Annotated in this window: 36 protein-coding genes (1 of these 36 only partly in view); 10 read left to right on the top strand and 26 right to left on the bottom strand. The window is 37.5% G+C overall.

Features of this window, described 5'->3' with window-relative positions; genetic code table 11:
• From AC1EU0_RS15065 to AC1EU0_RS15045, 5 genes are all read right to left on the bottom strand, one after another.
• A partial coding sequence (locus tag AC1EU0_RS15065; RefSeq protein ID WP_480303385.1) for a hypothetical protein occupies window positions 1-2,671 on the bottom strand: 2,671 nt, incomplete at its 3' end.
• Window positions 2,672-2,673: 2 nt separating this feature from the next.
• On the bottom strand, window positions 2,674-3,609 hold the full coding sequence (locus AC1EU0_RS15060) for a DotH/IcmK family type IV secretion protein (RefSeq protein WP_480303387.1): 936 nt from the start codon (window positions 3,607-3,609) through the stop codon (window positions 2,674-2,676).
• Between the two features lie 3 nt (window positions 3,610-3,612).
• The gene (locus AC1EU0_RS15055) at window positions 3,613-4,281 is read right to left on the bottom strand and encodes a DotI/IcmL family type IV secretion protein (protein ID WP_480303384.1); all 669 of its coding nucleotides are present in this window, start codon (window positions 4,279-4,281) and stop codon (window positions 3,613-3,615) included.
• Complete coding sequence (locus AC1EU0_RS15050; protein WP_480303383.1) at window positions 4,278-4,922, bottom strand: DotI/IcmL/TraM family protein; 645 nt, start codon at window positions 4,920-4,922, stop codon at window positions 4,278-4,280. Before AC1EU0_RS15050 ends, AC1EU0_RS15055 begins: the two co-directional genes overlap by 4 nt.
• Window positions 4,923-4,931: 9 nt before the next feature.
• A complete protein-coding gene (locus tag AC1EU0_RS15045) occupies window positions 4,932-5,357 on the bottom strand; it encodes a hypothetical protein (RefSeq protein ID WP_480303382.1) in 426 nt (141 codons plus the stop codon).
• 257 nt (window positions 5,358-5,614) lie between these two features.
• On the opposite strand from AC1EU0_RS15045, the gene AC1EU0_RS15040 reads away from it, so the two are divergent.
• The 8 genes from AC1EU0_RS15040 (at window position 5,615) to AC1EU0_RS15005 (ending at window position 28,037) form a co-directional block, all read left to right on the top strand.
• Window positions 5,615-6,598, top strand: coding sequence for a hypothetical protein (locus AC1EU0_RS15040; RefSeq protein ID WP_480303381.1), 984 nt, complete (start codon window positions 5,615-5,617; stop codon window positions 6,596-6,598).
• Window positions 6,599-6,684: 86 nt separating this feature from the next.
• Entirely contained in the window at window positions 6,685-8,187 is a 1,503-nt protein-coding gene (locus AC1EU0_RS15035) for a hypothetical protein (protein ID WP_480303380.1), read from the top strand.
• Between the two features lie 13 nt (window positions 8,188-8,200).
• A complete protein-coding gene (locus AC1EU0_RS15030; RefSeq protein ID WP_480303379.1) occupies window positions 8,201-22,066 on the top strand; it encodes a hypothetical protein in 13,866 nt (4,621 codons plus the stop codon).
• 156 nt (window positions 22,067-22,222) lie between these two features.
• Window positions 22,223-22,852, top strand: coding sequence for a hypothetical protein (locus AC1EU0_RS15025; RefSeq protein ID WP_480303378.1), 630 nt, complete (start codon window positions 22,223-22,225; stop codon window positions 22,850-22,852).
• Complete coding sequence (locus AC1EU0_RS15020; protein WP_480303377.1) at window positions 22,845-23,582, top strand: hypothetical protein; 738 nt, start codon at window positions 22,845-22,847, stop codon at window positions 23,580-23,582. The genes AC1EU0_RS15025 and AC1EU0_RS15020 overlap by 8 nt, the downstream gene beginning before the upstream one ends.
• 1 nt (window position 23,583) lies before the next feature.
• Entirely contained in the window at window positions 23,584-24,219 is a 636-nt protein-coding gene (locus AC1EU0_RS15015; protein ID WP_480303375.1) for a hypothetical protein, read from the top strand.
• Complete coding sequence (locus AC1EU0_RS15010) at window positions 24,212-25,528, top strand: secretion/conjugation apparatus DotM-related subunit (RefSeq protein WP_480303373.1); 1,317 nt, start codon at window positions 24,212-24,214, stop codon at window positions 25,526-25,528. The genes AC1EU0_RS15015 and AC1EU0_RS15010 overlap by 8 nt, the downstream gene beginning before the upstream one ends.
• Before the next feature lie 7 nt (window positions 25,529-25,535).
• Entirely contained in the window at window positions 25,536-28,037 is a 2,502-nt protein-coding gene (locus AC1EU0_RS15005; protein ID WP_480303372.1) for a type IV secretory system conjugative DNA transfer family protein, read from the top strand.
• A 173-nt stretch (window positions 28,038-28,210) separates the two neighbouring features.
• Here the strand turns inward: AC1EU0_RS15005 and AC1EU0_RS15000 are convergent, their stop codons facing one another.
• The 8 genes from AC1EU0_RS15000 to AC1EU0_RS14965 form a co-directional block, all read right to left on the bottom strand.
• Window positions 28,211-29,512, bottom strand: coding sequence for a hypothetical protein (locus tag AC1EU0_RS15000; RefSeq protein ID WP_480303370.1), 1,302 nt, complete (start codon window positions 29,510-29,512; stop codon window positions 28,211-28,213).
• 49 nt (window positions 29,513-29,561) lie between these two features.
• Window positions 29,562-30,536, bottom strand: a complete 975-nt coding sequence (locus tag AC1EU0_RS14995; protein ID WP_480303368.1) for a hypothetical protein — start codon at window positions 30,534-30,536, stop codon at window positions 29,562-29,564.
• Between the two features lie 3 nt (window positions 30,537-30,539).
• Window positions 30,540-32,108: a hypothetical protein gene (locus AC1EU0_RS14990; RefSeq protein ID WP_480303366.1), complete on the bottom strand. Its 1,569-nt coding sequence runs from the start codon at window positions 32,106-32,108 to the stop codon at window positions 30,540-30,542.
• 100 nt (window positions 32,109-32,208) lie between these two features.
• The gene (locus AC1EU0_RS14985; RefSeq protein WP_480303364.1) at window positions 32,209-33,258 is read right to left on the bottom strand and encodes a hypothetical protein; all 1,050 of its coding nucleotides are present in this window, start codon (window positions 33,256-33,258) and stop codon (window positions 32,209-32,211) included.
• Window positions 33,221-34,240, bottom strand: a complete 1,020-nt coding sequence (locus AC1EU0_RS14980; RefSeq protein ID WP_480303362.1) for a hypothetical protein — start codon at window positions 34,238-34,240, stop codon at window positions 33,221-33,223. The genes AC1EU0_RS14985 and AC1EU0_RS14980 overlap by 38 nt, the downstream gene beginning before the upstream one ends.
• Window positions 34,241-35,350, bottom strand: coding sequence for a hypothetical protein (locus AC1EU0_RS14975; RefSeq protein ID WP_480303360.1), 1,110 nt, complete (start codon window positions 35,348-35,350; stop codon window positions 34,241-34,243). It lies immediately after the preceding gene.
• Window positions 35,347-36,036: a hypothetical protein gene (locus tag AC1EU0_RS14970; protein WP_480303358.1), complete on the bottom strand. Its 690-nt coding sequence runs from the start codon at window positions 36,034-36,036 to the stop codon at window positions 35,347-35,349. The genes AC1EU0_RS14975 and AC1EU0_RS14970 overlap by 4 nt, the downstream gene beginning before the upstream one ends.
• A complete protein-coding gene (locus AC1EU0_RS14965; RefSeq protein WP_480303357.1) occupies window positions 36,026-36,514 on the bottom strand; it encodes a type IVB secretion system protein IcmW in 489 nt (162 codons plus the stop codon). The genes AC1EU0_RS14970 and AC1EU0_RS14965 overlap by 11 nt, the downstream gene beginning before the upstream one ends.
• Window positions 36,515-36,620: 106 nt before the next feature.
• Between AC1EU0_RS14965 and AC1EU0_RS14960 the strand changes: the two genes are divergently transcribed.
• Entirely contained in the window at window positions 36,621-38,996 is a 2,376-nt protein-coding gene (locus AC1EU0_RS14960; protein WP_480303355.1) for a DotA/TraY family protein, read from the top strand.
• 75 nt (window positions 38,997-39,071) lie between these two features.
• Here AC1EU0_RS14960 and AC1EU0_RS14955 read toward each other — a convergent pair whose 3' ends face one another.
• From AC1EU0_RS14955 to AC1EU0_RS14920, 8 genes are all read right to left on the bottom strand, one after another.
• A complete protein-coding gene (locus tag AC1EU0_RS14955) occupies window positions 39,072-39,491 on the bottom strand; it encodes a hypothetical protein (RefSeq protein ID WP_480303353.1) in 420 nt (139 codons plus the stop codon).
• A gap of 158 nt (window positions 39,492-39,649) precedes the next feature.
• The gene (locus tag AC1EU0_RS14950) at window positions 39,650-40,234 is read right to left on the bottom strand and encodes a hypothetical protein (RefSeq protein WP_480303351.1); all 585 of its coding nucleotides are present in this window, start codon (window positions 40,232-40,234) and stop codon (window positions 39,650-39,652) included.
• Window positions 40,231-40,746, bottom strand: coding sequence for a hypothetical protein (locus AC1EU0_RS14945; protein ID WP_480303350.1), 516 nt, complete (start codon window positions 40,744-40,746; stop codon window positions 40,231-40,233). Before AC1EU0_RS14945 ends, AC1EU0_RS14950 begins: the two co-directional genes overlap by 4 nt.
• 4 nt (window positions 40,747-40,750) lie before the next feature.
• Window positions 40,751-41,860 (bottom strand): plasmid segregation protein ParM domain-containing protein, encoded by a 1,110-nt coding sequence (gene parM, locus AC1EU0_RS14940; protein WP_480303348.1) that lies wholly within the window; start codon window positions 41,858-41,860, stop codon window positions 40,751-40,753.
• Window positions 41,853-42,161, bottom strand: coding sequence for an IcmT/TraK family protein (gene icmT / locus AC1EU0_RS14935; RefSeq protein ID WP_480303346.1), 309 nt, complete (start codon window positions 42,159-42,161; stop codon window positions 41,853-41,855). Before icmT ends, parM begins: the two co-directional genes overlap by 8 nt.
• Window positions 42,158-43,435, bottom strand: coding sequence for a type IV pilus twitching motility protein PilT (locus tag AC1EU0_RS14930; protein ID WP_480303344.1), 1,278 nt, complete (start codon window positions 43,433-43,435; stop codon window positions 42,158-42,160). Before AC1EU0_RS14930 ends, icmT begins: the two co-directional genes overlap by 4 nt.
• Complete coding sequence (locus AC1EU0_RS14925) at window positions 43,425-44,267, bottom strand: type IV secretory system conjugative DNA transfer family protein (protein WP_480303342.1); 843 nt, start codon at window positions 44,265-44,267, stop codon at window positions 43,425-43,427. The genes AC1EU0_RS14930 and AC1EU0_RS14925 overlap by 11 nt, the downstream gene beginning before the upstream one ends.
• Entirely contained in the window at window positions 44,254-44,748 is a 495-nt protein-coding gene (locus AC1EU0_RS14920) for a DotD/TraH family lipoprotein (RefSeq protein WP_480303341.1), read from the bottom strand. Before AC1EU0_RS14920 ends, AC1EU0_RS14925 begins: the two co-directional genes overlap by 14 nt.
• A gap of 267 nt (window positions 44,749-45,015) precedes the next feature.
• Between AC1EU0_RS14920 and AC1EU0_RS14915 the strand changes: the two genes are divergently transcribed.
• Entirely contained in the window at window positions 45,016-46,029 is a 1,014-nt protein-coding gene (locus AC1EU0_RS14915) for a hypothetical protein (protein ID WP_480303339.1), read from the top strand.
• A 45-nt stretch (window positions 46,030-46,074) separates the two neighbouring features.
• On the opposite strand, the gene AC1EU0_RS14910 is transcribed toward AC1EU0_RS14915, so the two are convergent.
• The 5 genes from AC1EU0_RS14910 to AC1EU0_RS14890 all read right to left on the bottom strand — a co-directional run.
• Complete coding sequence (locus AC1EU0_RS14910) at window positions 46,075-47,130, bottom strand: hypothetical protein (protein ID WP_480303337.1); 1,056 nt, start codon at window positions 47,128-47,130, stop codon at window positions 46,075-46,077.
• Window positions 47,131-47,167: 37 nt separating this feature from the next.
• Entirely contained in the window at window positions 47,168-48,655 is a 1,488-nt protein-coding gene (locus AC1EU0_RS14905; RefSeq protein WP_480303336.1) for a hypothetical protein, read from the bottom strand.
• Window positions 48,656-49,336: 681 nt separating this feature from the next.
• Window positions 49,337-50,533: a hypothetical protein gene (locus tag AC1EU0_RS14900; protein WP_480303334.1), complete on the bottom strand. Its 1,197-nt coding sequence runs from the start codon at window positions 50,531-50,533 to the stop codon at window positions 49,337-49,339.
• 160 nt (window positions 50,534-50,693) lie between these two features.
• Entirely contained in the window at window positions 50,694-50,975 is a 282-nt protein-coding gene (locus tag AC1EU0_RS14895) for a hypothetical protein (protein ID WP_480303333.1), read from the bottom strand.
• A 119-nt stretch (window positions 50,976-51,094) separates the two neighbouring features.
• On the bottom strand, window positions 51,095-52,337 hold the 3' portion of the coding sequence (locus AC1EU0_RS14890; RefSeq protein WP_480303331.1) for a DNA cytosine methyltransferase. It continues 146 nt past the right edge of the window; only the last 1,243 of its 1,389 coding nucleotides appear in the window; its start codon lies off the right edge, out of view — the gene reads right to left on this strand; its stop codon occupies window positions 51,095-51,097.

Genomic DNA, 52,337 nt, shown 5'->3' with positions numbered 1-52,337 from the left:
TGATCACATTGCCAAACTCGTCTACTAAGGTTCCATCGGCACGTTTATAAACTTTACGGCCATTAAACATTAATGGTTTACCGTTTTTGCCTAGAACAATCTCTGCAGTGGGTGACGATATCTCCCCTATATCATCTTGAGATATTTTTAAGCCGCTTTCAGTAACAAACTTGTTATCATCCAAGTAAACATCATTACCATCTTTGTCTTTAACTGGAGTGCCATCTTCATATACCAATTGACCATCAACATTTTGATATACTGGACGTCCGTTAACTGTCATTGGTTCACCAGATGGCAAGGTCGCTCTTTTTCTAGTAGAGAAAGAAGTATTTAAAGCCTGTCTCTCTCCAACCACAGACACGCCATCCACTGTCACTTTACGACCATCACCATCAACAATTTCACCATTTTCATTGAGCCTCAATGGGTTTCCATTCTCATCTATCAAAAGGCTACCATCAGAGGAAACTAGTCTTCCCTGATCATCAACGAATACTTCTTGTCCCTGATATAAAATAGGATTACCGCTTCCAGAAAGTACTTTCCCCAAACCTTTTGAAATACCTGTATTAATGGGTATTCCTTCAGTGTTGCGCAAAGGAGTTTTAATTAAATTTCCATGTTCATCTGAAAGCTTCCCGTCTTCTCCAACATAAATTTTATTACCACTTCCATCCAATATGGGGTTGCCTGAAGAATCAACTAAAACACCATCTTTAACAAAGGCGTCAGTTCCATTGAATGTTAACGCTCTGCCGTTTGCATCAGTTAATGGGCTCAGAATTGAAAGAGATTCACCAGCAGAGGTATTACGTGTATCAGAAAATAAAATGGGATCAGTGACAAGGTTCCCATCAACATCAACAAGGTTCCCATTATCGTCCAGCATGACAATAGAACCCTTTGCGTCAATTACTGGTTTTCCGTCCTCAGTAATCAATTTTCCAGTTAAGGGGTCGCGGTATACTTTTTTTCCATTAAAATAAACTGGCTTTCCATTCTTATCAGTCACCAACTCAATATTCGATTTAGCGGCAAGACTCTTACCTTTGCTTGTTATGAGCACACCGTCATTTGTAGATAAAACCCCTGACTGTTTAACCAATGCACCATCTAAATACACAAGGTGTCCATCAGAGTTTATATAAATCTCTTTTTGCAGAAGGTCTTTAACAATCACGTTGTCATATGTCTTGAGACCATAAGCATCCTTATTTTTAATAGAAACAAATCGACTTAGATCTTGGAAAACATCTTTTCCACTGAACTGGAGTGGTTTGCCTTTAACATCAGCTAGCATTCTGTCTGTGGATGTATAAATGTCTGATAGGGAAATCTGTTGAAGCTTATTGGATCTTGAAAGTAAGTGACCATATTTATCGTAAGCAACACCGATACTATTTTTCAATGAGCCAGAAAGGACAACCCCAGCATTTGCTGTTAACCTTCCATTATCCGAAATAGAAACGGTTTCCTTAGAGGCAGTTTTAACTTCTCCAATCTGTGAAATCAGAATATTGTTTACACCAACTTTAACGGTATATCCGTAGTGAACAATAGGTTTGTTAAAGCCATCAACTAAGTGCCCTTGGTCATCTTTAAAAATATCACTGTCACCAAATCTCTCAAAATTATTCAGCTGTTCAGTTAAGCGGCCATTATTATCAATCAATATACCGTCATAAGAGAATAGAATTCCATCCTTCAAGAACTTAGTTTTGAATTGGTCTGTAAGAATTCCTGTATCACGGAGGTAAACCCCTTTCTCCCCCCACTGGATACCTTCACTATATCGATTGATTAGCTGCTCTTGCTCATCATGGAAAACAAAATTTTCAGAATGAAATATGGGTCTAGAGTCAATCGTTGCAAGCTGAGATTCCTTAGTAACATATATATCTGAAGTTCCAACTTGAGACATGTTTCCAGGCCTATTTGCTAATTGGCCGTTTCCAAGATAAATGAGTCCATCTGAAGTAAGCAAACGACCATTCAATCTTATTGTTGAAGTTGAACTGTCATAGAAGGAACCATCATTTGACAGATAAACCTTATCGTCACTAGCGGTTAAAACTGGAGAACCTGTATTGGAGTATACAATTAGCCCTGAATCATCTGTTGATATCTCTTGATTATCCAATTTGATGGGGATGTCTTTATTATCTACCAATTTCCCATCTGTTCTAATATAGATATCTGAATAACCCACTTTTAAGGCATCAACCTTATCAACCCCTTTAAACCCAAGCCTTCTTAATTCTTCTATCATTGCGGCTTTAGCTGCATCATCAAAAGTACACCCACAATTAGCGATATCGGTTCCATTGTTTGAACTCCTATCATGATAAAGAATAGGTAGACTAGCCCCCTCACTGCTTTTTTTTGCAGCCTCATGAGCTTCTTTATTTACCTCATGGATGGACTTTTTGTACTCTTCCGACACTTTAGAATCTGCGTCTCTTTTTGCAGGATCAGAAACGACTGCAATATCAACCTTGTTAACCAGCTTCCCTTTATCCTTTTTCGAAAAAAATAGGAAAAGACAGACTATTACAGCAACAGACACCACACCAGAAACAAGTAAGAAACCTCTATTTTCAGGTGCAAATAATTTCATTTCAGGATCAAACTTAAACTTTGATAAATCAAAATCTTTCATTGAGAACATATTTACCCCTGCTTCTCTAAACTAACCTGAAACTCAATCCCATTATCATTAGTCAAAGTAATGAAGGGTAAAAATTGCATTTCATAAATCATGTATTTATTCGGACCTGCGTAAAAGCTTTTTGCTTGAGGGAATGTTGGAGCTAACTTTGTTTTAACGAAAACAGAATTTTCATTGCTTAGCCAAGCCACAACGTTGTGGTTGTTAGTTTTTAATTTTTGAAAACCATCAGGGGCAATATTAAAAAACAACTTTTTCATTAACTTGTCATTTCGGATAGCAACTTTTGATGACAGTTGAAAGTGTTTTTTAGCTAACGGACCATTATCTCCTATCTGCAGTATTGGCTGAGGGTGGTACTTTTGTTTTGTGTTCACAACCCTTACAGTTAGGGACGTCGATTTATCTGCCAAGAGTAATGTTAAATTTGTGGAACCGACTCTACGTTCTGACTTTAATCTAAATATATTTTTAAGCTTATGGGATTCAATGACTGATGAGGTCACAAGATTTTGGTTGCCCGTACTTACTAAGACTAGTGGCCAAGGCTCGCCAGTAGCATCTAGAACACTGACTAAGGTGTCATGACCAGGTGTTAAATAAATTACAGGGGAGTCTGCACTTGGGTCAGTAGACACAGAAATGATTTCTTTGACCATGTCTGCTGGCCTATTTTCATAGATCGCATCATTCTCATTTTTCTGTAACTCAAGAGCTTTCTTAAGAAATTCAGGAGACAACCCAAACCGCTCTAAAAGAATAGCTTCCTGTGCAATTTTCTTAAGATCTTCATCGGTAATTTGATTGATTACCGATTTATCATTTTTATCTAATGCCGCTGCCAATTGCGGGTCTAAAGAGCCCTCCTCTTGAGCCATTACATCTGACAGAACAAATACACTCAAAAAAACGAACCAACGGATTGCATTAAGTCTCATCACTTATCTACCTCCAAGCTCTGAGATTAAGAACCTCTTAATTTTTAAACCCTCGATACTATCTAAAGTTCGGATGACCTTAACCTCTACTTTTAATCTTGTTGGTTGAAATGACTCTTTACCTCCCCCAATAAACAGATCCACCTGAAATTCAGCATCATATTCAAAATGACTACCCTCAAGCCCCTTCCTTACAAATTTAGGAGCTGTTTTCAACTCTACCCACATTGTTAAGTTGTCTTGATCTATCAAGTCGATCCAACCGTTTTTGATTAACAGCTCTTGATAGGTTCCATAGCCTTTTCTTGTAAACAGCTTCTCTAGAGACGCGAGGTGATCTTCGTAGTCTGTAAATGATAAATGCAAGGCACGTTCTGTTGATTTACTAATAAATCGAGACACTCGCCCTAATGAATAAGGCTGTTCCACAGGTTCAATTTGAACAACCTTTCCATTTTCATCAGTTGTATAACTTAGTGTTATTGGAGGTCTGTTAGAAATAAAAGCTAATGCTGCAGCAAGTACCATAACGGCAATAATAATTATCACGCTTATTGATGAGAAAACTTTTACCACAAACCTCAGATGCTCGTTTTCATTAACTATTATGTCAGATGAAAACGGGGCTCCTGCCTCATATATTCTTTTCTTTGGTGAATGAGTATTCTTCATTGTATTTTTCCAATATCACTTATTTGAAGCCCATAAGGTGATACTGTGCGGTCAACCTCAATAAGCTTTACAAGATACGAAGTCGAGCTATGCTCATCCTTCCCTGAAAGGTTTTCTTCTCTAGAAAGTATTTTCACTCTAACGAACCAAGTCACCTTCCCATCAATGATGGTACGACCTGCGTTTGGTCTATTATCTGTAGCTGGCACCGAAACCAAATTAATGTACTCCGTAGATATTCTTTCGAAGGTTCCTGATTCGGCAAAGGACGTTAAAAATGCGTCCCAACCTTCGTAAGAAAACCTGTCAGAAATACTTCTGAGATGTTCTTGATAATCTCTGAACAAGTAAGTGTTAAGATCTACAACTGTATTAGTGGCAAAGTTGAAAACATGTTGAGCTGGCAATAGCTCATTTAAATTAGGCTGAATTCTTTTAACTTGGCCATCTGGACTGAATGCAACAGTATCGCCTAAATTAGGAGTGGTGCTTTTTATCACAACCGCTGAAGCTAAAGCCATTAGGACTACTGACAAGACTAAAATTCCATACAGCCTTTTTTTAATATCTTTCTTTAATTCAGCATTCTTTCTGCTTAAATCAAGAATATCTTCTTTGGAGTACGATGCAGGAGATTCCACTAGAGCAACCTAATCCTTTAAATCAACAAGCAATTGCTTTGTGTGGTTATCAAAAGCATCAATAACACTTTTGATGATTTCCAGATTCTGAAACGGTGTAAGTGAACTCATTGCGTGTGATTGTTCTGAATCAATGTGTACCACACCAGTCTCTTTATCTTGATTAAAGCTAAAGGTTGTAGCTAATGGAAAAATTGACGCTTCATTATGAGTGAAAATGAGTTGCGGCTCTTTATCCATGCTTAAGTCATCTGAATCAGCAAACTCAATCGCATTTAACGAATTAATAAGCCCGACATTTAGCGCAGCCTGCTCCTCATTTTTTAGTGACTTATACTCTTCTGAAAACAAGATAGTTGTATTCAGTTTCAGCTCACCACCAACTGAGCCAAGTTCATATAAGGCTTTTAATGTAATTTCTTGCTCTAATAACAAAATCAGTACCCTCAAACATTTTAAAGTGAATTAGACCTATCAAAAAAAGCCAAATCAAAGGAAAACTGACTATTTCTGAAAAAATAAGAAGGAAGTGAAAAATCTGATTATTTCGAAAAAAAAAGCGTGAATTCTCATTGGTGTTACTCGACCATATCGATAATTTTGATTCAGACTTTTTTGATATGCGATTAAATAATATTCCAGTTTTTAAGACTATTTGTGTAACAGCTCTCTTGTGTGTCTTTTATTTTCAGATGCATATTTACAATTTGGTTTCGATTAAAGCAGCCCCGAATTACCAAATTGGTAAAACATGGGATGATTCGGTATCACTTGAGAAAAAAGATCAGGTGGTAAAAGCCTATGCGCTAATAAAAAAATATTTAGGTGAAAAGGCTGTAATTAAACGTTTTCAATATGCACCATTCAATTTAATCAAAATAGACACTGTAATTAATGGTATTGAGCGTGATTTTTATATGCTTCCAGATGGACTTCACCTGATTGAAGGAACGCTATATTCGCCGTTTGCCTTACCACCAGCATTAAAAGAAAGCCACTCAAAAAAATTCAAAGCTCTTGCAAGTGCTAATAAAGACAAAGTTGCTCAACACAAAAAACTTGAAAGAGAGTTTAAAAACACGGTTTCAAGCGATGACGCAACTCAGCCAATACTTGAAACTAAAGTCGCACCAACCAAGCCGCAAAGCAAACTTAGGCTTCCTTCAAATAACTCTATCGTCAAGCAAAATGCTAAAAGAGAAATATTCGAAAGAACAAAAAAACTCGATTACATTGAAATAGGCAACAATAAGGCACCATTGGTTTATGTGTACTTTGACTTTAATTGCAGTGGATGTCAGAAAGCCAAAACTGAACTGCAAAAATATACTGACTCAGGAAAACTGCGTGTTCGTTACCTTCCCGTTGGAGTTATTACTGAAGAGTCTGCAGTTAAAGCATCATTAACCATGATCCCCGATGACAACGCTAACCGAAAAACACTATTTGATTTCTTCAATGACAAAGGAGCAGTAAAGACCCTTTTAGATCAAAAAGTCCCTGAAGAAAAATTTATACAAGGTCAGTCAAGAGTAAGAGAGGCAAACGCTGCATTTTTTGGTTTACCTAAAACCCTAACCCCTACATTTGTTTTCGAACACGAGGGAGTAATTCAAATTACAAACCCTGTATCGAGTAGAGCAATCGAACATCTAGTTACCCAACTAAATAAATGAGCCCTATAGGGCTCATTTATTTAACTTTTCAAACATGGATATCTCCACTCGTATAAATTCGAATTATTGAATATCTAGGGGTCAATATGAAATTTGTTGAAGCAGAACCTGATAAGGTTGTTATTAGGCAAAAAGATTGGCAACAAAATTACAATCTCCTTGCCGAAAGACTTTCAAATCTTGAGTTAGTCAAAAAAGGGACCGTTTCTCGAGCTCAAGCCAACAAGTGGCTTGAATGTGTTTGCAAAGTGCATCCGCTTGAGACTGCTAAAGCCTGCATTACGCAAGCTGGTGGAATTGGTGCTAAAGATTCAAGGGCATTACAAGCTCATGATAATGGCGAATACTACCCTCACCTAAAACCGTGGCAAATATACAAAAGTAAACAGCTAAAAGCTTTTCCTCTCGACTTTTCGGTAGGAAAGAATGAACAAAGGTTTATATTAAATGCTGTTAGAGAGCACTTCTTAGAGAAATCAAACTCCATTCGGTCTCTTGATGTTGAGAATGCTATGGCTGGCTCTAACAATGGGTTTATGCGCTCAAGGCCTGCCCTTTATGCAATCAATAACGAAACTGGAACTGAATCGATTGTTGATATTCATATTAATAGAGGGCAAATAATTACTGAATCAGACGTACAAAGGCTTCATTACCATCAAATGGTAGCGACCTATAACAGCCGCTCTCCTGAAAACAGATATCAAATCAATGTCCAAATTAAGCCTCAATTTCTAGATAGCTTAAAGGTTATGGCTTCAATTGGCCCTGAAAGCGAAAAAGCGGCAACCGTCATGCTCAAAGAGGCCTTTAACAATAACTCTGACTTAGTCAAATTAGACACCAATAGCATTGCCCTAAATAACCATGTCTTTGCTCCTCTTTGTGAATTAGTTGTTAGTCACTGGGAACAGATTAAAAAAGGGGTTGAATTGGAGTTCAGAGAAGAAGATCAACATATCCAATTCCCAGAGCAACATCGAGAAGAGTTTATCGAGCACAGTAAAGCATACTTGGTTGCACACAAATTAAAGTCTGTCGCTGAAGAAAATCTCAAGAATGCGAAAGAAAAATTCGAAGCGTTCTCTATTGAAACAGGGGTAGAGGAAAATATGTCTTCCCCATATGAGGGAGCTGTATTAAGAGAATACAAAAATATTGATTACCCGTTGATTCATGATCTTTTGATTCACAACCATAACGTTGACCCTGCATCCCTAAGAGATCCTAAAGTTAATACCGATGTATTAGTCGATATGGTCGAGAAAAGTAAAAGAAACAACACCACCCTCTCCCCTCACGAAATTGAAGGCGCTATCAACCTTGGTGCCATTTCAAAGGAAAAAATCAAGCTAGCTTGCGAGCAGTACCAAATCAACGTGAATGATTTCAAGAGCTGCGAAATAAGAGCTTATAAGTCGGGGCAATCTTCAGGTCCTGTTCATGATGCCATCCAACAGATTGATAAAGAGATTGAAGCTCGCTCTGAGACATTAATTAAAGATTTAAACAACGCTGAATTTTTAGATAAGCCAAACCTCATGAATAACATGAAAAATTCAGGTGTTTCCTTGGCGATGGAATTCTAAATTTAGGAAAGTAATGATGAATAATAAAAAACACGATTATGCATTAATCAAGGTTATTGGCTACAACAGCAGTAAGAATTACTTATACGGCTACCTTCAGCCCGAAGGTCAAAAAATCACAGTTGCCGTTAATTCTAATACTAAAAATAACTTCATTAATTACATGAAAGATGTAGATGATAAAAGGCACACTCCTCAAGGTAGTATCGTAGCTCTTTATAATCTTGAACCAAAGAAAGGAAATTCTTTTTATACCGCAGCTTGGGGTACAACTGTAAGCAAGGATAGTGATAATGAGTCTGTAATTGTCAGTCCGTTAACTATCTCCCCAGTTATTAGTAAAGAGAATGGTAAAACACTAGTGTTAGCCAGAGTTCTTGATGAGCAAGCCTTTTCTGTCGCAAACCCTGAAAATATTTATAAAGCCGCTGAACATGCTCTTAATCAAGGCACTCCAAACGGTCTAAATGGGCAACGGGGCTTTTTAATCAGAACAGGTCAAAAAGGCAGTGAAAATGTATTTTCTAGTAGCTTTAAAGGCGGCTCAACCCCCCAAGAGACCATTACTAAGCATCTCAACGCAGAGCCTATTCCAGGATTCAATAAGAATCCGCTTTTATATGCCATTTCTGAAGCAGAGAAAAATATTAAACCAGGAAATGGGTTTATCGAAATCGTTGCATTTACAGATGCAATTGTAAATAACTATGGCAACCCACAAAATGACCATAGCCTTGCAGCAAAAAAGAACTTCAAGACAATTGACCAGAATAACAACTCAGTACCTAGTTTTGCTAATGCGGCTATTGTTCTTGAGTCTCTCCCAAAGCAAAATCAATACTCTCAAATCAAAAAAATTGTTCCACTACCTGCTGCAAAAATCGTAAATAATCGCCATGGTCTTGTAGGTCGTTTTTCAAAAACAGCCCCTGACAGCATTCCTTATATCATTGATACAACACCTGTTCCAATAGTCGATCATAGTGATTCTCGGCCAGTAACGATTCAACCGCACAAAGCTTCGGGTTCAAGTAAATATACTTCTATCAGAGTATCGATAAAGCCTGAATTAGATGCTCAACTTTCAGAAAGAGTAATGGCAGCTGGTACTTCCAAGCCATTAAAAAAAGAAAACCACTATTTCTTTACTATTAAAGATCATAGTGACAATGACACCATCACGCTAAAAGGGATTATTGAGTCTAATCTTTCCGATCTAGCTGGGACTCCTGCGTTATTTAAAACAACAGGTACATATCAGGGACAAAACCATATCTTTATTATGGGGCGTACTAATGAGCCTGAGTTTAAAAAGGGGTTAACAGACCTTGCAAATAACTATGAAGGCAAACTATTAGAAAATGGAATTTGCGTACTCCCTAAACAGTATGAGATTCAAGCGTCGAATCACATAGCCGCTCTAACATCTAGATCTTCCGAGGTTGCACCAGAGCAATCACATTTCGAAGAACAACTAAAAGGTATAAATAAAAAATTACCGTCGAAATCCACAAAGTATTCTGACAAGCCATCCTATTCTGAATGGCTTCAACAGCGATTCTTGGGTGACGCAGAAAGAATAGCGGAAACATTTGAGTCACGGATAAGAGAAATTGCAGATGATGCTGGCATAAATTGGGATGAGAGTAAGCGAAATGTATTTTTCCCAAGCCTAGACGGTGCTGAAACGATCATAAAAGGCACTGCTAATGTAAAAATGCACAACAAAGCACACAATGGCTCTGGTGCTATTTTATGTCATTTTTCATCAGCTAAGAATAAACACGGGGAAGATGTCTATGGCTTAATCATATCATTTAACAACTTAGCTAAAGACAGAGATAACCCAACTCATAAATTTGCATCGTCTCAGCACACTTATGAGCTATATGAGTCCGAGGTATGGCAAAGCAATACATATAAAGCTCCAAAACAACCAACGAAAGAAGAATTAGAAGCTAAGAGAATCGAAGCAGAAAAGACGAACCTTTTAAAAAGAGCTGAAAATGCAGAGAACGCTGAAAAGCAAAGAGTCAAAGCATTTCATGATTTCTCTGCTCTAGCCCCACTAAACCAGCCTCACAAGCAACTTGAGAACAAAAAGCTCACTGAAGTAGCTGCGATATTGAACCTTAAGCAAACATACCATAAAGCTCATCCAAATAACTTAGCTTTTGCATACGAGCTATATGACATTAACAATCGTTTTGTGGGCTACCAGTCTGTATTCGAAGAAAAAGTTACCTTTTCAGAAAAATCTAAACCGACCAATAAGCGAAATAGCTATGGCTTGATAAAACTAGATGCTTTTACTGGTAGTCCAGTTGGTGCTCATAGAGCATTAGGCACTATTGAAGCTGATAAACCAGATACTATTTACTACTCAGAAAGCTGGGGAAATGCTGGATCTATATTTAATGCCACCAATAAACCATCTGTAATTTGTTTAGATGCGAACAACATGAACCATGTGATTGGGCTCTATAAGCAAAAATACCCAAACCATAAACATGTTCACATTGCTGATAACGATATGTACAACCCACTCAAAGGCAACCCTGGTGTTCTATCTGCATTAGATAGCGCCTTTAATCATGGTGTTGAGTATGTAATCCCTAAAGTCACTCAGATTGAAAATTATGCCAGTAAGAAACCAACCGATGTAAGTGATATATTCGTAGAGCTTGGCGCAGTTCATCTCCAGTCACAGCTAGAATCTACAACCCAATTACAAACTAAAGGGAAGTACACCTATTTAACTGACAACGGACAAGACGTAGAAGTAGAAATTCCAGCTGATATTAATGCCGACCTCTCGTATTACTTTTCAGTAATTCAATACTGCGCTGACCGCGATTTAGAGACTAGGCTGGCACAATTAATTAAATTTGTAGATCAGTCTTCTTTCAATTTCGAAGGGCTAAATCTAGAAAATATTATTAAAAGAACACTTCAAAATAGAGAAGCTATTTGGAAGCAAGCAAAGCCTGAGTATGCATTATCAATTTTACCTTCAGATATAACTAGCGAACTGTTAACACATTTAAGTAATTCAAACGTCCGTCTTCCTACACGTACCATTATTGAAGCACCTAAGGCCAGTAAGGGTAGTTCACAGCCAGATTCAAAATGGCCTGTAACAGTAAAAATGGGGGAATCACTAAATCGCCCAGGCAAACGAGTGGTTAGGATTGATTATCAATCAGAAGAGCAAGCACAGATCATTCTAAACAAACTGAAAATTAACGACATAACGCATGTGCATAATTCTCAGGAAAAGTTTTTCCATGCTCCATACAAATACATCAATATTATTAAAAGCCATCTATCGGCTTTAACTGGCGATCCTCAACTATACGTTGGTCCATCAATCAAAAAGGATGGGAAGCTTGTTATCAGAGGAGACTTTAACAATGAATCATTTGCTAAAAAATTCAACAAATACTCTGAGCTTATGTGGGTCGAATTCTCTGAAGCAGAGAAAGGGTACGTCATTAACAGCAACAGTGACTATGTATTCCTAAAAGAAATTTTTAGTGAACAATTCAAGCCCCAGAATCCGAATTCAAGCCAAATTAAGCTCATTGAACACAGCGAGGTCGGGGAGCTAGAAAACACACTTGAAAATATTGCTAACACCTTAGATATCTCTAAGCGTGAGATATCAGTTCATCAAGTCCACTTAAAAACGCACAATGCACCATTAGCTAAAATTGATAGCCCACTTATTGCTGCATTGTACGCAAAAAGTAAACTTGAGCTTTCAGAAGATAATGAATTTTCATCCTTACCGATCGAAACTAAAATATGGTCAACCTTAATACAGTTGCATTCAAATGTTTACTCGATCGAGACATCAAACCCTACATTATTCGACAAGCACTTTGAAGATATCACACAGGCAAGAAACATCCTTGGCTCACTTTTTGAGTATGACGCAAAAAAGTTCAAAGAGGAGCAAGCTCAACAGCTAGAAAGAATCTCGGCACAAAAAGCTGAGCAAGCTCAATCAAACGAAGTAAGCGCTCTTGCCAATATTTTCAAAGAAGTAACCGAACGCACTCTTGAAAATACAGAGGCTGAAGTAGAAAAAGTATTAGATCAGGTTGTTGATGATTCTGAAATCGAAGTCAAACAAGCTGCTCTACCCCTTCTTGAATCAGAACTTGTTCCAACTGAAATTGAAGAGCCAGAAGGCGTTTTATTAACAGCTCAAGAGCTTAGAATTCAAAGCCTTCACGACCATATTAGCATATATGCAAACGAAGGATTTACTGCAGCTGAATACCAAGAAAAAATCAAAGAACCTGGCAGCCCTTATTACTTTTCGGACAAGGGCTATAACCACGAGCTTATGGTGGCCGATGTTTCTTACATTAAGAAAAACTCAACTGAATTTAGTCAATATGAAGGAGTAAATAAATCAAATGACAAATTAAATTTAGCACTTCTGTTCATCGCAGTAGAACGTTTTGCTAAACAAGAGCGCCTTTCCCAGCTGGGGGAATTCATTAATGCCTTACTCGATGATGAAAAAACAATTCATAGAGCTCTAGGATACTTGAAAAAACCTGAGTACAAGGGTGTTAAAAATCCTTATTACAGTGAATTTGATAAAGATTATGATCATGACCTTATTAAAGATGACCTGCTTGATCTTGAAGGTATTGGCAATAAGGATATATCAACCTTTGCTGGTTATTATCGTCATTTAGATGAAGTAAGAAAAAATAATCCACTAGAAAGTGTTCCAACTGATTTGGTGGATGACACTATTAATCAAGTTATAAAACTTAATGAAAATACAATTAGAAGCGTTGACCTTGTAAACAGTGACTCTAGTGGAATCTATCTGCTTTCTGACTTTGAAAATGAAAACCTGAAAGGCACGTCTGTTCTTGCAAAATATATCGAAGTGGCTGATTCCCCTGACCCGCTTGAAAATGTAAATATTCACAATATTAAGCAAGAGATCTATGGTGAAAACCTACTTAGACACTTTATCGTTGAAATTGACGACCAAGTGATAAATGTTGTATCTCACATCAACACTCAAACTCTGCAGAAAGTAAGCTCGCAACACAGTACTCAATTTTTTGCCACAACTGCATTCAACCATAAGGCTAAAGCATATAAGCCTGAAGTCATTGAGCATCGTGACATTGAGCAAGAGAATAAAGACAACGCTAATCAAGATACACTAATCGAAACGGCCTCTAGTTTTGTACCAGAGGTTATTGAAGGTGAGTTGATAAAACCTCCTTTCGATATACTAAAAGAGCTTGCAAAAGAAGCCGCAAAAAATGAAATGATTTATCAAGATTTTTATCAAGAAGTCTTTAAAACCGAAGGAATATACTTTGATAAAAATCCGTATGTTATTGACGGGGAGTTAAACAAGAAATCCGTACTTTCAGATCTTAATGAAAACGGGTATCAGACCCCCAAAGCATTCTATGAATCAATATACCAGCTATACCTAGAAGCTAATGGACAACAAGCAGGTCAGCGAGATTCAACCCTTATTCCACCAGCGATAGAATCAAATGTTCCTCTGCGGCATCAATTTGAATCACTAGAAGCATTGCTTGATAACAACTTCTTTAACATGGTTGATGCAAACGTGATTAAAGACACCACATTTAAAAGGTGGCTAATGAGTAGTGATGTACTCCCAATTCATCCTATTCTCGCGGAAGATATTTTTACAATAAACCCTCGACATTTAACTGAAAAATACAGCAATGATGCAATTAAGTTATTAGCTGATATTCACGATATACCATCAAATGATGGTGTAACTATTGATGAATTAGCAGAAAGCGTAAAACTCCAACACGTTGCGCTTTCAGACCTTGCCTCTCTAGGGAAAGAAGGCTTTGAAGAACTCGATTATGAGAACAGACTTGCTATTATTTCAGATATAAATATTCCAGCACTTTCAAATGGAAAGCTTCAGAGTAGAGCCGTTTTTGACCGACTAGTTGAAGTTCAGGAAGTATCTGAATTGCGACTTGCTGAATATTCATACATTGGAATGGCAATTAAACTTGAAAAGGATCAAGGAGAGTTACCTAACTTTGTAAAAAACCAAGTAGCCTCATTGCTTGCTTCAGAAAACCAATACTCGTCTTTAATTGCACACCGCATAAAGAGCATCGAAAACCAAAAAATCCTTAATAGAGTTGAACTAACACAATCTCATTTAAGCCAACTTTCAGAAGCAGAGCGAAATGAGTTAAACACAGCTGAGTTACCAAGCCCATTATCTGATTTTGCGGTAAACATGCCAAGCTATGAAGATCTAAAGCTTGATTACTCTTTCCTATACCAGTTACCTAGCAGAGAAACAGAGCTACCACAGTATATTTCAACATGGGTGCCATTTGGTCAGAACCTTGTAGCAACACTTGATGCGATTAATATCGAAGATTTACTGCAAAACGATATCCAGCCAATCAATGAAAAATCAATGACGGAAGCTCTTCAGTACGTCACCGAATTTATAGACAAAAACGGCTTTATTACATTCACAAACACTGATGGAAGCATTGGCGTTATTAACGCTAAAAAATCTAGAAGAGCCAGTTCGTATGAAATAATTATCTCCAATGCAGGAAAACAGCAGAATGAAGCTCTAAGCGCTGCTTCTATTGAACAGTCACTTAAAAAAATCACTGATAAATACCCCCTCAGTGATTTGAGTTTCCATGCATGGGCTTCTGATGAATTAATAGATAAGTTAAATCCACGGCACAACGCTGATTTAAAAGCAGTTGAAATGATGTCTGCTTCAATTATTTCTGGTGGTTCGGAATCAGAAGCATTTGCAGATGAAGTGATCTCATTGGCAAATGATGAAAATCTGAGTGTTGAATCAAAAGAAAGTGATAACACTCTTCTTGCTATTAACGTATTGGAAGACTTAGACAAGTCACTTAAAGCAAATCTTCTATCGGAACTAAACCAGCTAAGCGTTGACAATACAAGCTCAAAATTAGTGAAACTACTAGACGAAGCACACGCGAGAATAGTCACTGCACAACCTACCTCGACAGAATACAAGGCAATTGTCGAGCCAGCAGAGCAAAGTACGGCCATGGAAATTGATGAACTCGTGGCAGAACTTGCTAATGATGATGTTGATGGGTTCATTAAGAGATATGGACTTTCGGAAGTTGTTGATGTAACAAATTATTCAAACAAAGAAGCATCTGAATCATCGCAACTTCAAAACACCAAACTAGAAGTTGATATCGATGCAACTGTAGAAGCTGGTGATATTGTTACCGCAGAATTTAATAAGAAGCCTGTATTCGGTTTTGTCCAGAAAAACCAAGAAGGTCAGCTGCAGCTTATAAAATACCGTTTCCAGAATACGCTTGATGAAGGCAATGAGGAGATGTTTAAATCAGCCAAGCATGAGGGAACAATCAGTGCTCATTTTAAATCTGATCTAAGTGATAGCGAAAACCCTTGGGTTCCAGTATATGGCCTTTCTTATTCTGAATATAAAGCAGCTGTTAGCGAATCAGGCTTAACCCATAACGATGAGATTAATGAAATTATGGATAATCTCCATAATTTGGATAGCTTATCCCATCAACAAAAGAAAAAACTCGCAGCCATCATGGGAGTGACAACAGAAGGAACTGATTCAGAGTTACTAGATAAGATTGAAAATCGATTTAAAATATTAGATTCAGTCAAAGTTCCAGAAAGCTTAAGAACTGACGAAGAAAAAGAGCAGATTCAATCCACAATTTCTGAAAATAACCTTAAAGACGAAACAGAAATCAATGAGCTAAATGCGGATAATTTTGAAAGAATGGTATCAATTGCTTATAGCGATGCCTTGGCTATAGGTGAAAGCCATGGCTATAACAATATAGTTCTAAATCACGATGAGAATATTAGTGAAAAAATTCTGCTTTCAGAGCTGAGCTTTGTTTCTAAAGTCAACCCACTAATACTCATTGAAAAGCTAGAGAAAAGCCAAGAATTAAAAGAAAATAAAGCAAATACAGAAGAGCACCAAACTCTAGATCTATTCGATACAATCAAAGCTGAAATTGAGCTTGGGGAAAAAGTCTTTAACAAAGAACAATCTGTTTACTTCATTGATGATGGCGAAGTCTTATATGGAAAACTAGAACAAGATGTTCACGAAAGTGACGATGCAGTCATGGTATCCATAGCTCATGAAGGTGTTTTTGAAACCATCATGATAGACCCGTCTTCATTGAATGGAAATGTAGAAACCATTCGCTCTGAAGTAAACAGACTTCACTACGATTACCTGCAATTTGGTCAATCACTTCTTTCAGAACCGCTAACTGCAGATGATATCACTCAGGAAGAAGAGGTCGATTCAGAGCAACTGTTAGCAGCACAGGTAGTAGCAAACCGTTTTAATAAACGTTTTGAAGAAGCTAATTTCCTTTTGAATATTCCTGAAGGCTATCAAGCGTATTTCAGAAACGGTAAATTTGGTTTTTCTTCAACCAATCCTGAATTAGAAAAAGCTCAATATAACGATGTTGAAGACAAAGCATCATTCAATGATTTAAACACACAAATACTAATAGCTAAGCGCTCCATTGCAAAAGAGAAGCGAAATGATGAAAACAAAACTAAATCCATACGGAGTGATGTATCAGAGCCACTTGAAGGAACATTGCCCTCACCTACTGAAACAATTGATTCAGAACAACACTCTGGAGCAAAAAACAGTGGAGATGCAAAAGTCACTTCAAAACAAGATCAATCTGTTAACCAAGCAAATGGAAGCAACGCTAACGCAACAGAAGCCATTTCAGGACAACTTAGCTCAGATACAGACAGTGAAAATAGAAGCGGAAGCCCAAGCAAAAGCGGCATTATTTCCAAAACCAGAGAGTCAGGAATAAAGAAACATACTGGCTATCATTTGACTGAAAATGATAAGGCTGAGCTATCTAAAGCTAAAACCCCGACCGAAAGTTATGAAGATAACCTAGCTGCTATTCGATTAGTTAAAGAGCTTGAGCTTGAAAACCGCAGTGCGACTCCTGAAGAAAAGTCTGTCTTAGTCAAATATAGAGGATGGGGTGGACTTGCTGAGATTTTAGATCCATCAAGATACACGCACCTTGAGAGAAGGAATACTCTTAAAGAAATAATGACTGATGCTGAGTACGCTTCAGCGCAAACGTCTACTTTATCCGCATTCTATACCCCGCCTATTTTGGCTGAAAATATGTGGTCGATTTTAGATAGGTTTGGGATAAAAAATGGCATCGGAATGGACCCTGCTTTTGGTACTGGTATGTTTGCTAATACCTTACCACCGACTATGGCAGATGGAATTACTTTGACTGGTACTGAAATTGATCCATTAACGGCATCCATTGCAAGAGCTATTCAAGGTGGCAGCGTAACCACCAAAGGATTCGAAGAAATTGCAATCCCAGAAAACTATTTCGATTTTAGTATGACAAATGTTCCATTCGGTGACTTCAGAGTTAACGATAAAAAGCATAAGGATTTCTCCAAGTATAGAATCCATGACTTCTTTTTCTTAAAGGCTCTAAACAAAGTCAAAGCAGGAGGGATTGTTGCCTTTATTACTTCATCAGGAACACTTGATAAGAAAAATTCAAAGGTTCGTGAAAAGCTTTCAGAAGTTGCCGATTTAGTGGGAGCTGTTCGACTCCCAACTAACACCTTTGCCGATCTAGCAAAAACTGAGGTCAATACTGATGTAATATTTTTGCAAAAGCGTCTTCCAAACACCGAGCCTTCTAACACCAATTGGCTTGAAACCTCTGAAAAAGAAATGAAAGGCGAATACAGCGGCATTTCAACAGCAGATGTGAGAATCAACCAATACTTCATTGATAACCCACAAATGGTCATTGGAGAGATGAAGTTTGTCCGAAATCATCAAGGGTTAACCTATAAAACGAAATTTGAAGGTGACTTTGAACTTGCACTTAAAGAGGTGATATCTCATTTACCTGAAAACATTTACTTCGAACATGAAGAAACTCTGAAGGCTATCGCTCCTGAAAAGGAACCCAAAGAGCTTTCTTCTGAAGACACATGGGGGCAGAAGTTAGGTTCCTATCAATTAGATAGTGATGGTGATGTAGCTATTGTTCTTGAAGAGTTCGAATTAAATGCTGAAGGAGAAGCAGTATCTAAACAAATTCTTCAAAAGGTAGATAGAAAGCCTAAAGAACTTGAAAGAATCAAGGGGCTAATTAAGTTAAGAAATGTAACAAGAGACCATCTTGAGCTAATGCTTACTTCTGATTCAAATTCAGAATACACAGCCTCAAACGAACAACTTAACTCTGAGTATGACCAATTTGTAAAAAAATATGGTTTTACTAACGGAAGAGACAACAAACGATTATTCAAGGCTGACCCAGATTCAGCTCTTGTTCTTGCGTTAGAGAACTGGGATAAAAATGAGAAGACGGCTTATAAAGCGGATATCTTTACGACTAGAACAATTCACCCAAAAGTAGAAATTACAAACGTTGATAACTTTGAGGACGCTGTATTAATCTCACTATCAGAGAGAGGAGAAGTTATTCCAGAATATGTTGAGCAATTAACCTCAAGTGACTGGAAAGAAATCATAGCTGAACTCGGTGATAAGATATTTCACAATCCTCAAACCCAGCAATGGGAACACGCTAGCACCTACCTTTCAGGAAATGTTAGAGAAAAATTGCAGACTGCAGAAGACTTTGCAACCCATGATAAGCAATATGATCTAAACGTTGCCAAACTCAACGATGTTATACCTGAAACCATTCCATATTATGAAATTGGTGTAAAGCTTGGCTCTAATTGGCTAAGAGCTTCCGATATTGCTCAGTTTTCGAAAATGATCATCACTGGCAATGATGAGCCCCTTACGCCTAATGAATTGAAAAACACATATAAAGTAATGAAAGTTGCTGGCTCTTGGGAAGTAAGCATTTCAGCCTCAATTTCAGCACAAAATATGGGGCGAACCCAAAAAGACTACGGGACCGATGAATGGCCAGCAGCAAGACTTATCGAAGCTATTTGTAATGATCGCTCAATAAAAGTAACGGTTACAGATCCAGAAACTAAAAAATCTATCGTTTTAAAGGATAAAACTAACGAAGCACAAGCAAAAGCAGAACTACTAAAGGAAGAGTTCAAGCAGTGGATATGGTCAAATGACCAACGTAAAGACACGCTTGAGCAAAGATATAACAAAATCAATAACTCATATGTAGAAGCAAGCTACAACGGCTCTAAGATTGAATTTAAAGGGCTTTCTCCGATGCTAAAAGGTAAGCCTTTTGCTCCAAGGGAAAAACAACTTAACGCTGTAATGAGATATCTTGTAGATGGTAGAGCACTGTTCTTACATGACGTTGGCGTAGGAAAGAGTTTTAGTATTCTTGGTTCGATTATGAAAGGGAAGGAGATAGGCAAGCACAACAAACCATTGCTAACAGTTCCAAATGCGGTTTTCCCACAAATGCAGAACCTAGCGCTATCACATTTTCCTAATGCGAAAGTGCTCATGGTAGACGCAAAAGAGCTTAACAAAGAAAACCGCGAGATTACATTATCAAAAGTTGCTACAAATAATTGGGATATGGTCATCATGCCTCACTCAATTACCAAGAAATTGGATGTGCCAGCCGACTTCAAATTAAAGATAGTTGAAGATCAACTTGATGATGTGAGATACACGATTAATCAGCTTTCTAACGATGACTATCATAAAGGACTCAGAATTAAAGGGCTGGAGAAAAAGCTTCAAAATGAAAAGAAAAAAATCGAAGAGCAAATCGAGTCAGCCAACAATTACGACACTGTAAATATTGCTGAGATGGGGATAGATGCTTTATTTGTGGATGAAGCTGATGAGTTTGTTAACCTCGATAAACTTTCAAATATGAATCACGTTTCAGGAATTAACGTATCTGAATCAAAGCTAGCTCGCTCTATGCTTTATTTAACTAAATACCTCCATGAAAAGAATAACAATCAGGGCATAGTCTTAGCCACGGGCACTGACATTAGAAATAACATTGCTGATCAATATACTTTGATGCGTTACCTATGCCCTGACCTTTTGGAAAACCAAGATATCAACATGTTTGATGATTTCATTGGAACATTTGGTGAGATTCAAACGAAATTTGAGATTGCTCCAGAAGGCTCAGGTTTTATCGAAAGAACACGATTGAGTAAGTTCGTAAACTTACCCGAGCTAGCTATGCTCTACAGACAGGTTGCTGATATTGTAAATGCAGATATGGCAGGTATTGAACGACCAAAAATTAATGAAGAACGTATCTTTGCTCCACAATGCGAATACCTTCAAACCTATATGGGTGTATTGGCACAACGAGCTCAAAACTATCGAAATGGAACGGACTCAAATTCAAACGATAATCTATTAGCAATTGCAAATGACGGTCGCAAAGCTGCCATCGATATGCGATTTGTTGATCCTATGATCCCTGATTTTGAAAACAGCAAAACAAACCTCTGTGTAAAAGAAGTTTTAGAGACCTATAACAAAAATGTAGATCTCAATCCTGCCCAAATAATCTTTTCAGATTTTGGGGTTCCAAATAACGAAGGTAGATTTGACTTATACAACGATATTAAAGATAAATTAATTCAAGGCGGCATCTCTGAAGAAAAAGTTATTTTTGCTAGGGATTTCAAGAGTGATGCTCAAAAGCAAGACTTACAAGATAGAATGAATTCTGGTGATATTGCAGTTGCTATTGGCACCACTGAAAATATGGGTGTTGGTAAAAACGTCCAAGAAAGACTTGCAGCTATTCACGATCTTAGTATTCCATGGCGTGTTCGTGATCTAGAGCAACGTGGCGGAAGAATTGAAAGATTTGGCAACATCTTCACTGAAGCTACACGCTACAAATACACAACTGAAGATAGCTTTGACTTGTTTATCTGGCAGAAACTCAAGCAGAAAGCATTATTTGCAGCTCAGACCAAAATCAACCCTCGTGATGCTGCGAGAGAGTTTGATGAAGAGATTGAGCCTAGTTATTCTGAAATTATGGCAATCGCTACGGGAAATCCGTTAATTCAAGAAGCCATTGAGCTGGAAGCTCGCGTTGAACAACTGGAGCTACTATCTCGTAGTCATGAGCGCTCTAAGAACGATCTTAAGACCGATATTAAGTTTTTCGAAAGTAAATTGAAAGGCTACAGTGATGACCATACCAGAATAACTAATATGGTAGAGAAAATCGGTGACTTTAAAGTTTCTATTCTTGGGCAGCCGATAGATAAAATGAACGCAGAAGCTACAGCTAAGGTAATAAACAGCCAAATCAATAAAGCTAAAAAAGCTAAAACTGGCCAAAAGGCTTTTGAAATTGGCTCAACCCAAAATGGTAAGCTAATCGTTGATACTGCGTACCCTGGCACCAAAAAACACGTTTTGCTTTTAAAAACCGAAAATCAAGAAATTGCCTTGCAAACTTCTCACAATGTAAGAGGGTTACTTGAGCAAATCCCAACAATACCAGCCTTGTATCAGACAGAGCTAAATAAGCTTGATGGATATATGGAATTTGAAAGAAACAGAATTGACTCTCTTCAGGGAACGTCTATTGGGGATTTCCCTCATAAACAAGAGTTAATTGATGGAAAGTTGAGATTAAAAGAGGTGGAAGCAATTATTGCTGAAGAAAGTTCAAATGAAGAGCAAAATCAAGCAAATCCTATTCAAGAATGGGAACTAATGTTAGATGACCTCCATACCACTGGAAGCAGCGATACACTTCAGAAAAACTTACTCAAAGAGCTGAAACAGCTCAATGAAAGCAAAGCAGAAATTATTGAACCAGTAATGTAAGTCAGGGGAAATGATGAAGGAGGAGGCGTTAAAACCTCCTCTTTTTTCTTACACTTAAAAGCCATTCAATTATCTGACTATTTTAAAAAAATCTAATTGCATCGAATTCATAGTAATTTAGATAATTACATTTTTCATATTTGAAGATGTAGCAAAGTGTCAGAACATTCAACACCTTTAATAATAACACCATCGGTCAACATGCAAACCTGCCCTTCATGCAGTGAGTTTCTTGATATCAAGCCAATGTTTTCTGACAAAGAAACAACTTGCAATGAATGCGGATATTCAGAACCTGCAGGTTCCGCCCAATTTACGACCTTCTTAAGTCAGGTGATCAGCAACTTTTTGAAAATATCAGGCGTGATTAATATCGGTCTGAACGGTGAAAAAATAGAGTTGCTATCTCAGGCTATGGATGGAACCTTTTTACTGCCAGCTGTTTTAATCAATGCAAAACTAAACTGTTCATCCATCAGCAATGTTGTTTCTGATTTTCCTTTGAAGCTGGTAGAAGACAATGATGCTTTCTATGGGCGAAGAGTAATCACCACATCATCAACCATATCGAACCCAGCTATGTGCCTAGCACCTTTGGTCCACACTTTAGATTTAGCATGGGTTGAGTCGCTTAAAAATCCAGAAAATAAAAACACAAAAACTCTAGATATATCTCATCTCCAACCTATTAGTGGAACTAATCATAACGGCTTGCTTGCGTATGCAGATGACTTTACTGACGCTCTTCATAAAACATCAGATATTGAGGGGCAAATAAATGTCTAATGCAGCACTGGAAGCTCTACAAAAAAATGGCATCAACCCTATCGAAGTAAAACAAACTATTTTATTAAATGGATTGAAAACAACCACACCAATTATTGCCACAGTAGTAAAGAAAACAGGGAAAAATATAAGTACGGATACAGGGGAACTCTTAGCCAAGATAAATACACTTCAGAATCACATTCTGAAAGAACTAGTTAACAAAGGTCATATTATTTCTGAAGCACATTACATCTCTGTAAATAGGGTTTCTATAGAAATCATATGCCAGCTTTACTTGAATGATGTTGAAATCGATTATCCAGAGATCACAGAGTTCGCAATTGAATTAATGACTTTCGATGATATTTATAGTGAAACAATGACACAAGAGTTAACTGATAATGAACAATCTAATCAGTTTATTGCCACATCACTACTCTCATCAACTATCACAAAGCAACTAGTTAGTCGCAATACAGACCCAGACATTGCCGTTGATCTGTTGCAAGAGGTTGTTGAGCTTGTTGATATCAAGCTCGATGAACTTCATAACGATTTTATTGAATACGGCCAAGAACCACTAATTAGAAAGATATTAATCGAACAAGCAGCTTTGATTCTTGATGCGACTTTAACTAACTACAAGGCCCAAGAAGTCGATGTCGAAACAGTCATTCAGAGATTCAAAAACTACTATGACTGTCACGTTGAAGCAATAACCATTGCAGCGAAAATGAAGAGCGAATGACATGCTTACATTAGTTGAAAGAATGTATCAGAAGAAATATGAAAAGGCTGGTTATGATTTATATCAGCTTGATATCGGTGTTTCCAATCCTAACGGAGAAATCATCCCGCAAAAAATTGAAATCTATGCTCCTGACGAAGCTAAGGCCATGGAGATTGGAAAAAGAATTCAATATCGCTTAACCAATAAGAAATTAAACGATGAGAATTCATTGATGGATTGGGGGTTCGACTGGAGGGATATCAAGCAAAATAAACTAGGGTTAATTCTTCCGTGGAAGAATATTGTAGTAAAGCGCTCGATGCAACGAGCTACAAGCTTGCCTATTTCGTTATTTACTAGTTCGCTAAAAGACCTATGCAATTCGTTGGTTCGAAAAAACACTTTCAAAAAAACCGACATGGATCGCAACAGCATCAATAAACAAATCAAAATAGCTACTTATTACCAAATAATAGCTTTAATTCTTTTTATGCTCGGCCTTTATTTTGTGTTTCTTTTGATTAGTTCAGATACCAAGCCGTTGAACCTAATTCTAAGCTCCGCATTCCTGTTTTTGTATTCATGCTTAACGTTTGCACAAGCTTTAATCCTTAAAAAAAACTTGATTTCATGGAGGGAGACACTGGATGAATGATGATTCTCAGGCAAACTTCAGCTCAGCAATTTTCACAATGTGTGTGTTTGCGTGTCTACTGTATGGTCTCTGGTACTGGCAAAGCCCATACATAATTAATTTTTTTAAGTTGCTTTCTATTTTCTTAATCGAACACGCTTACAATATTTATGTCTCTATGCCAGAAAACCAATTCAGAACTTACTTCTTCAACTGGTTTATCTGCGATGCAGGAATTATGGAAAGCAAAGCCAAAGTAATCTCTAACATTAATGGGCTTTCGCTAAAATCTTTCTCTAGCCTAAGCATTACGCTGGAAGTTACAGGTATGTTTTTAAGATTGCCCATTATTGTTTTGGGCATTTTTTCTTTAAAGCATATTTACAATATTAGTAAGCCTACAAGGATGAAAAGAACCTTTGATATTTTAGCATTGGCGAAACTGAGCGTAGGAAATGCTCCGCAAATTCGCCCCGCCATTATCAATAAGCTAACAGAAAAAGAATTAACTACTGGCCCCATGAGGCAGGAAGAGTCCCCTTTTCGTTACGCTGTATTGAACCATGCAATGTATGCTGAAATTGATGGGGTGGATTACTTAGTGCAATTTGGCAAGAAACTGAAGCTGAATAAAAACAAACGTATTTTAACCATTAAGGATAAAATCGATGAAGATGATGGTATTGGGTATGTCCATAAAAAATGCAAAATTGATTTATCAAAAATACGAAAGCTATTTGTTCAACAAATTACACATTTAGGGCTCTGGAACGGCTCTAGTGAACTCCCGCCATATGTAAAAGCTCTATACGCAGTATTTCTTGCAATTAATGGTGAAGGGGCACAGGCAAAGGATGATGCTTACAAACTTCTCAAACAATTTAATCTCACTTTTAAAAATACCAAAAATCGTAAAAAGAACCTTTCATTTGACTCAACAGGTGTTGATGAGGTTATTGAAAAATATGAAAGCCTGATACGCGCTCAAAATGTGATAAACCGTCACGCCTATGTTGTAACTGTACTAATGGGACTTTACGAAAGAGGAACTAAGAGAAAGACAAAACTCCCATCTAACTTATTTCTGTGGCTAAAAGAAGTCGATAGGAAGCTATGGTACGCACTTAATCAAAATCTATCCCCTGCTGCATGGACAGAAGCTGGTGGACCTAGGTGTCTATTGCTTGCTGAAGCTAAGGCTAATTGCCCTATTGTATACCCGTATACAGACACAGCTATTGAAGGCTATCTGAACTACATAAACTATGAAGGCTGGCTAAAAGAGCAGCCAAAAGATGTTAAAGATATTAACCCACATGAGTGTGAATAAATTATAAATGACCCAGTTCAAAACGCCTGAGAAAGATCTGCAGGTAAAAAACCATAAGAGATTCGTTGATCATCGAACAGAATTAGTAAAAGTCTGGGATGCATCAAGTAACGCTTCTGTAGGGATAGTGATTATTCCCTCATTAGTAATATTTGCTTACCTGCTTCCAGCTTACTTCATTTTAGCTTTGATTTTTATTCCATTTCTTACATTAAGAATAAGCTCAAATAAAGATAATAAAGTCCTTCCAATTAAGCTTCCAGCTGGCCTTGGAAATATTATCGACTTTAACGCACCGTTCCCAGGTAGGAAAAAATATAACAAAGCCCAAGGAACGGTCATGCTAGGAAACACGAGAATCGGCTCTCGTGAACTATGGCAGGCTGGTGGGGATTTGCTGACGCATGCTTTAGTCATAGGTACGACAGGCGCGGGTAAGTCAGAAACGTTAGTTTCACTCATTGGAGCAACAACATTTTGTTTGGGAGGCGGTGCTTTTTACCTCGACCCCAAAGCTGGAAATACGCTATTAGGTCAATTTGCCGCTCTTTGTGCTATTTTCGGAAGAATTGATGATTTAAGGGTTCTAAATTACAAAAATGGTGGAGTAACAATCCATGCTAACCATTACAGAAAAAAGTCAAATTCCTTCAATCCAATGGCACTTGGTACGGATAAAAACATATTCCAAGTACTAGGATCACTCATTCCTTCTGATGCTGGACAAAACCAAAGTTTCCTTAACTCTGCAATTGAACTAATGAAAGCTACATTACCAGCACTATGTGAGCTTAGAGACAGAGGATACATTGAATTAACACCAGGGCTGATTGCTGATTACATGAACATCGGCAAATTGGCTGACTTACTCTACAACGAAGTCGATAATGTCTTTGTTCCCGATAATGATACTGGGCACCATATTACAGTTAAGATATCCAAGAAGTCTCTCAAGCCACTGCAAATGTATTTTGACAACTTGCAATACGACCGTGGCAAGCCTGCTTCTGAGCAATCTGAGTCAATAAAGAGAAGTTTTGGATATGCCAAAAGCTACTATGGCGAACCCCTTTCAAACCTTGCAGCTAATTACGGCCATATTTATGATCATAAGCTACCTGAGATTAGTATGGAGGACGTTCTATTTTCCAATAGAATTTGCTTGTCCATGCTACCAGCAATGGAAAACCCACCAGTGGAACAAAAGAATCTGGGTAAAATTGCTTTAGCTACCGTTAAACAAACCATGTCTTTAGCTCTTGGCGCTGAAACAGAAGGTACATACGAAGCGGTTTTTGAAGATTTACCAATAGATAAAAAAGTTCCTTTCATGGTAGTGGCTGATGAATATGCTGAGGTAGCGGTTGATGGTTTTGCAGTAGCCGCTACACAAGGCCGAAGTTTGGGAGTATCGGTCACATTTGGAAGTCAAGATCTACCAGGTATTATTCGCGCAAATAAAGATGAAGCTGGAATGATTTTTGCGAACACCCTCAATAAATACCTCATGAGAACCCAAGACGGTGAAGTCACATGGAATCGTTTTAAAGAACTTGCAGCGACAATAACAGTGGCCGAAGGTAGCAGCATGAAGGGGCAAGGACTTCTAGCCAACTACAAAAACGATTTAACTGCATCGATTAAGGAAGTGGACGCTATTCACTTCAATGACATTGTTAGCCAAATGGAAGGTGAGGCACATTTCTTTGAAAGAGGGAATATTCATCGGATCAATACCTTTTATCACAACATGCCTGAGAGCTTATTAAAGATTAACCCAAGGTATAATCGCCTACTACCTATCTTAGCCCCTTCATCAGAGGTTCTGAAGGTCATAAACAGAAATATTACAGCATCAGCATCTTTAGAAAAACTCTCCCAAGAAGAGATCTACACAAGTCAGCTCCCACCCTCTTATGAAGAACAAAAGGAGCTAGTGAAAACTCATGGTGGACTATTTTCAAATCTCATTGAAAAGCTGTCAAATCAAGAGCAGGAAAGGCTAGAAGAAAATGCCCCTCAATTACCCCCAACACTCGAAAATGAATCTAAAAAGGGGTCAACTGAAGATACTACAGCACCTTCAACAAACGAACAGGAGTCGGATAATCCCATTATCAGCCTTGACCTTTCTAATGTTAGAAATGAGCTTTCGCCCCAAAAGTCCACAGCTATTGAAAAGCAGAGTGTATCTGAAGAGAATTCATCAATATCAGAAAGTGAGCTTTTGGCTCAAACCTTTATGTCAGGTGAAAATCACTGGCTAATGGAAAGCAGAAATTCCAATGAAGCTTCTCTATCCGAAAATCTATCAACCAAGCTAGATAGAATAAATAAAGCGATCACTGTTAATAGCCCTGCGTCCAGAATAAATTCAAGCGAAATCGAGTCGGACATACAAAAGATGAGTGATGAGCTCAGCTATACATCTCAACCTGAGGTCCAGATTTTACCAGAAGATATGCAACTAAAATGGGATAAAGCTAAAGAACTATTAGACGATTTTTAAGATCTGCTGTTGCTGACACCAATTGCTTGACTCAGCGACATCTGCAGATGTATTAGTTGTACTAGTATGCAGTACTAGTATGCATTAGTTCAGACAAGATGTGACACCTCGATTGGAGCTACAACTAATACAACTTTGTCGTTTTCAGGATTTCCTGAAAGCGACAAAATTAATTAATCTTCGTTTACCCAGACCTCATCAAACCAATCTTCCACGAGCCCTTGAACTCGAGCAACCACTTGAGAATTAGATGGCTCAATATGCGGTTGACTTGGTACATCAAGCTCAAATACATCTAATTTATAAAGTTCTTTCATCAAAGGAATTGTTTTAGCCTTGCGCGACTTATATTGATGTTTATCAAATGGGAACCCCATTACCTCAACAAGCAGGCGACTAGCTGGTTCAGAAGTATCTTTAAAGTCTGATTTTTGCTTTAGCATAAAATCGGGATGAACAACTATATCCCCAAAAGCACATGGGATAAGAGGTTTTTCCCAAGCATACAGCTTACTGTTGCGGCACATATCAGTCATAATCTCAGCAAAGCATCGCTCGTAATGGCTATCAACCAAAATGGGAATAGCTTTAGAAAAAATTGGATGCGACCAAAATTGATACACGATAGGTTTATTGCTTTCCTGTGTCCGTGTCACGATCATCACCCCCAATCGATCACCACCTGTATTTGGATAATGGATTGATGTTTTGAACACCTCAGGAAGTGAATATTCAATTCCACCACTTTTTATAGACACCAGCTCTTCTTTTTGATGGACATGCTCATCAAACGTAAAAAAAACAATTTTCGAAGGCCTTTCATCGCCTTGCCAGTTTCTGATATCACGATACGTTGCATCTAATGAATCAATACCTACTTCAATTAAAGCGCTAAGAGCATTTTCTCTATCAGCACTAATTTCACCAGCTGGCCATTTTATGATATCTAAATGAACAAAACCTTCATTAGCCTTTTTGAGCGATATTTTATTTAAATGTGACTCTTCAAGTAGATGACGAATTAAATTATCCAAGGAATCATGGAGCTTCGAGATACGTTTCGTTCGCGAAGAGCTTGTTCTATTTGCTGCTCTATTGTTTGGTTCCGCACTCCCATCTGCGTACCCTTCTACGAGCTGGAATGATGTAGGTTTCGTTTTTTTTCCATCGTTAAGCGAAGCATCTTCGTCAGTGCCGCTATTACCTTTTTCGGTATACAATGGACAGCTTTTGTTATGAGGTGGAGATTCAGGTTTGTTAACTAATGTAAAACCAATACCTTGTTGCCCTCTATTACGCAGTTTGCGAACAAACATTTCTACAATCTTGTTTTGAGTCGAGCAACTCTCGCAAATAGCTCTATTATCGTGTCTTTCTCTTATGCTTTGAAGTAAATTTTGTCCCTCACTAGAAGAGCGATTTACTTTCGATAGGAGCCGCTCTGAATTAGAATTTTTATAAATTCTGTACGCCACTAAAAACCTCCGTTGTGATATAAATTATCTCTTTGAACTTAGTATTCGTTTACATTAAGTGACTCGGATTTGTTGATAAAGGTGATGATTTGGAATCAGACATATCGTTACCGAAACAAAAAACTTTCGACAATATTTCTTTGATCTTATCGATAAATGCTCTTACCGATTCAGCAAAGTTATTCTTATTCAAGTCTTCAAAACCTTTCATAAATCTCTTTGATAATTCTTCTAGCCTTTTCTTTGACTCATCAGATAAGGTATCGACAGAGTTTTGAAGCCTACCTTTTGAATGTTCAAGTCTTTCAACACCTCCACTAGTCAAGTTCTCTACTACATCATGAAGAGCATTCAGATAATTTTTTTCTGATTTATATTCACTGTGTGCTTTCATTGACATCTTTGCAGGTAATAACTGCCCAGATAATGCCTCTCTACTAGTATTCAGTGGAGATGGCATCTCTTGGTTTCTTGCACTCCCTTTATTAGGTTTGAATGCTTCAGAACTTAAGTCCATGGAACTGATGCCATCTTTAAACTTACCCCATGCTCCTTCAGCGAACTTATACGCTAGCGGTACTGATAAGCCCATAGAAGCAGCAAGCCCCATAGTCTCCTTTGCGAGGTATGACAATATGCTAATACTGTCTTCTTCTAGATGTTCTGAACTAGAGGCAGCTTTGTTCTGAGATTGATTTTTTAGACCTTCTGATAACCTAATATCATCAATTAGTTTTTCCAGCTGCAATGATATTTGCTGAGCCTTTAGAGTATCTTCAGAAGACAAAAACTCCCGACAGAGCATAGATTCTTTTATATCTTCAATCATTGTTTCTAGATTAGCTTTACCATAGGCTAAGTATTCTGAATCGATATCGTTTGTATTGATTAGCCTTCCAATGTTCAGCAATGAATTCTGTAAGTTATCTGACTTCTCTCCAATAAAGGGCCCACTCCCTTGAGCCTCTGCGTAGTGAGCAATAGCCAAACGAATTTGTTCTACAAATAGTTTATTTCCACTCATAAGTTAAACCTCCATAGAAGGAGAAGCTTGTTCTTTTGAAAACTTCTGAGTGAATTGCTTGACCATTTGGGTAATGAGCTTAGTAAGAGCCTCTATTGAATTTTTAAGATCAGGCATTGATAGCTTTTCAGCATTTTCCTGTAACTGCTTATTTGTATGGTTCAGTTGTTCACCATGTTTTTTCATGGCATTTTTCAAATGTAATTTATGAGCTGCAGAATCGACAGTTGATAGCTCTAAACCTTTTTCAAGTTTTTCTACAAGCTTTGTTGAATTTTGAAAATCAGAAATCTTTTGGTTAATTTGTTCTTTGTATTTCTCAGCCGATTCAGGTGAATTTGTCATTTTAACTAACTCACCAGCTAATATTTGACTACGATTCATTGCTTCATCTAGTGTTTTAAAGTTTTTTTCTAAGCTCTTGGCACTATGACTTTCTATTGATGGCGCAACAGACTCGCCCTTAATCGTGTTTTTTAAGAACTTAGCGAGAGAGCCGAACATTGTTCTATGTTGAACAGTCCTATGTATGTTTTGCTGTGATGCGTTTTGTTCTGTATTTTTAGATTTTTCAGGATTGGTAAATTGAGTTTTCAAAGGTTCACTATACTCATGGGCAAGCGTCTCTTTCTCATTTTCTCCAATAGAAGAAAAGCCATCCTGCTTTGCTGTTGGATCATCAAACGAAGCGGAATTTAATATTTCCTGCTCAAAATTGATCGAGTTGCTGTCTGGCTCTGGCTCTGGCTCTGGCTCTGCATCGATTGTAACTTCATTTTGAGCGGTCTTTTCTACATTCACTTCTACTGAGTCATCAATAAAGTCATTAACTTTTTCAGAAAAGGCATCATGCTCTGTACCCTTAGCTTCTAAAGGTGTTCTTGAGATTAAATCTTCGTCATTTTCTAAATCAAGCTGATGATTTTGTGCATTTGCACTGAAGTCTGAGTTTGAAGATAGAGGGTCAAATTCACCAGTCTGTTCTACCGCTAGATGCTGTTCACTTTCTTGAAATGGTTGATATGAGAAATCATCTTGATAGGCCTCTAAAGGGACATCTTCAGTGAATTGTTCAGGTTCTACGGGTTGTATTTCTTCAATATCGATGACTTTATTATCAGAAGCTGGTATTTCATTTTCTTCTTCAATTGGAGCTACTGGTTGATTTTTTTCTACCGAGCTCTGTTCTAAATTCGAATCAAGAATCGTCTCTGGACCCACACCATCTTTCTCAATTTCTGAGGACTGCTCAGCATTAAACAACTTCTGAATTGATTGAAAATAAACAATACCTTGAGGTGCTTGGTTTACTGTTGGTTCATTGAAATGAGCATCTAAGTCTGGCAATAAATCTATTGCTTCCTTTAGCATATCATTAAGGTCATTTTTAGCTTCTTGTAGCTCTTCTTCATTTGAACTACTTTCTAACTCGGCAATCTTCTTTTGCTGCTCGATTATTTCCTTGGCAATTAATTTACCAGCTTTGGTCGTCATATTTTCAAAATTCAAATGCTGAATCATCACTAGGTCCATTTGAACCATTGGTGATAGGCCTTTTTCTTGTTCTGCCATACTGTTTTCCCTCAATAACTATTTAGTTAATGTATATTCTTGTAACCAAATAGAATTTAATTTCTTCAAAAATGTGCCCTGTAGGGTTCAAGTTTTTATGCTACAAAGCTAATAAAAGAGCTTTCGCGCCTTTAAGTTTTCGAAGTTCATTCAACATCATATTTCTTTGCGCAAGCTGTAAATTATGAATAACAAGCAAGGTCTCATTATGAGACAGTTTGATTTGAGTTTGCTCATCAACCCTTAAAAGTAATTCTTTGTAATTATCAAACAAGGTTTTTGCTAACGTAGGGGCATCTGAACCAGAAAGATTCTTTATCGCATCCGAACTTTCTGGAAACTTAGTATCATCCGCGATGAACTGCCCCAGTATCGCTAATGGTATTTCCTTTTTTGACTGATTGACTTTTGAAAGAATGTTATCCGAGCTATTTACCTGATTTAAATTAGACATAAGGAATAAAATCTTCTGATATTCCTTTGCTTTTTCTACTTCTAATTCAGGATTTATAAACGGATTATTGGCAGCAATATCTAGCTCCTTTAATAGACCTGATATTTGGTTAGATTCCTGATTTGATATAGTTGAAAGAAGTGCCGTTTGCGCAACGGAGTTTTCGATAAGCTGTTCTTGCTTATCAATTATTGTCTGGGTAATTTCTACTGAACTAGCAACTCTATTATTAATGAAAACAATCCCACTAACTTCTTCTAATTGTGAGTTTTTTCTGACCTGTTCAACAATAGATAATTCTTTTTTGATACGAGAAAAACTATCTATTAAATGATCTGCAATCTTTTCTTGCTCGAGAGCGAATCTTTCAATTGCAAATGTTACCTTTTTAGAAAGGCCATCCCATGCTCTTAAGCGTGATTGTGAATTTAAAGTTTCTTCTGAATAAATCGATGACAAGGCATTCATTGAATCTTCTGATAAAGAAACAATTTTTCCATTGTTTTTAGTTAGGGAGGACATCAGTGAAGAGTGGGAGCTAGCAAAATTAGCAGACATCTCCAACGAAGCTACACCTGTACACATAGTGTCACAAAACGGCATACAAGGCTGCCAAGCATGGGCTTCTTCGATGCTGTTCATTTTCCAAAAAATTAAACTAAAAACCAGAAGAGTAATGAGTAGCAGATAACGCATTTCTGTCCCTTTTAATTTGCATCAATTCATTCAAAAGCGAGTTGGATACAGCTTGGGTATACACCACTTCTTCCTTGAGCTTTCGAGTAGGTGCCGTTTTTATTTCACCACTCAAGTCTTCATATGTGTTCATTTGCATAACACCTTGGATCAAGTTAAATGTATCAGTTGAGTTATTTTCTAAAGACACTGAATTTAATAACGCGTTGATTGCAAGCTTTGTTTTGATTTGTTGCAGTCGTTTTTTATCGCTGTGTTTGCTATAAAGCGCTGAGAGCTTTAAAGACAAACCATCCCATTCATCACTCGCTAGCTTATTTTTAGTTAACAATAAACCAATGTTGTTTAACTTAACTTCGCTATCAGAATCTTGATCATTAACAAACAAGCTAGTCAGTTCATCACTTGTTAATGGAAGCCGTTTATCATCCAAAACAACAGCTAAACGTTTTTTTCTTTCTTGATTTGATAGAAATTTCACCCTTTCAGGCAAATTCAAAACTAATTGTTGGCCTTTTAGGGTTTTTGAATTTACACCATATTCCAAAGATGTTCTAAACCTCTGGTTAGCTAGTAATGATTGGTTTATGAGTGATTTATAACTTGATATGAGGTGCTGGTTATTTTTTTCAGCCGTTATGCCTCTTTGCTCAAGACTTCCTGATATTTTGTAAGAAAGCCCATTCAAAGCTCTCATATATGCTAAGTGAGTATTGGTTTTTTCATTCGCATAATTTGTCAGCACATCGACATAGGTTGTATTTAGCTCAGCCCATTTTTTAGAATTATTCGCCAAACTAGACTGTAGCTCTGCTTCAGACTTAGAAACATTCATTCCTAACTCAATAGCCGCCTTACCAAAACACGCTGAATCACAAGGAATCATCCCCGTAACAGGAGTCCCTGGGCACAATCCCCACATATTTCCGAATGATTGAGAACTAAACATAATTGCAGCAGCGGCTAATAACCTTAATTTCATTTATTGCACCTCTCGCAATTTTGAAATGGCCAGCAATTTAGTCTCCATACGCTCTTGCTTTATTATTTCAGATAAAAGCATATTGCTGGTGTTCATTTGATATATTTGCTCTCGCAATAAACCTGCTTCAGTTCTTGTTTTGATATCCAAAAACCAATCATCACTGACTAAACGCCCCATGGTTTCTGCTTCATAGAACTGCTCAAAACTAATATTTCCGTTTGCATCTGGCTTGATTTGAAAATATGACTTAAGCCATGAAGGATCGGTTGGTATAACTGCAGCTTTATTTGAGAGGTAATCAGCTAAAACACTATGTATAACTTGAGAAGATATGTTGCTCTTTAATCTTTGAACTTCCATTTTGGCGGCTAGTGGATCTTGCTTGATTTTATCCTTAGAAATAGCCCCCTTAGGGTTACTTTCAACTAGGAGCTGCAATAGAATTTGGGCTTTATTAACCTCATCGTTTGTCAATAGCCTATTATTTATTAATGGCGTTGATTTCCATATAGCATCATCTTTCATCAATAGTTCAGATTCAAATTGGCTTGAATTTCTATGCCCTGCAGAAGAAAGCCACTTACTCATATTTGAAATCTGCAGCTCGTTCAGTGCTTTCTTGTTCCCAATACCTTCTGCTAGATATTTAGCTCGAGCTGAGTTGATATCTCCAGAAATGGTCTGGGATAGAGGGCCAAAGGTTTTATCACTCTCTATTCGGTTATTTACCAAAGCTCCATCTTTATGAATTTGCTGGATAGAACTTACTACATGGTCGGTTATTCTGGTTGATTCTTCTGATTGGCGCTCAAGCATGAACGTAATTCTATGTGCAACACCAGATAAAGCTGTTAACTCTTGTTGGCTATTTAGCTTTAGCAATGATTGAATTGTTGTACCTGCAGTATCTACACTTGATGAAACGGCCTCGATAGCGGTCCCATTAGATTCTACTACCGACTTCGTACCACTTATTGCAGATGTCATAGAATTTGAAGCGGCCTGAAGCGCAGCTTTAGCGCATTCATCACAAGATGAGTACACGAAGCCTGAAGAAAAAATTAATGGAAGGCAAATAACCAGTTTAGAAAAAGTTAACTTACTCATTTTTTCTTACTTCCTTCATCTTTATTATCGCCACCAAATAATTTATTAATATCGAGCATTCCTTCAAGCTTCTTCTCCAAAACATTCCTTTGCTTACTTGTAGTCCCTTTATCTCCCACTCTTTCATTAAGTTCCTGAACATTTCGAGACACGCTGTACTTACTAACTCGAACATCTTTTAAGATCCCTTCAGTAACATCGGAGGCAACAGCATTGCTATCAATCGTCACGTCTGTTTTAAATATATTGCTGGGGCTCTCTCCAATACCAGAACCCTGATCAACTCCAATTTTTCCTAGTCCATAAGGAAGCTCAAGGCTTGCATTTAGCTTTTCAGTCGCTTTATTTGAAAAATCTGAAGCCGCATTGCAAGCCATGTTATAAAGCTGATCTTTTAAAGACGCATATATACCAGCAAGTATGTCTGCGGGGTCAACAATCAGCGCATCTAAACTCAATCCTCTTAAATTTCCTAAGCAGCCACTTTCAACGACTTTTTGTGGATTTGAAGTCATGGTGTCATAAAGCTCTTTACTGGATTTATTGATATCAACCATGATTTTTTCAATTTGTTTTTGCTGAAGGTCTAATACCTCTTGGCCTGAAATACCCCCACCTTGATTTTCAGCAGCATAAATTGGGGAAGAGATGAGAAATAAACTTAAAATTAGTGCCTTAGTACGCATAACCTGACTCCTTTCCTGTTTTATTTATTGCCTTCTCAAGCTTAACGACAAAATTGTCATCAACTATTGCCGTTAGAAAGTTGCTGGCATTTAATTGGGCTAACCTATCAATGAATACCTGAGCATGCCTTGTATCTGTAATACCTTCCGCTTTAAGTGAAATAGCTAAATCTAGTAACTGTTGAGGAAGGTTTTCATTTGATTTTTTTAAAGAGTCTAAGAGGTAAAAAGCCGAACTCGTGGGAAGAAAAAACATTACCCAAAGCAAAGGATCTAGGCGTTTAGTAACTCCTTCTACTTCAGGTTGAGTTAAGTTCAAAAACTTGCTCTCTAAAAAATCAGTTAGAGGAAGTTCATTTTCATGTGCATGCACCCAACGCTCGACACTTTCCATGCTGGAAAAAATTGCATTTAAACCAGGGATTTGTTGAGCAAAATCAATGATCTTATTTTTGGATAAATCTACATGTTCAGACATTTTTCAAAATACTCAGCTTTTTCTTGTAACTGCATCTGCAGGCAAACAAAATTAATTAATCATTTTCAAGCATGTGCTTAATGAAACAACCAAAAAGTAACTATTTATGAAAAAAGTCACTTATTTTTCGATAATTGCCATTTTATTTATTACAACATTCATGACATTAGGCGCTGAAGCAAGTGAGAGCGGAGATTCAGCTGTAGACACTGAAGTTGAAATAGCAGAGAAAGATATATTATTTGAAAACTTACAGTCTCTTATTGGTCAGTCAGCAAATATTATTGTAGGAGGAGATGCTCCCGAAGAGCCTGATCATATAATAGCTGTATTATCAAAAACATTTAATAACAGCATACTTACTATTGCTATAGTATTAATGATCATCAAAGGGGTATGGTGGCTTGCCACTCTAAACCCAGATAAAGCAAAAGAACAAACTGTAAATTTTGGAAGCGCTCCTATAGCAGCTTTTCTTTCAGTTATCGTCCTAATGCCTCTTGATAACGGGTATTCGATACTTCAACATGTAGTAATAAAGGCTGCTGGTTATGGTATTTCTGCTAGCAACAAAATGACAAATGAAGCCGCAAAGTTTCTAGAGAAACGTGGAGGGTACAGTGTATCTCCAGCTTCATTAAACATAGAAAAAAGCATTGCTGCTATGTTACAAATGGAAGTATGCGCGGCATTGTATGAACAACAATATGCAACTCCAATTGTTAACAACACCACTATAGACAAGAACGTAGACTGGGCTAACAGTGAGGACTATTTTATCCTTAAGTATGATGGTCTATATAATAGTGTATCAGCACTTGCTTTTAATGCGACAGTTTCAGGCGCAATCCCAAAAGCAATCCCCCTTCCTGATTCTGTCTGTGGCTCTCAAAGATTCGACTTTGGTGACTTTGATGATTCATACAGTGACAAAGCAGCAATATTAGCTTTCAGGGATCAGTTTTATAAAGATTATAAAAACGCAAACACCAGCGTAAAATTATTAGCAGCTAAGTTAGTTGACTACTTTACGACACCAAATAGCGTATCAGAGCCTAATTCCCCCCCTATATATCCAACCACTTTACCTAGCTTTGCATATGCCGAACTTAAGATAATTGCTACTTCATTCAGAAATAATTACAACCAAAATTTGGAGACATTAGTTGAAAAGTTTAAACCTCAAAATCAAACTAGCAATTCTGAAGTGAATGGTGCTCTTGCAAATGATAATCTCAAAAAGTACGGAACCGTATACTTAGGAGCGTACTTTTTAGAGTTTAGCAAAAGAAATAGTATAGTAACTGAAATCACATCTATATCTGAATCAGTTTCTTATCCTGACGCAGCACTGCTTAGAACTTATGTTCATAATGAAACAACCAAAACCGTAGGTGATAATGTTGCGTTACTACTGAAAAACTTTAGATCTGACATTCAAGCAGACAAATTGCATATCAGTCCTTCTGAAATGGGAAAAGATGAATATATTGCCAGTATTCCTGAGAGAGTCGAAAAGATAGTTAACGAAAAAAGTGAGTTTGAAGCAGTTAATGATTCATACTTTCTGTCCACTTTCTTTTTCGATGAATTATATGAAAGCACAGATCCCATTCAAGGTATTGTTAATATGGGGCACGATTTCATTCTCTTTGGTGAAATTACATATCTCACAATCAGTGCAATTCAATTGGGCACTACAATCGTAATGGATATAGCTGATCTTGCAAGCTCGGGAGGAAAAGTTCTTGGAGGACCATTTGGCTTGGTAGCGTACTTAACTTCTGAGCCTCCCAAAAAAAGAGCTGAATATTTAGTTAAATTCCTAGAATTGATGAAAACAATGACTATACCGTTGATCATTTTCGGAATTTTACTAGCCTTTTGGCTCCCGTTCATACCGTTAATTCACTGGATTGGTGGCATTGTTGGTTTTTTTATTATATTTATGCAGGCACTTATTCTAACTCCTTTATTGGCATTATCACATTTATTATCTGGAGAGACGGGTTTTCTGAATTCAAAAAACAATCATGGGTACATGATGATCCTTCAACTAATCACATACCCCCCTTTAATGGTAATATCTTTCTTTGTTGCGTATTTCATTCTTACTATCAGTGCCAAACTCGTTCAACTATTATTTTTACCTTATGTAAATATGATGTTATATGGCCATTTTGCTGGCGTAGCAACATTCATTGTAGTTCTTTCGTTATTTTTCATAATCAACATATCCCTCTTTAATCGATGCTTTTCTCTTATAACGACAATCCCAGAAAAAGCAGGCAAATTCATTGGAGGTGGAGAAGAAATGCTAGGTGACAATGGTCAACAGGATATGAAAGGTGGCTTTGTAGCGTTTTCTGGAAAACTTGAAAACTCTACTGAGAAAGCACAAAAAATATTTGGAGCAGCCGCAGATGACAAGCCTTCTCCCCGTCAGCCAAATGTAAAAAACAACAATAAATTCAATACATAATTGAACCTTAGCCGTAAGATATTGAATACTTACATCAAAGAGAAAAGGCAGCTGTAAAGCTGCCTTTTTTGCAAGTTAGTTTTGAAAAAAGAAATCGAAAATGCTTTGAAGGGGTTTTAAGTATAGATTTTTAAATATGTTTGGGACTTCAGCCACAAACCAATAATAAAACCTCCAAACTTCATCACTAGGTAAAAATATTTCTATAAAATATGCCGCTATTGGAGCTGAAATCTGGATAATCACACCAGCAGCTGAAATAAAGAGCGCAAATACCAGAGAAAGTTTACCAATAAAGCTATTGAATACAGGCTTCACTACTAAGAAATGCCAAGATAAAGCCAAAGGAAGGGTATGTATCAAACACCATGACAGGAGCATGATTGATATCTCAAGCCCGACAAATGAAAGCAGCCCTCCTCCAGACAAGAGATCACATGCCACACTTACTTCTTGTTGAATGCACTTTTCAGCGATATAAACTTTTAATCCCACTGTTCACCGTCCAATAGCTCTTAGTTTGGGACAGAATACCATAGACAAAACATCATTCAGAAAAGTTACACAGAAGATAAGCAGTTGAAATATAACGGATTACGCAAAGTCCAATTCTTTGCGTAATGCCTGTATGCTTAAAAAACTTCTACTTCTAGTTAATTTTTTATTTGGATAGGAATAAGCTGTCCATCGACAATCATGTAACCTTTATCCAATGATTGCTGCGTTTTATAAATGAAGTACTTATCCCCCTCGGAGCTTTTTACGGCAACGGGGGCATTGGGGTCAGGAGCCTTGTAATGTTCATCTTCACTGATCTGAACCATTTTATGCTGCCAATCAACAACGAACTTATATCCATAGCGACTTCCAACACGCGCTAACACTTCAAGCCACGGTTCATTCTTGGAAGTGTATGTGATTTGTTTCAACGCTGTAAGTCGCTCGTCTACATATGCAGACCAGCCATCGGGAATCACACCACCAATAGCATATTTCATCTCAACATCATCCGCAAAGTTAGAAATTTTTCTTACTATGCTTCTATTGCCAATCTCAAATACTATTCCTTGAAGATCATCTGTTAAAAGGCGATATCCATTAGGGGCAATTAATCCCCCCTTAACCACTTCTTTTTTTTCAGGTTTCTTCAATCCTTGATAATCTATGTAAAATGAAGCCTCTGCAGTAGTTGAACATAAGCCAAAGAAAATACCTGCAAGTAAAATATTTATTTTCATCCCATCAATCCTTTCAATTCAATAGCTCCTGACCCACTATCCTTTGCTACTATTGAGGGCTTAGGCTTAGGTTCATGAGCACTAGAGTCTTTTATTCGTGCTTGCCTTGCTGATTGAGCCTCATCCCTACTCAGTGAGCTAGCAGGAGAAACATGATTAACATGAAGCTCTGAATAAAATAGCTGTTTCCCTAGTAAAAAAAGCCCTCTTAAGTAAAGCTCTTTTCTCTTCGGAGTTTCTATTCCCACCTTACAACAAACCAAATAAAGAGGATCGCTTTCAGGAAGATTACGCTGGCATCTAAACTGTACTTGCTCAAAGTCATCTGAGTAAGACAAAGGAAATCGGTTATTCAACTCTTCAACAGTAATACTTGGCTCACTCAACTTTGCCAGCATAATCCAACGTCGAACCATCTCTGGGCGTAAGGCTCTTTCATATTCAAACAGAGACTCATATGCTGAATTATCTTCACTCAATGACAAATCAAGAGGAAAATTAAATCTATGCATACTATTAATTCTGTGACTTTTGAGGATGAACGTAAGTCATAAACTTAAGCATCCCGCGTACATTGGCAAATTGCGGTTCTTCAGGAATAACAACAAACCCCTCTTCATAACCGTCTAGGTTAAGAAGCTGATCTTTTAGTGCTTCAGCACCACCTCCAACAAAAATAATATGGTCAGCAGTATCTAAAACAAGTTCATTAATAAATGTGCTAAGCCTACGAGCAACGAACTGTTTAGCTTTATCAACCTCTGAAGTGCAGTCTATTACTTTCCCTCTGAGAGTAAATTTATTTGTCCTTATAGCCTCATCAAGCATATCTTCGCGGATAAATTCTTCATCAATACCACAGCTAGAAGAAAGTAGACTTCTTAATTTCCTGAAGACATCTAAAATCCCAATTCGCTTTGTACCAGATGCATCTATGTTTATTTGGTTTCTTGCGGTAATTGAAGAGATATCGGTAGTGCCACCACCAACATCAACGACTACAACCCCATAAGTAACATTATTTCGTTTTTGTCCGCTATCATCCAAAAACCAATCTACATACGCTGCTAAAGATTCAGCATAAACAAGATGCTCATCAATAATTGCTTCCTTCCCGTCTACAGGCTTCGCTAGAGGTTTCAAAGAATTTTTGACTTTATTTATTACTTCATCATTCATGGATGCTTCTGAGGTAAAGTATTGTCTCAGAGGAAGACCAGTTGAAAGCCTCACATCCTTGCCACCTAACCCACTAGTAATTAGTGAGTTGGAAATTAAAACGTTGTTCAACTCTGAATAGGCATACGAAGTGTCGCGCATCTTTTCAGGGTCAGGGACATCACTTCCAACGGTGTAAAACGTGTCATTGATTTCATACACCCCAGAAGAACCAGAACCTCCAATTGAAACATTCAGCCGTCCAATCTGAGCTCTAGAAGGTTGAGAAGCCGTTTTGATTTTTTTATTTCCATCAGCATCGATTATCCATCCAGCGACCTTGTGATACGCATAACCATTATCATTGGCCAAATCATAGGTCTTCACACCTTTGGGGAAATAAAGCTCTTCTCCGTCTCCTAGAAGCATAGAAGTAGCAAGCGAATCTGTATTTTGTAAATCAATCATGTATTAATCTCCTTCTTCTGCGCTTAGACATACCGACTGTTCTTCGTCTTCCCGCAAAAAATGTTTTTATCTTTTTTAATGAAACTGAAACTGTAAATCCCTGGTAACTAAACAAAATGAAAAGACACAAAACCCCTACAGCTGAATAAAACGTATACATATTCGGAAATATTGCACATGGTAAAAATGCTAAAAGCGCTCTTGCATCAACCTCGATAAGTTTTAAATCAATTTGCGTGTTGTGATGTGAAGCCCACCAGTTTGTCAACGAAAAGTCTTTAATTCCTTCTTTCTCTTTCAACTCGAAACATCCTCATATTGAGAGCCAAATTCATTCAGTATGTTTTTAGAGTATTGATACTCCTCCTCATGGAAAATTTTGCGAGCAAATAAAGAATCTAATTCGGTTGCAAACCATGAAAGGTCTTCTTTTTGTAACGATAATGAGAGGTGAGTAAGGCAAATCTCTAAAGATAAGAAGCCTTCTGCAAACTTTTGTTGAATATCGTGCTTCAAAGAGCATTTATTTTTTTCTAAATACTCTCCAAGTATTAAGCTCAAGCTATTTTTATTGGCTATAGCCGCCAATAGCTTAATTCTCAATGGGGAATCAATTATCAGAACTTCTTGAATGGGAATTCGGCCACCTCGTCGAGATTTGACTAGAAGCTGAAATATGACTGCTTTTGTAGTTCTGGCTAATAACTGTAGCTTGTCATACTTTTCATCACCTTCAAACTTACCAGCAAACCTTTCTAGCGCATCTGTCGCACCATCTGTATGACCTGTAGCGAAAACTAAGTGGCCTGTCTCAGCCGCTTCTAATCCACCACTAATTGATGGCCTATCTCTCATTTCACCCATCAAAATGATATCTGGTGCTTGACGCATATTATTCTCAACGGCAGCACTGAATGACTCAATATTAATGCCAACTTCAGACTGAAATACACTAGAAAGCCGATTAGGGATGTTTATTAAGTCATATTCAATCGGTTGTTCTGTCGTAAGAATGTTTTTCCTGCTTGTTTGAGCAATATGCTGAATTAAGGAGGAGTTTAGAGTAGTTTTACCACTTCCAGTTGGTCCTGTAGTCAGAATCATTCCAGACTGATATTTACAAACACCAACTATTGCCTCAGGAACATCTAACTCCTCAATAGTTGGTGGAGTCCCTTTGGTCACACGCATTGTAATTCTGATCCCTTCTGTAGGATCTGTAGTTCCATTACCTGCTGCAACATTGACACGAAAACGAAGGATCTCATCTTTACCAAACATAAATGAATATACAAAATCTATTTTTTGGCCTGTTCTTAATTCAGTATCAGCCGAATCCCTGTATATCTCAGATAATATTGTTACGATGCTACTTCTATCTATTGCCCTTCTAGTGGTGAAAAATATTTCACCATCATGTTTAATTGCTAATGGTTCTCCTGTTTGAACAATAACGTCGTTAGCTCCAATAGTAAGTGCAGCCCATTGCAAATAGGTATGGAAATCCTCTAAATCAAAACCGAGTGGTGCAATACCATCCCATTCATAGATCAATTCCTGAGTGTTAATGGCCATTAGAGTGCTCCCGAATAAATACAGGCTGCCATTCATCTATCTTTTTAAAGGTTGAATCCAGAGTAATGCGGTATTTAACATCCTTCAGGTTAATAGTCTTTCCTGAATCCAATAACAATACAGGCGTTTCATTTCTTGTTAGCACAGGTAAAGTGACAATATTCTGGGCTAACAGATATCGATATTGATATAATCCAGCAATGTCGGAATGAAGGTGATTCAGGTCATTCTCAAATATCTGATCTGCATTAATAACCCCTTTGTTGAAACCTTTCATAAACTCTGAATCCCAAACTTTCACTTCATCGCTATTTTTGGGGTGAGCCTGTTTTATTGGATCATCAGGGTATTCTATCGTCCTGACTAAATAATCTCGCCATGTTGGAACTTGAGATACAATTTTAGGGGGAGTGTTAAGCGTATATGACATATTCACAGAACGAGCCTCTTTATTGCTATTTTTAAGGTATATTCGTTCTGCTTCTATTGCTGAAGGCATAAGCATTTGACCATCAACTATAAATTTAGAAAAGTTAAATACTTTATTTAAAGTAAACGACTCTGAAGCTAATAGTTTTTGAATTTCATTCATGCGGTAGTGAGCACCAATCTGAACGCCCCATGAATACGCTTCTGTAGATATAGCCTTATATCTCAATTCTAAAGCTTTCTCGTCTGCAGATTTTTGAGAGCTTCTAGAGTTGATAGAATGAGAAGCATTCAGCAGCTCCCGTATATTACTTGGGAGTTCTCCAGCTGTTTCTGCATTCGAATCAGAAATAAAACCTATAAATGTAACAAGCAATAGGTGTTTCAAATTAAATTGGGGCATATTCAACTTGTAATAACCTTTCTTTCATTTTCAGAGTCACCTTTACGCGTTTCCCAGCTTGATTTGCTGCGTCAGCCAAAGTATCTATTAACTTTTTATTCTTAGTATCAACATAAACAACGATGCTATTTGATGGAGGAATGTTGATATATCGCGGTGGTTTCAATCCCGCCAATTCAGAAATCTTTTCTAACAAGGGCTCTATGGGGCCACTCCAGTTATCACCCAATCCATAGTATTTGTTTAAAGAAGGCAGGAAATACATATCATAAGAGTCGGGACGTTGTACCCCAGCATCTTTATATCGAGCAGCTTCAATTTCATATAGCTTACGCTCATAAGATGCAATTTCTTTGCTGATTCTAGCCAAGTGCTCAATTGCTGGATCTGATTTACTAATCACAACCGATGGAGGAGTGCTGGAACACCCAACAATAAACAAAGCTGTAAAAGCAGCGAGGCCTGTTTTTGATTTGCACATCTATCAACCCTAATTCCTATGATTCGCTAAAAACCCAACTAGACACACTTACCGCAAAAAACACCATGAGATACCGAATTCGACATCAGCGCACAATAAGGCAAAATGTGTTACATAAAAAAACATCTAAAATTCAATAGTTCAAATGAAAACATTTGATTTATGCAACAACAATAAAAAACTGATTATTTGCAAAAAAACTATAAATAGGAGAAGCAAATCATTTGTTAAGCTTCGCTACAATATGAGGTATTGAGGTTGGGCTAGGTGAAATTAGAAAGAACCAGAACTTTGCAAACAGAACAATCATATATTGATAGAGCAAAACTGAATTTAGAGCGTTACTCAAAAAGTAGTAAAATGAATCCTGAAGATGACCATGAACGGTTCATAGCATGGCTGGTCAAGTCAACAGAAGGAAAAAGCTTCTCTAATTGGAGGCAAATAAAAGCTAGCCTTATTTTCTATTTTAAACAGATCCAGCAAACAAAATTAGCAGTAAAAATCAATGAACTTGATCATGCTCATACTGAGAGTAAAAGTGTCCTGAAAGCGACATCTTCACAGAAAAAAAAATCAGTGACCGATCAAGAACTCAAAGAAATAACACGGTACTTAAACGGTAAAACAGATATTGAAACATCTTCCAAATGGAATAATCCTTTAATAACCTATCTGCATGCAACCGTTGCCGTGGGACTTCGCCCTTGCGAGTGGGCTCAATCAGAACTGTTTCATAAAAAAATTGAAGATATCCCTCTTTCACCGCCTATTTTGAAAGTCAAAAATGCCAAAGCTACAAATGGACGTTCATTTGCTGAGTACAGGTATATAGGGCTCTCTCAGCTTAGTGAGCTGCAACTCTACATGATTGAATTTGCACTTAGAAATGCAAGGTTTCCAACCGATACAAGTGGGAATGCAATTAGCTTTAAAAAATACATGAATTATGTTCAACAGCGTTTATACCATGTATACAAGCTACTCTATCCAAAGAAGAAAAATAGAGTAACTCTATATAGCTGTAGACACCAGCTCATAGCAAACCTCAAACGTTCTGGATACCCTCTAGAAGAAATTGCCTGCGTTGTAGGACATGGCAATGATGTTACAGCTTCGGAACATTATGGTCGTAAAAAGTATGGGTATGATTCAAAGGGAGCATTACCTTTAGCTAACCCTGATGATATAAAAAAAATCAGAAAGTTATTTCACAAGAAAATTGCTCGTAATAGTAGCTCTCCCGTAAATCAGTTGCAGAGAGAGCAAGGAGAAGGATAGGAGTGATCTTTCTACAATACATTGTACATATATACGAATGTGCTTCTATTCGTATTTGAGTTCCCCAAATAGACCTATAACCAAGTCATCATCCAAAATTTCATATGGAAGCTCTAAATACTCTTTACAATGTCTTGGTAAAGCTTTGCCATCATGAGGCGCATTTTTAGTATGCCCCTTAACGAAGGTCCCGTCCTCTTTAATGTACGGTAATACGACAATACGCCCGTGGTTTTTTGATAAGATGGTTCCTTTTTTCCAAATAGTGTTCTTTGAACTTTCTGATTCAGATGAGCCCACCTCTTTCACTATCCAACCAATACTATCATTTTCTTCAAACCAGAATACAAAACCTGATGCCACTACAACCTTTTGCCCTCTTTGCTCAGCTTCATCAAGTATCCTTTTAACACTGGCTAATTGAAGCAACTCATTCGCTCTCGGTAGCAGATGCCTTCTAATCTTAGATTTGGTCTTCCCCCAATGTTCGGCTCCACTATAGCCATAGGCAGCTGCAATCCTTTCTCTATAAAACACCTTGGCTGAATGCTTGGTATGCTTGACTTTTGTTGACCAATCACACTTATCAGATCTCAATAAACTTATTCCATATTTTTTTAATCGTACTAACTTTATATATGGAGTTTCATTTAAGATTTCCATTAAAGCATCAATGGAATTTTCGCAGCCATTTGGTAAAATAATCTCACTAGCTAAAGGACATTTGGATTCTTTATGCATACGGATACCCTCCGCAAGCATAAGCTGCTCTTCACTCAATAGCCGACTCTGCCTAGTTACTTCTTTTTCTACTTTTAAAAGCAAAGACTCTGTTCTAGTGCTAGAAATGTTCAGTTGGGAAAAACCTTTTGATAACTCAGCATTTCTTTTTCTGGCCACATCTGTAGCTGAAAGATATGTTTTATAAACATCAGCCTTGATTTGCTTTTCTTCAGATTCGATGAATGCTTCGTACCATTTCAAAGAACCATCTTCACAAAGTTTGAGTTCATGCATATGCCAAACACAACCCTCATACCATGGTTGAGGCCATACTGCTAAAGTAGTTAATGAAAATCCAGGCATCTGTTCTAATTGCATATTCATCCTTAACAATTAAATGTCTTGATTGCTAATATTACATCGCTAATCTTTCCGCTCTTATCTGAGCCAAAACATTAACAGACTCAGCTTGTAGCTGTTCAATTGAGGATTCAAAGTCATAATATTCCGCATAACAAACAGGAAAATCCCTATCGTGAAAGCTTTTGCACCAAGTGACCTCATGCAAACCATACTTTTCAATATATGGCGTTATAACTTCAGTGCAGTTCAATTGCAGAAGCATCAAAGTTAGCTTCTCTAGCATCATAGGGGAAAAGAAATTTTCGTTGATATAGCGCTTCAATTCAGACTCAGCCATTCTCCCAACACTGACCACATGCTCTTCAACTACCCTGTTATAAATTTCCATATATTTTATTTCAGAATAACATTCAAGCAACGCTGTTACTTCAGCAATTTGCTCTCTCGTTAAGAAACTAAGGATCTTCTCTCTTAATACAGCCCTTTTTTCATGATCTCGAATGATTTCCTCGTAGCTAGGTTTACATACTATGATTCGATGTTTATGCACAGGATCTTTGTAATCAGATTTGTATTTGTCCAACTCTTTGTATTTAAAATACACATTAAAAATTATGCCAATAGCCTCAACATTTAGGTGATTCGGTTCATTAGTCAATTTTAGGCAATGATTTAGGTAGCCATTACACTTGATTGCAGAAATCGCTCTACTATAAGAACTCGATGATAGTTCGAACTTTTTCATCACATCTATTTTGGCTTGTTTGGCAATTGGGTTTCCCTTTTTATCTTCATACCCTGCCAGAATCAGAGATATGGACTGCAAATCAAAATAAGAAAGCTGATTTGGAGTATCAACCCAAGAATACTCATACTTCATGCTCTGAATGATCCGCTCTTGAAAATCAAAAAGCTTAAAAAGGAAATTAAATCTGAGCTCAAGAATTTTAATGTTGATAAGTGGAGTTTCAGCCAAATGGACTTTACTGTCATTCCCTGCAGGGTATCTAAACGTTTGTCCAGTAGGGTCAATATCAGCTATGTTCAGTATAGGTTGATTCAATAATGATATGATTCTTTTAAATCGTGAATCTATAATGGGAGCATACTCAACTATCAAACTCCATATAGTAAACAAATTGTGTGTGGACGCTTCATCAATTGTAGGAAAAGGAGCTAGCTTTCCCTTCAATTGTGGTGCTTTCTTTAACTTTTCATCTCTATATTTTTTTAGCTTAACCGTTCTTTTAGTCGATATCTCACCGAGGTCTTTCCACCATTTCTTTAACCATAACTCTACAGCATGCCTCATATTGAAACAGATTGGATAAACTAAAAAATCAGGGGCTGTTGAATATCCTGAAGACCCTTTTGCAGACTTAATCAATTCAAGAGCAGCGCTTGAAAACCCCAGGGCATAATCTGAATTTGAGCGAGCCTCTCCTTTAGGGGCAAAACTACCATTAAAGCCAACCGTAGCATTCAAATTAATTGTTTTACCTCCTGAAAAGGTATTGTTTTCAAAACGTGGACTGTTCATTTCCTTCTATTCCATTACAACTCGTTATATACACAATACCCTATCGTAAACTTTCACAGCTCTTCTTTATACCTCAAACATTATGAGCACCTTATTGATAGAAGTAGTTTGCAATATAGTTTCCATGGTATTGGATTTACATATCCAGCCATCACTCAGAACTTCTTTGCCATACTCTCAAAATGAAGTCGAACCAAGCAAAGTATTATTTATTACATTCTTTGACGCCCAAAAAAGCATTAATGCTCTTTCGTGCAAAGGATGGAACTCAATAGCACAGATAAGTGCAATACGGTACAAAAGGCGTATACGGAAGCAAGTAAAGCCCTAAAGAGTATATAACTAAATATCAATCGCAAACATCAAAGGAACATCTCTATATTTTAAAAGGCTTCCCATATTCGTTTAAGTAAATCGAACTACCTACAAGCTTGAGTAAATTATTTTGGGAACCTGAAAATACAAAGCCCAGAGGCATCAAATATTGACATCCCAAGCCGTGTTACATATTGCCTACGCTGTCTGTTTTTTAGCTGTTTGTAACGGTTGTTACTTGTTGCGGTGTAACAAGGGGAATAACTAAAAGTGAAAGCGTAATACTTGTAAGTAAATTAGTCACAATTAAGCGATAGCATATTGTGGCTAATGGGCCTCTAAAAAGAGGCTTTCCTCAAGTCGAAGTTAAGAAAACAGTGCTCTACTGCCAGACGGAAACAACGCTTGTCGAATAGTAGCTATGCTGCTGTCACAGTAACGTGCTGATACATGTTTTCTAATATCACAGCTGCTGAATCCATTCTTTCTCAACTGCGCTAAAAGGCTCGAATCATCAGACTCAACCAAAACATCATCACCTTTTCTAAATACAATGACTTCCTCATTTAAAACTAAAACCTGTCCTCTGTTAGTCTTAATAGTGGCATTAATAGACGGAGCGAAAGTAGCTGCAGCAATATAAGAAGAATCCAAAGCTTCCTTACGAATCTGCCATCCTGAATGGGCATGCCCTTCCGAGAGGTATACTCCTGCTCCAAAAGAATATGTTTCTCTGTGCTCAGCACTTTTTCCGCTATTAGCTAAAAATTTCGTTTTTTCGAAATTTGCAGCCGCTTTTCTAAATTCAGGAAATAAGTTTCGGGTATGCTTTGAAAAGCCAATCACGACTCTCTCTGCAACTTCGTGACCATGGTAATCAGAGCGCATGTCCGATTTATTGACTCTTCTCTCTGCTATCAAAATCGCTTTAGCCCAGGTTGGTTTGCACTCTGCTAAAGAATTTCTGAACGATCTATCAATGGATGAGTACAAGTTAGAAATGATCTTCTGAGTGTTAAAAACGTGACGGTGGTTGAAAGGATCAGACTTAACAACCCCTATAACTTGATTGATTGATAAATGAGGAAAATAGCTAGAAGTTCTACAATATCGCTTCTCGGCTTTGGTTAAAGACCATCTAGAAAGATCATCAATGAACGATAGCAAGGTGTAATGATCAACTTCCGAGCTAACGATAAATCCATAGAAAAATCCACCTATATCAACTACAGGTTTTCCGATAACTTCATCATAAGTCTCTGTCTCAGTTTTGGGGTAAACGGCTTCAGACATCATGCAGCCTATCAAAGGTGTTAACTTATTAGTGGGTGATATGTCATCCATAATCGATTCACAAAGTGAGTAGATGTATTTTCTCTGTTCTTCCTTTTTAATGCCCTTATAAAGAGTTTCAGTTGGTTCTTCACCTAGAGAGAAAAAAGAAGTATTTGGTCTTGCTAACAATTCATAAAGATGGCTTCCAACATCTTCAGCTGAACCACAGCCAACTTGCTCAGCAAAATGAGCTAAATGAGAAATCGTTGAGTTTGAAAGTGTGTTCATGGGCACCCCTGCTAATGAAATCAGGGGTAAACATATCAACTCGATAAAAAAAAGAAGGGAAATTGCTGACAGCCCAAAAAATATGAAGCTTATCAAACTTAACGATAGTTAAGATTGTTAAGCGTAACCAACCACAAAGAGTGATTGGTTGTTGCAAGAGTTAATCTCGCTTTAAGAATGTTCCATAAGAAAATATATACTGCGGATTAGCAACCTCTAAAACACTCTCCTTCCCAGTACCTCTATCCTTTAACCTTAAGGCCGTGATATGGCGCTCACTGTTCTCAACCAATTTAAGTGTTGGTAACTTCGATTCATCAACGTACCCGATAGCTATATCTCTTTCATAGCAGCAGATAACAGCCTTACCACTCTCATTCAAAGTGAAACCCACAGTCCAAACCGAATCTATAATTCTATTAACCGCAAATTGAGTAGCCATAATTAAGCCCTTGTATTGTTTCGATGCGTTTATAGTACCTATCAGTGGGGGTAACTCAGATTAATTGCTCGTATTCCAACCCATCATGAACCAATGCGGGGAAACCCCGCATTAACAACTTAAGCAGCCTTAAAATAAACGTCTCTAGAGAAATCATTCCTCAACAGGCTAGCAACAGAATAACCAACGGCCACAAACAAAGGGTAAATCACACTGTTTCCTAGAATTTGATGTGCAACTGTAGCTGATAAACCATCCACCAGCGTTTCTGGAATGCCTTTCACTCTCGCATGCTCTTTGGGAGTAAATAGCCTGCTAAGGTCTGGGTTTACTGGATGAGCAATTCGAGGCTCTGTACTTCTGGCTTTAGCATACCCAGCACCAATAACCCCACATGACTCAGAGCTACGATCAAGAATTTGCATCCTGAAACCTTTTCCATTAGCAATATCGCGCTCTTCCTTCTCTTTTAAATATTTCACCTCTTTCCAAAGCTCGCTCTCGCTCGGTATGTCGTCAAGAATATCAGTAATGCTTTCAACGTCCTTTTCAAAGCGTCTCATAGAAGATTCGAACTGCTCTAGAACTGAAACATCTAACCCTTTACTAACAGCAATACAAACCATCCTCTCTCTTTTCTCGAATGATCCAAAGTCACTACCATTAAAAACATTGGTGTAAAGGTTATAACCTAGGCTACCTAAAACAGATTTAATAACAGCAAACGAAGCCGTTGTAAGGTAATTCTTCACATTTTCAATAATACAGATAGCAGGGTTACAGGCTCGAACAATGGATAGGTAATGAAAGAAACACGCACCAGCTGATTCATGCTCTTCAGCATGGCATATCTTATTCTTAGCTTTGCCAGCTAGTGATGCACCAGTACAAGGAATTCCACCAGCTAGAATAGAAACCTGTGGAATATTATTTAGCTGAACATCTGCAACATCTGAACATATGAATGCTGTTTTTTCGTTAAACATGTGGCTGTTATTCTTAATACTGCTATTGAGATATCTTTCATCAATTTCAACTACAAAAGAGGTATCAATATTAAGACCTGCGTTGGAGATTCCTTCATGAAGTGCTCTATCCATTACTCCACCACCATGAAAGCAACTACCTAGAGAAAGCGGCTCACCTGATTTAATTGATTCTATAAACCTTTCTTCACGCTCTTTCACTTTTTTATCATGAGCATGAGCCTGAATAACAATTAGCCCAGATTTAATAGCAATCCTTAGTTTTTGGCTCTCATCAAATAGCTCGGCTAACTTTAATGTTTGAATATCAAGAACTGGTACTTGTTTCCCGTTTTTCTTTTTTGACGAAATCTTGTGAGTACCATTCTCACATAAA

The organism is Parashewanella sp. 2210YD4-3, assembly GCF_056591735.1.
Note: the sequence above shows the minus strand (reverse complement) of the source record. Positions and strands in the feature narration are given on the sequence as shown.

Excerpts from the sequence above, each read along its gene's own strand:
- AC1EU0_RS14895 (WP_480303333.1), bottom strand. The coding sequence starts at position 50,975 with ATGGCTACTCAATTTGCGGTTAATAGAATTATAGATTCGGTTTGGACT.
- AC1EU0_RS15020 (WP_480303377.1), top strand. The coding sequence starts at position 22,845 with ATGTCTAATGCAGCACTGGAAGCTCTACAAAAAAATGGCATCAACCCT.
- AC1EU0_RS15015 (WP_480303375.1), top strand. The coding sequence starts at position 23,584 with ATGCTTACATTAGTTGAAAGAATGTATCAGAAGAAATATGAAAAGGCT.
- AC1EU0_RS14985 (WP_480303364.1), bottom strand. The coding sequence starts at position 33,258 with ATGCGTTATCTGCTACTCATTACTCTTCTGGTTTTTAGTTTAATTTTT.
- AC1EU0_RS14980 (WP_480303362.1), bottom strand. The coding sequence starts at position 34,240 with ATGAAATTAAGGTTATTAGCCGCTGCTGCAATTATGTTTAGTTCTCAA.
- AC1EU0_RS14965 (WP_480303357.1), bottom strand. The coding sequence starts at position 36,514 with ATGTCTGAACATGTAGATTTATCCAAAAATAAGATCATTGATTTTGCT.
- AC1EU0_RS15030 (WP_480303379.1), top strand. The coding sequence starts at position 8,201 with ATGATGAATAATAAAAAACACGATTATGCATTAATCAAGGTTATTGGC.
- AC1EU0_RS14925 (WP_480303342.1), bottom strand. The coding sequence starts at position 44,267 with ATGCCCCAATTTAATTTGAAACACCTATTGCTTGTTACATTTATAGGT.
- AC1EU0_RS15060 (WP_480303387.1), bottom strand. The coding sequence starts at position 3,609 with ATGAGACTTAATGCAATCCGTTGGTTCGTTTTTTTGAGTGTATTTGTT.
- AC1EU0_RS14975 (WP_480303360.1), bottom strand. The coding sequence starts at position 35,350 with ATGAGTAAGTTAACTTTTTCTAAACTGGTTATTTGCCTTCCATTAATT.
- AC1EU0_RS15040 (WP_480303381.1), top strand. The coding sequence starts at position 5,615 with ATGCATATTTACAATTTGGTTTCGATTAAAGCAGCCCCGAATTACCAA.
- AC1EU0_RS15055 (WP_480303384.1), bottom strand. The coding sequence starts at position 4,281 with ATGAAGAATACTCATTCACCAAAGAAAAGAATATATGAGGCAGGAGCC.
- AC1EU0_RS14910 (WP_480303337.1), bottom strand. The coding sequence starts at position 47,130 with ATGCAATTAGAACAGATGCCTGGATTTTCATTAACTACTTTAGCAGTA.
- AC1EU0_RS14970 (WP_480303358.1), bottom strand. The coding sequence starts at position 36,036 with ATGCGTACTAAGGCACTAATTTTAAGTTTATTTCTCATCTCTTCCCCA.
- AC1EU0_RS14920 (WP_480303341.1), bottom strand. The coding sequence starts at position 44,748 with ATGTGCAAATCAAAAACAGGCCTCGCTGCTTTTACAGCTTTGTTTATT.
- AC1EU0_RS15010 (WP_480303373.1), top strand. The coding sequence starts at position 24,212 with ATGAATGATGATTCTCAGGCAAACTTCAGCTCAGCAATTTTCACAATG.
- AC1EU0_RS14930 (WP_480303344.1), bottom strand. The coding sequence starts at position 43,435 with ATGGCCATTAACACTCAGGAATTGATCTATGAATGGGATGGTATTGCA.
- AC1EU0_RS14950 (WP_480303351.1), bottom strand. The coding sequence starts at position 40,234 with ATGAAAATAAATATTTTACTTGCAGGTATTTTCTTTGGCTTATGTTCA.
- AC1EU0_RS14990 (WP_480303366.1), bottom strand. The coding sequence starts at position 32,108 with ATGGCAGAACAAGAAAAAGGCCTATCACCAATGGTTCAAATGGACCTA.
- AC1EU0_RS15005 (WP_480303372.1), top strand. The coding sequence starts at position 25,536 with ATGACCCAGTTCAAAACGCCTGAGAAAGATCTGCAGGTAAAAAACCAT.
- AC1EU0_RS14960 (WP_480303355.1), top strand. The coding sequence starts at position 36,621 with ATGAAAAAAGTCACTTATTTTTCGATAATTGCCATTTTATTTATTACA.
- AC1EU0_RS14945 (WP_480303350.1), bottom strand. The coding sequence starts at position 40,746 with ATGCATAGATTTAATTTTCCTCTTGATTTGTCATTGAGTGAAGATAAT.
- AC1EU0_RS14995 (WP_480303368.1), bottom strand. The coding sequence starts at position 30,536 with ATGAGTGGAAATAAACTATTTGTAGAACAAATTCGTTTGGCTATTGCT.
- AC1EU0_RS14905 (WP_480303336.1), bottom strand. The coding sequence starts at position 48,655 with ATGAACAGTCCACGTTTTGAAAACAATACCTTTTCAGGAGGTAAAACA.
- AC1EU0_RS14900 (WP_480303334.1), bottom strand. The coding sequence starts at position 50,533 with ATGAACACACTTTCAAACTCAACGATTTCTCATTTAGCTCATTTTGCT.
- AC1EU0_RS15035 (WP_480303380.1), top strand. The coding sequence starts at position 6,685 with ATGAAATTTGTTGAAGCAGAACCTGATAAGGTTGTTATTAGGCAAAAA.
- parM (WP_480303348.1), bottom strand. The coding sequence starts at position 41,860 with ATGATTGATTTACAAAATACAGATTCGCTTGCTACTTCTATGCTTCTA.